A 57,671-nucleotide genomic window follows, 5' to 3' on the forward strand; every position below is an offset into this window, starting at 1 on the left:
GCAGCGAGGATGTGATCCTGGGCGTTGTTGAAGGCTTCGAACGGCGTGGTGTCCTTGGCCCGGGCGCGCAGGCGGTGACCCGCGGTGCGCACCAGGTACTCCTCGCGGTCGGCGAACAGCTGGAGCTGCACCGCGCGCCGGGCGAGATCGCCGTCATCGATGGAGTCGTTGGAACCGTCGCGCAGGCGCTGGATCAGCTGCCGCACACCGGTCACCTTGCGCACTTCGTCACCGGCCATGGTGGCGGCGAACTTCACCCAGCCCAGCGCGTCCAGGTCACGCACCTCGTCGGAGTACGCGGTGAGCAGTTCCTTGGCGACCAGCTGGGTGAGCACCACATTGTCGCCCTCGAAGGTAGTGAACACGTCGGTGTCCGCCTTCAGCCCGACGAGCCGGTTCTCGGTCAAATAGCCTGCGCCGCCGCAAGCTTCCCGGCACTCCTGGATGGCGCGGGTGGCGTGCCGGGTCTGCGCGACCTTCAAACCGGCGGCCCGCTTCTCCAGCGCCCGCTGCGAACTCGGGTTGAGATCCTGACCGGTCTGCACGAGATGCATGCGGCGCACCAGGTCGTTCTGCGCGAACGCCAAGGCGTAGGTCTTGGCGACCAGCGGCAGCAAGCGCCGCTGGTGGCTGCGGTAATCCAGCAGCACCGTCTCCTGCCCGCTGTCCGGGTCGGAGAACTGCCTGCGCTTCAACGCGTAACGCAGCGCGATGCTCAGCGCGACCCGAGTCCCTGCCGCGGCCGCACCGCCGACGCTGACCCGCCCGCGCACCAGCGTGCCCAGGGTGGTGAAGAAGCGACGGCTCGGATTCTCGATCTCGGAGGTGTAGGTGCCATCCGGTTCGACGTCGGCGTACCGGTTGAGCAGGTTCTCCCGCGGAATGCGCACGTGGTCGAACACGATGCGTCCGTTGTCGACACCCGGCAGGCCGCCCTTGAGCCCATCGTCGATGGTGGTCACGCCCGGCAGATCGGCACCGTTCTCGTCGCGGATCGGCACCAGCAGGCAGTGCACGCCGCGACCCTCGCCCTGGGTGATCAGCTGCGCGAAAACCGCTGCCATTCTTGCGTGTTCGGCGGCACCACCGATGTAATCCTTGCGCGCCGAGGGTGTCGGCGAGTGGATCACGAACTCCTCGGTGTCCGGATCGTAGGTCGCGGTGGTCTCCAGGTGGGCCACGTCGCTGCCGTGCCCGGACTCGGTCATCGCGAAACAGCCGAGCAGATCGAGCGAGATCAGCCGCTTGATGTATTCGCGGTGCCGCTCGGTGCCGAGGTTCTCCACCGCCCCGCCGAACAGCCCCCACTGCACGCCCGCTTTGACCCACAGCGACAGATCCGTGTAAGCCAGCATTTCCAGCCCCGTGACCGCGGCGCCCGGCTCGCTGGTGCCACCGTTCTCCCGGCGGAAACCGCGCTCGGCGTAGCCCATGGTGGCGATGACGCGCATCTGCTCGAGCACCCGCGCCCGAGCGGCCTTGTAGTCCAGGTAGGGGTCTCCGGCGAACTTGTCGTCCGCGAGCTGGATTCGGGCCTGCTCCCGGATCTCGCCCCACGGTCCGTCCAGTGCTGCGCGTAGGTGATCCGCCGTCGTCGCGGTGCCGGTAGTCATAACTCGACATTAGCCCGCGCCGCGCCGAGCAAACCGTGACTGTTGACACGACATTCCGGGCAGGGCCCTTGTGGCGGATTGAACGAGTGTTTAATATATTGAACATGTGTTTAACGAACAGCCCCTACCGCAAGGACCCGCCGCGGATCTGACCACGGCGGCCCGAATCCGTGACGCCGCGATCGAGGTCTTCGGCGACCAGGGCTTCCAGGTCGGCGTGCGCGTGATCGCCCAGGCGGCAGGCGTTTCGCCCGGCCTGGTGAACCATCACTTCGGCTCCAAGGACGGCCTGCGCGCCGCCTGTGACGAGCGGGTGCTCCAGCTGATTCGCGACGAGAAGGTCAAGGCGATCACCGCGCAGAGTGTGGCGAAAGGCATGCTGTCCGCGCTGGCCGAGATCGAGGTGTACGGACCACTGGTCGCCTACATGGTGCGCAGCCTGCAGGCGGGTGGGCCGATGGCTCGGTCGCTTTTCGAGCACATGGTCGCCGATGCCGAGATCTACATCCAGCAGGGCGTCGATGCGGGCGCGCTCAAACCGAGCCGCGACCCGGCGGCGCGTGCCAGATATCTGATGACACTCAACGTCGGCGCGACCCTGCTGTGGGTGCAGATGCATCAGCAGCCCGGCGAAAAGCTCGACTTCCGCAAGGCGATTCGTGAGCTGACCGAGGAGCTCACACCCCCCGCCCTGGAGTTCTACACCCAGGGCATCCTGACCGACCCCACGCTATTGGACACTTTCATCGAGGAGCATTGATGTCCGAGGTCATCCAAATCAACAATCTCCGTAAGACTTTCGGTCATGTCGCCGCACTGGACGGCCTCGACCTCACGGTCAGCGAGGGCGAGATCCACGGCTTCCTGGGCCCCAACGGCGCCGGTAAGTCCACCACCATCCGCGTCCTGCTCGGCATTCTGCGCGCCACCTCCGGCCGCGCCGAACTGCTCGGGCGCGACCCGTGGTCCGACGCGGTCGCGCTGCACCACGAACTCGCTTATGTGCCAGGCGATGTCACGCTGTGGCCGTCGCTGTCCGGCGGCGAGACGATCGACCTGCTCGCCCGCATGCGCGGCGGCATCAACGCCGAACGGCGCGAAGAACTGATCGAACGGTTCGATCTGGATCCGCGCAAGAAGGCGCGCACCTACTCCAAGGGCAACCGGCAGAAGGTCGCGCTGATCTCCGCGCTCGCGTCCGACGTTCGACTGTTGCTGCTCGACGAACCGACCTCGGGCCTGGATCCGTTGATGGAACAGGTGTTTCGCGAATGCGTCGAGGAAGCCAAGCAGCGCGGCACCACCGTACTGTTGTCCAGCCACATCCTGTCCGAGGTGGAGGCGCTCTGCGATCGGGTGACCATCATCCGGGCTGGACGCACCGTGGAGAGCGGCTCGCTGCAGGAGCTGCGGCACCTCTCCCGCACCTCGATCACCGCCGAATTAACGGGTGACCCAGGGGATCTCAGCCGCATCGACGGCGTCGAGGACATCGAGCGGGACGGCTCGACCCTGCGCTGCCAGGTGGACGGTGAGCACCTCGGTGAGCTGATCCGGGTGCTCGGCGACGCCGGCGTGCGCAGCCTGACCAGCGCACCGCCGACCCTGGAAGAGCTGTTCATGCGGCACTACCACGTCGACGGCGACGCCTCGGCGCACGCGACGAAGAACGGGGAGAAGGTGGGCGCATGACAACGGCAACCGCGGGGAGGCACTACGCCGCTCCGGCAGTGCGTGGCTCGGCCGACCTGGCGGGCACCGGCCAACTGCTGCGCCTGTTCCTGCGCCGCGACCGAATCGTCTTGCCGCTGTGGGTGATCGCGTTCGGGTTGCTGCCTGCCTTCTATGTCGCGAGCACCAAGAGCGTCTACGGCACGCAAGCCGATCTCGACAACTATGCGAAGACCATCACCGACAGTCCCGCGCTCGTCGCCATGTACGGGCCGGTGTTCAGCACCGATATCGGCTCGATGGCGTTGTGGAAGGCGGGGCCGTACTTCGCGATGATCGGAATCGCGACCATCCTCACCGTCATCCGGCACACCCGGGTCGAAGAGGAGACCGGCCGGGCCGAACTCGTCGGCGCCACCAGCATCGGCCGCTTCGCCGGGCTCACCGCGGTGCTGCTGATGGCCACGTTCGGCTGTGTGGTTGTCGGAATCCTGTCCACCGCAATGCTGTACAGCAACGACCTGCCGCTCACCGGGTCGGCGGCGTTCTCGGTGACGCTGGCCTGCTCCGGCCTGGCCTGGGCCGGAGTGGCGGCGGTGGCCGCGCAGGTGAGCACCGGCGCGCGGATCGCCCGCGGTGTGGCGCTCGGCGCGCTCGCCGCGGCCTTCGCGTTGCGGGCCATCGGCGACGCGGGTAACGGTGTGCTGTCCTGGTTTTCGCCGGTCGGCTGGTGTATCCAGATGCGGGCCTTCGCGCAGGAGCGCTGGTGGATCCTGATCCCGCTGCTGGTGCTGGCCGCGCTCACCACCACGGCGGCCTATGTGCTGCTGAGCCGGCGCGATACCGGCTCGGGCCTGCTCGCCGAGCGACCGGGCCCACCGTCGGCGGCGCCCGCGCTGTCCGGTCCGGCCGGACTGGCGTGGCGGTTGCAACGGGGCTCGCTGCTGGCCTGGACCATCGGCTTCCTGCTGTACGGGCTGCTGATGGGCGGGGCGGTGCGCAGCGTCGGCAATATGGTCGACGGCAACTCGACGGTGCAGGACCTGGTCACCCGGATGGGTGGGTCGGACATGCTGCAGAACTCGTTCATCACCCTCGCGCTCACCCTGCTCGCCGCGGGCGCCGCCGCTTATTCCGTCTCGGCCGTGCTGCGGCTGCACGACGAGGAGTCCAGTCAGCGGGCCGAATCCACCCTGGCCGGAGCGGTGAGCCGGGAGCGATACGCGCTGAGCCACATCGGTTTCGCGCTACTGGGACCCGCGCTGCTCTTGCTGGTGGCCGCGCTGGCGATCGGCGTGGTCTACGGCGCGACCGACGGCGATATGGCGGGCAAGCTGACCGACGCGGTGGGTGCCGCGGCCGTCCAGGTGCCCGCGGTGTGGGTGTTCACGGGTATCACGGTGGCGATCTACGGGATCGCTCCGCGCTTCACTCCGATTGCCTGGGGTGTGCTGAGCGTGCTGATCGTGATCTTCTTCATCGGCTCGCTGGACGGGCTGCCGCAGTGGCTGGTCGATCTCGTGCCGTTCGTGCACCCGCCGAAGTTGCCCGGCGCGGAGTTCCAGGCCGCCCCGGTGCTCTGGCTCCTCGGCATCGCCGCAGTGTTGCTCGCGGTCGGCATCGTCGCTTTCCGCAGGCGCGATCTGCGCTGACGCCGTGTCGCCCGGCCCGTGCACTCAACAGAGTGCGCGGGCCGTCGGCATCGCAACGAGAGGTTATCGACAGATGGTGCGCACCGGAACCCGCGCCGCCGGAGCGACCGTCCCGGACGAGACGACCGCGGTCGTCGCGGCACGGCGTACTGCGGTCGGGGTGTCTAGGCCCGTCAGCCGATGCCGAGTTTCCCGGCGAGCCGGCCCAGATAAGCGAGTACCTCATCCGCCGAACGATCCGGCACCCCGAAAACAACCTCGGTGACACCGAATTCGGTCCATTGCGCCAGCTGTGCCGGGTCCGGCCGACCGGCCAGCGCGATCACCTCCGGCGTGCCCGCCCGGTCGTGCTCGCGCCAGATCCGGTGCAGCAGGGCAATCTTGGTGTCCACCCCGTCTTCGGTCGGCGTGGTGATCCACCCGTCCGCGTGCTTGGCCAGCCAGGTGAACGACTTCTCCGTGCCTGCGGCGCCGAGATGCACCGGTATCCGCTTCTGCACCGGCTTCGGCCAGGACCAGCTCGCGCCGAAGTTCACGAAATCGCCGGCGAAGCTGGCCTCCTCCTCGGTCCAGATGGTGCGCATCGCGTCCAAGTGCTCGCGCAGGACCGTCCTGCGCTTGCCCGGCGGCACCCCGTGGTGGGCGAGTTCGTCGGTGTTCCAACCGAATCCGACGCCGAGGCTGACCCGGCCGCCGGACAGATGGTCCAGCGAGGCGATGGTCTTGGCCAGCGTGATCGGATGGTGCTCGGCGGGTAGCGCCACCGCCGTGGACAAGCCGATCCGGCTGGTGACGGCGGCCGCGGTAGCCAGCGCCACCCACGGATCGAGGGTGCGCAGATACCGGTCGTCCGGCAGGCTGGCGTCGCCCGTTTGCGGATGCGCCGCGGCCCGCACCACCGGGATGTGGGTGTGCTCCGGCACGTAGAACGTGTCGAAACCGGAATCTTCGGCGGCCGCCGCCGCTGCCGAGGGGGTAATGCCTCGATCGCTGGTGAACAACACAATCCCGTACCGCACCGCACACGCTCCCATCGGCTGAACTAGAACAAGTTCTACCATCTTTCTCGATCGGCACCAAGGGTTTGCGCAAGCAGGCCCAGCGCGAGCGCCATGGCGATGGCCGCCGCGGTGCCGCCGATGATGTCGGTCGGCAGGTGGTAATCGAGCCCGACCATGCCGACGGCGACCGCGAGCAGTGTCACGACTGCCACCGCGAGCGCGATGAGCCGAGCTCGGATCGAATCGATCAGCACGATGAACTTTGTCGCGATCGCGACCAGATGCACGGTGTGCCCGCTGGGATAGGCGAGGTAGTCGTGTAAGGGCCGATCCCAGAGCGGTTTCCAGAGCCAGGTATTCAAGCCGAGCGCGAGTTCGGGCACCACCACCATGGTTGCGGCCCGCCACCATCGGCCGCGATAACCGAACCAGGCGGCGGCGAGCAGCAACAGTGGCACGAGAATGTAGGCGTTGCTGGGAATGACGAACGCCTGGTAGAGGCCCGGCCGGGTGTCGAACGCCGAATGGATCGGGGCGGCGAGATCGCGATCGAGCGACGTCGGGCCGCCGTCCGGCGGGAAGGTCGCGGGCAGGACGGCGGCGACGGTGCCGCCCAGTGCGATGCCGCCGAGCCGCAGCGCGCCCCCGGTGCTGACGTCTTGCCGTAGTCCGAACACCGGTCGACCATAACTACTGACAGGTTCTTGCTACCCGACCGAGGGTTGGGGGCGAAGTCGATGGTCGTTCGACCGAACTCGGTAGGCCGTCGAAACCCCCGCAGCCCCAGGTCAACTCGGAGATCTGTTGAACACCTCGCGATGCTGCGAGGACTTGGTATCGTCGTATTCGATCAGTGAACATTCCGGTTCGCCGATCGATATCTCCGGCTCGGTCGGCCTGGATGCATTGTGGCTCGGGCGTATTTTGCGCGGTCGTCCGTTCCGTGGCAGGTGACTGAGAGGTACCCATGGTGGGCGATGAGGTCAGGCCTACGCTGGCCGGCACGTATCGGCTTCCGACCATCATCGGGCGGGCCGCTGAGCTCGCCGAGGTCGGTCGACTGCTCGTTGATCCCCGGGTCCGGCTGCTCACCCTCACCGGGACCGCGGGTGTGGGCAAATCCCGGCTGGCCCGAGAGGCGCTCTCGGACAGCGCGTTCCACAGCTGCCTCGACGCGATGGTCGATCTCGGCGAGTGTGCCGACCGGGCGAGCACGTGGAACGCGGTGCTGGCGAAGGCGAGTCGTCGCTCGCTGGCCTGCGCGCCGCAAGACCTCGACCCGGACGCGGCCCTGACCGTGCTGGCCTCCAGGATCGGCACCTGCCGGGCAATCCTGTTGCTGGACAACTGCGATCGGGTGGTCGAGCAGGTCTCCACCGATGTGGCGCGCCTGCTGGAGCACTGCCCGAACCTGGTGCTCGTGGCGACCAGCCGTGTCCCGTTCAACCTGTACCGCGAATGTGTGCTGTGCGTGCGCCCGTTGCGCACCGGCTGCGACACCGTCGACTACTACCCGGGCTCAGCGCCCGCCGCCCAGCTGTTGCTCGACAGCATCGACAGCCATTACCGGGGCACGGCCGCGGTGGCCGATCGGCTGGTGCTCGACGAGATCGTGCGCGAGCTCGACGGCGTGCCGCTGGCCATCGAACTCGCCGCGGGCTCGATCGCCCGGATCGGCCCGGTGCGCACCCTGCACCGCATCGAGGCGGGCGCGGACCTGCGGTCGCCGTCCTTCGTCGACGTGCCCGCGCGGCACCGGACCCTGCACGGCGCGGTCGAATGGGGCCTGGGCAGTGTCACCCCGGAGGTGCTCGACCTGTTGCTGCGCCTGTCGCTGTACCAGTCGGAGATCGACACCGATATCGCTTGCCTGGTGGCAGGTAAGCCGGAGGAGGAGACCACGGTCGCGATGGCGGAGTTGGTCCAGCGCAGCTTGCTGGACCATCTGTCCAGCGGGCCGCACGGGCACGGCTACCGGCTCTTCGCCACCGTGCGGGCCTACTGCCGCCAGGTGCTGGCCGCTGATCCGTTGCGCGCTACCGCGATCCGCGAGGATCACGTGGACCGGCTGTGCCGGCTCGCCGAGTACATCGGACCACGATTCGATCAGCAGGAGCACCGGGCGGACGCGTTGGCGGCCGCGGGCAAGCAGATCGTGGACTTTCTCTCGGCGGTGCACTATCTGATCGACACCCGGCGTCCGGAACGCGCCGTGCACCTGGCGGCCCAGCTGGAATCGGCGTGGATCCAGCACGGTTATCAGTCGGAGTTGGAGTCGGTCCTGGCCAAGGCGCTGGAGCTGAGCGACCGCGGCACGCTGGATCCCGGTGTGACCGCGCCGCTGTGCCTCGAGGTGCTCGGCCCCTGGGCCGGCCGATCCGGGCGGTTGGGGCGGGCGGTCGAGCTGCTGACGAATTCGGCTGCCGCGTACCGCCGTTTCGGCAAACACGTCGACGCCGCCCGGGTCACCGTTGTGTTGATCGCGGTGCTGATCGGGCTCGGGGAGCGGGCCGCCGCCACAGCGCAAGTGGCGGTGGCGTCGCAGTACGCCGACGAACTCGATGGCCCGTGGCCGTCCCGGCTCCGGGGCACCGCCATGCTGCTGCGTATTCCGGACCCGCCCACGCGCGACACCGAGGTCTTGGCCAGGCTGTGCGACCGGGCCCGGCGACTGGACAGCACGGCGCGGCTGATCGGGCTGAACACGCTGGCGCGCACGCAGATCGGCGCGCGGACCGCGGACCGTGCCCAGGCGCTCTATCGCGAGAATTTAGCCGCCGCCGATCTGGAAACGCATGCGCTGCAGGCGATCGTCGCGCTGGAGGGCTGCGCCATGGCCTACGACGCGGCCGGGGTCGAGTACGCCGAGCCGACGGTGACGCTGCTGCTCGCGGCCAGGCAGCTGCGGGCCACGCACGGTATACCGCAGCTGGGCGCGGGCGATCCGGCACCCCGCGAAGCGGACCACCGAAACGCCCTGGGCGAGGGCAGGTTCCGGGAGATCATGCGTAAGGCGGGGGAGATGAGCCTCGCGGACGCGGTGGCCTACGCCGGTGCCGGCCCGACGCTGCCCGATCCGGACGGATCGCCGCTGGCCGCGCTGACCAACCGGCAGCGCGAGATCGCCAGGTTGGTCGCTACCGGCCTGACCAACCGGCGGATCGCCACTCAGCTGGGAATTTCGGAGTGGACCGTCGTCAATCACGTGCGCCAGGTGATGATCAAGCTGGACTGTCCGTCACGGCTGCACGTCGCGCTGGTGGTGGAACGGGATTCGCAGCCCGCGACGGAGAAGGCGGGGCGCGGCGAACCGGCGCTCGACGAGCAGACGGGCGAGCTGCCGCGAATCACGGTGGCGCGCAAGACATAGCCCCGAACCGGCCTACGGCCCGTAGGTCAGCACCACACTGATCACGAACCACAGCACCCACGCGAAGGCGATCACCATGCCCACCGCCAGCGTGATCCGCATGAAAGCCCGGCCGAAATCCATGTCGCGCGTCTCGCGCGGATACAGCTTCCACGGGCTGTACCACGGCGCCGCGACCGCGTACACCGGCTTCTGGGCCTCCCGCTCGGCCTGCGCCAGCTCCTCCGCATACGCCTCGGCCTGCGCCTGATTCGGCCCGCCGTGCCACAGCGTGATGTCGATCGGGCCGAGGAAGCCCTCGTTCAACAGCTCCTGCGGGGCAGGCAGGTAGGGCAGGATGCCGAGCCCGCGGAAGGCGATGGCGACGTCGTTGGCCGTCCACAGGTGTTTCTCCTGCTCGGCGAGCGAGTCGAAGTAGTGCCGCAGCCTGCCGGGATCGTCGCCGAGGATCACGTCGAAGCTCGGGTCGCTCCAGGCCTGCTTGATCTGCAGCTCGGCCCCGCGCAGCGGCATCACCAGCGCGAGGCCGTGCACCGCGCGCTGCCCGAGGCCGCGGTCGGCCAGCCAGCTCTGCAACGCGAAGGTGTGCTCGCGTGACTTCTCCAGCGGCGTGCGCCGGTCCCGGCCCTCCATCGCGGCCGGGTCGCCGTTGATCGTCCACTGACCGTTGAGCGGGATCTCCAGCACGCCGTCCTGCCGGGCCACCAGCGCCTCGGCCTCGATCACCACGCAGCTGGTCGGCGTCCACACCACCGCGTCGAACTGGTGCAGCCGATCCCGGTGGAACAGACTGCAGTTGATGGTGGCGACACCGTGCGGACTGTCCGGGTCCTTCCAGGTGCGCAGCCAATCGATCAGCGCCCGCTCGGCATTGGTGCCTGCCGCGTTCTGCACTCGCACCAGCATTGACGACCGCCCTTCACGTCGACACTCGACAGTGCACAGGATACGAGGTGCGCGGGCGAGTTCGCCGCCCCCATGGCAACAGTCGGCGTGTTGGTGCCGCGCTCACTGCGGCAGTTCGGCCGCGAACTTGCCCGCCTTGACCGCCTCGACCAGTGCGGCATGGTCGGATTCGGTGCGGTCGGCGTAGCGGACCGCGAAATTCGCGACCGCGTTCTCGAACCGTTCGTCGTCGCCGAGGTAGCCCGCCAGCAGCCGCGGATCGAGCGAGCGCGCATGCGCGCGGGCCAGCAGCGCGCCGGCCAGCCTGCCGTAGTCGTCGAGGTCCGACGCGGACAGCCCGGCCGGGTCGATGCTGCCCTTGAGATTGCGGAATTGGCGGACGATGAACGGGATTTCGGTGCCGTCACCGGTCGGGTCGACACTGGTCCAGCCGAGCAGGATGTCGGTCTCCGACTGAACAAGCCTGGCGCCCTGCACGATTCGCTTGCCCTCGTGTTTCGGCCGGGGCGCGGGCAGGAACGGGGCGAGCGAGGACGGGTTGGCCTGCTTGAGCTGCAGCACCAGATCTTCGCCCTCGTTGCCGTGCAGCAGCGCGACATAGGTGTGCAGGCCGACGCTGCCGGTGCCGACGATGCGGAAGGCGATGTCGGACACCGCGAATCGGGCGAGCAGGTTGCGCCGGGATTCGCGCAGCGTGCCGGCGTAGCGCTCCAGGCCGTCGGTGACGGCGGCCGCCAGCCGATCGTCGACCGCGGTGAGAATCGGTGGGTCGCTGATGAATCGGTGCTTCGTGATCCCGGTGCGGTGATCATCGAGGCGTTCGGTCCACTTGGCCACCACCTTCGCGCTGGTGTTCTTACGCGCCTTCTTCGCGGCCTTCTTGAAGTCATCGATCAGATCGTGCGCGGCGGCTTGATCCAGCACCGATTCATCGGGCAGCGCGCTCCACGATTCCAGAAACGGCTGCTCGGCCAGCTGGGCCGCCACGAGCCGGTAGGCGCGGGCCGCGTCATGGGCGGCTGTGCGGCAGTCGTCCTCGCCCGCACCGCTTTCCCGGCCCGCCAGCACCAGGCTGGCCGCGAGGCGCTCCAGATCCCACTCCCACGGGCCGACGATGGTCTCGTCGAAATCATTGATGTCCATGATGATTTCGCCGCGTGGCGTGCCGTACAGGCCGAAGTTCGCCGCGTGCGCGTCGCCGCACAGCTGAGCGGTGAGCCCGGTGTCGGGTCCGTCCGCGAGATCGGCGGCCATCAGCCCGGCCGCGCCGCGGTAGAAGGTGAACGGGGACGCCATCATCCGGCCGATCCGCAGCGGCACCAGGTGGGTGATCCGGCCCGCATTGCTCGCGGCGATGAACTCCAGCACATCGGGCCGCCGAGCGCCCTCGGCGGCCCGATCCCTGGCATCGACGGGCACGCGCTCGCGCACGGCCTCGCCGCGGGCCCGCACCTCCGCCGCGGGAACGTAGGAGCGTAGATCGATACGACTGTCTGACACGCTGCTGACGCTAGCCGTTGCCGGAGCCGGTGCGGGTGTCGGTTTCACCACGTTCGCACGGCTATAACCCCAGCTGTCGGCTGCGACACCACCGGTCTCAGGTGGCGGGCACCGTGCGATCCACCGGAGTGATCGGCAGCCGCAACGCGCCGGGGGCGGACTCGGGCACCACGGGCTGCTGCGGCGGCACCGGGGCGATCCGCTGATATGCCGCCCCGAGTTCCGGACGCGGGTCGGCCTCGTTCTTGTTGGGCCAGAACGCCATCGCCCGCTCCGCCTGCGCGGTGATGGTGAGCGACGGGTTGACGCCCAGGTTGGCGGTCACCGCGGAGCCGTCCGCGACATGCAGGCCGGGGTGGCCGTACACCCGTTGATACGGGTCGACGACACCGGTTTCCGGGGTGTCCCCGATGACGCAGCCGCCGATGTAGTGCGCGGTCGCCGGGATGTTGAATACGTCCATCACCAGCCCGTGCGTATCACCGTGCACCTTCTCGCCGAACCGGCGGCCGATGTCGTGCGCCATCGGGATCCAGGTCGGGTTGGGCTCGCCGGTGCCCTGTTTCGTCTTGAGCAGCCCGCGCCTGCGGAACGAGGTCAGCGAGTTGTCCAGCGACTGCATGACCAGCAGGATCACCGACTTCTCCGAGGCGCGCCTGGCATTGAGACTGCGCAGGAACACCAGCGGATGCACCAGGATGGCGAGCAGGAAACGCAGGAACCGGAACGCGCCGCCGTCCACGATCGGCACCGACATCGGGAACAGCGCGTTCTGGCCCTTGCCGTAGTGGCACACCTCGATGTGGGTGTCCTCGGCCGGATGGATCGACGACGTGATCGCGATGCCCTCGGCGAAGTCGCGGCGCGAGCGGCTCACCACATTGAGGATCGCCTCGGAGTTGCTGCGGGTCAGCTCGCCCAGGCGCGGCGAAAGGTTCGGCAGCACCGCCTCGTCGCGCATCTTGTGCAGCAGTTTCTGGGTGCCCAGCGCGGCGCCGGCGAAGACCACCTGCTCGGCGGTGAAGGTCTTGCGCTCCTTACGCACCCAGCGGTCCGAGCGCTCGGTCCGCACGGCGTAGCCGCCCTCGGGCAGCGGCCGGACCTCGGTGGCGGTGGTCAGCGGATGCACCTCGGCGCCGGCCTGTTCGGCCAGGTAGAGGTAGTTCGTGGTGGTGGTGTTCTTGGCGTTGTGCGGGCAGCCGGTGAAACACTGCGCGCAGTGCACGCAGCCGCGCCTGCGGGGGCCGACGCCACCGAAATAGGGGTCGTCGACCTCGGTGCCCGGGTCGCTCTCGTTGAAAAACACACCCACATTGGTCGGATGGAAGGTCTCCGGGACGCCGAGGTCCTCGGCGATCTCGCGGATCACCTCGTCGGCCGGGGTCAGCCGCGGGTTCGGCGCCACGCCGAGCATTCGCTGGGCCTGGTCGTAATAGGGCGCGAGTTCGGCCCGCCAGTCGGTGATGTGGGCCCACTGCTTGTCGGTGTAGAAGTTCGACAGCGGCTCGTACAGGGTGTTGCCGTAGATCAGGGAGCCGCCGCCGACGCCCGCGCCGGAGAACACCGCGCACTTGCCGAGCACGCTGCTCCGCTGCGGTCCGGTCAGGCCCAAGCGCGGCGCCCAAATCGATTTGCGCACATTCCAATTCGACTTCGGGATGTCCTCGGCGGGCCAGCGTCGGCCCGCCTCGAGCACGCCGACCCGATACCCCTTCTCGGTCAACCGGAGCGCGCTCACGCTGCCGCCGAATCCGGAGCCGATCACCACCACGTCGTAGTCGAATGCGGGCATGACTTCCTCTCGTTCACCGGCCCATCGGGCCGGTCACTCACCGTACCGGCCGATGAGACGATTTCATACTCATTCTGTCACCGCGCGGGCTGTGGCGGAAACCATCGTTACCCGGCGATATCGCGGAAACCGGCGTGCCCGGATGGCGTCGAACGGGTCCGGTGCGGTAAGCACGGGGCGTGACAACCGAATCGGGCACCACGGAACCGGGGGAGCGCGCCGACACCGACGGTGCGGCAGGCGGTGTGTTCGACGACCGCATCCTCACCGTCCCGAATGTCCTGAGTGTCGTGCGGCTGCTGGGTGTTCCGCTGTTCCTGTGGCTGCTGCTGGTCGAACACGCCGACGGCTGGGCGTTCGTGCTGCTGATCGCCAGCGGAGTGACCGACTTCCTGGACGGCAAGCTGGCCAGGCTGCTCGATCAATCCTCGCGTCTGGGCGCGCTGCTCGACCCGTTCGTGGACCGTTTGTACCTGGTGACGACCCTGGCCGCCTTTGTGGTCCGCGGGCTGCTGCCCTGGTGGGTGGCGGTCATCCTGGTCGGCCGCGATCTGGTTCTCACCCTGACACTCTCGGTGTACAAACGCCGCGATCTGCCCCCGCCCGATGTCATCTATCTCGGCAAGGCGGCCACCTTCGCGTTGATGTCGGCGTTGCCCTGGTTGCTGGCCGGGGAGATGGATTGGGCGCTGGACGGTTTCGGACGCGCCTTCGGTGGGGCATTACTGGTCTGGGGCACGGCGGTGTATGTATGGACCGGCTTGCTCTACACCGGTAAGGCGATCGCCGTCGCCCGCGCGATACCGGCTGTGCCACACCGCTCGACCTGACCGACGGCGTCGGGTCGAACATTGTCTCGACCCTCGCATAGAGTTGCGCCCACACGATCACAACGGAAAGGACGGACGGCCTGTGACCCAGACCCCCGAAGATCTGCGCTACACCGAGGAGCACGAGTGGGTGCAGCGGATCAGCCCGACCCGGGTTCGGGTAGGCATCACCGACTATGCACAGTCTCAACTCGGTGACGTTGTGTTCGTGCAGCTGCCCGAAACCGACAAGGACGTCGTCGTCGCGGACAGCATCGCCGAGGTCGAGTCGACCAAGAGCGTGTCCGACATCTACGCCCCGATCGCCGCGAAAGTTGTTGCGGTGAACGAGGATCTGGTGCAGCAGCCGGAAACGCTGAACACCGATCCGTACGGCGACGGATGGCTGTTCGAACTCGAGGTCGCGGACGCCGCGAGCCTCGACACCACCCTCGGTGAACTGCTGGATGCGGCAGGTTATCAAGGAGTTATCGGGGGCTGAATCAGCCTTCCCGGTTCTACCTGCACGGGCACGCCCTGGCAGGGTACGGTCAATGCCAACAGATGCGCCGACAGTCATTGTCGGGAATCTAGGGACTCGACGGCAGGTCGTGGTGCCACAGGTATCACCTGCTTGCATGGATAATCAGGTTCGAGGAGGAGAGAAACGGTGAGCGAGAACAAAGACCCGGGTTACGGGGAGACCGCGGCCGAGACGACGTCGGTCTTCCGCGCGGATTTCCTGAACGAGGTCGACGCGTCGCGCTCCGGAGAGCCGACCGGTGAACAGCCGGTCCAAGGGGTCGAGGGTCTGCCCGTTGGTGCGGCCCTCCTGGTCGTCAAGCGCGGCCCGAACGCGGGTTCGCGGTTCCTGCTGGATCAGCCGACGACGTCGGCGGGCCGCCACCCCGACAGTGACATCTTTCTCGACGACGTCACCGTCAGCCGTCGGCATGCCGAGTTCCGCCAGGACGACGATTCGTTCCAGGTTGTCGATGTGGGCAGCCTGAACGGCACCTATGTGAATCGGGAGCCGGTGGACTCCTCGGAACTCCAGAACGGCGACGAGGTACAGATCGGCAAGTTCCGTCTCGTGTTCCTCACCGGACCGCGGGCCCAGGTGAACGAGCCGTCTGCGGGTGCAGGCAGCCTATGAGCACGCGACGCTGGGTTCTTTCGAGACGTGAAGGGCTCGGGGTCATGCAGGAACTCGGTGTCGTGACGGATTCGGCGCAGTGACGGGCGCGGCGCAGTGGGCCCGCGGAGGCATGTCGATCGGCTCCGTGCTCGACCTGCTGCGCCCCGATTTTCCGGACGTCACCATCTCCAAAATCCGCTTCCTCGAAGCGGAAGGCCTGATCCGGCCGGAGCGCACGCCCTCGGGCTACCGCAGATTCTCCGTCGCCGATTGTGAACGGCTTCGGTTCGTGCTGACCGCGCAACGCGATCAGTACCTGCCGCTGAAGGTGATCAAGGAACAACTCGAAGCGATCGACAGCGGTGCGGCGACGCTCGGTGTGCGGGAAGCCCGCGCCCGGGCGCACTCCGGCCGTGCGGGTGCGTCGGAGTCGGCAGTGTCCGACTCCGAGCACCCGGCCACCACCGGCGGAAATCGGAACGGTGCCGCGGCGCCGAGGAGGCTCGGCGTGGTGCCCAGCGAGATTTCCCCCGACGATCTGCGTTTCGATCACGAAATACGGCTTACCCGCGCGGATCTGCTCGCGCAGGCCGACATCGACGAGACCTTCCTCAACGATCTGGTTCGCGCGAATCTCATCACGCCCGGCCCGGCCGGATTCTTCGACGGCGACGATGTGACGCTCGCCAGGACCGCCAAGGCGATGGCCGAATTCGGTTTGGAGGCACGGCATTTGCGTGCGTTCAAGCTGGCCGCCGATCGGGAGGCCGCGCTGGTCGCACAGATCGCCGCCCCCATCGCGAAGAGCCGGGATGCCGGTGCCCGCGCCCGAGCCGAGGAAACAGTGCGCGAACTCGCGGCGCTGTCGCTGACGCTGCACACCTGTCTGGTGAAGTCGTCGGTGCGGACGTCGCTGGGCGGCTGAACATCCCGTTCGACCGCCGACGCGCGATCCGTGTCATGTTTCGGTCATCCAACACGCCGATTTCGGCTGTGCACACCGATCACTGCACCCGCGCGGGTTCGCCTAGACTCGTTGGTACGGCGAGCTGGGCGGTGGTCGTGCCGGGCGGCCGGCGAGTATTGGGAGGCAGTGCGATGAGTGAGCGTAGCGAACGAATCATGTCACAGCGTGTGTCGCGCGTGCCGGGGCGAAATCTTGTAAGCGAGGTGCAGGCATGAGTGAGCGCAGCGAACGAGTCATGTCACAGCGTGCTTCGCTCATGCCGGAGCCGAGCGTCAGCGAGGTGCAGGCATGAGTGAGATGCGTGTAATCGGCATTCGTGTCGAGCAGCCACAGAACCAACCCGTACTGCTGCTTCGTGAGGTATCGGGGGATCGGTACCTACCGATTTGGATCGGGCAGGCCGAGGCGACCGCGATCGTGCTGGAGCAGGAGGGGGTGACCCCGATCCGCCCGTTGACCCACGATCTGATCAAGATCCTGATCACCGAGCTCGGGCACACCCTCAAAGAGGTGCGCATCGTCGACCTGCAGGAAGGCACCTTCTACGCGGACCTGGTGTTCGAGAACGATCTGCACATCTCGGCCAGGCCGTCGGATTCGGTAGCGATCGCCTTGCGGGTCGGTTGCCCGATCTACGCCGAGGAGCCGGTGCTCGAGGAGGCCGGGCTGGTCATGCCGGACGAGCGCGAGGACGAGGTGGAGAAGTTCAAAGAATTTCTCGAATCTGTCTCACCGGACGACTTCAAGGCCACCGACAGCTGAGCGGCCCATCCGCCGCCCCGGTGCCGCCACGCCGACGACGCGCGGAGCTGAACCAGAGGTCGAGACTTTAACCGCGCGTCGCGTTTGGCTCGATGATGGTGCTCCCTGGACAATCAAGGGGAGTAATCTCGATAGTTGGGCCACGTCCGTTTTGGCCAGGTCGTCAGTACAAGCAGTGGTCGAAACGGAGCCGGGTCATCGATGAGGCTAGCCGTCGGCGAAGCAAGGGAGTGGTCAGTGGCAGAGCAATCGCAGGATGTGGTACAGCCAGGCCTGTTCCCGGACGACTCGGTTCCCGACGATCTGGTCGGCTACCGGGTACCCAGTGCATGCCAGGTGGCCGGGATCACCTACCGGCAGCTCGACTACTGGGCGCGCACCGGATTGGTGGTGCCCTCCATCCGCAGCGCCGCAGGCTCGGGGAGCCAGCGGCTGTACTCGTTCAAGGACATCCTCGTCCTCAAGATCGTGAAGCGGCTGCTCGACGCGGGCATCTCGCTACAGAACATTCGCATCGCGGTCGACCACCTACGCAGCAGGGGAGTGCAGGACCTCGCGGGCATCACCCTGTTCTCCGACGGTACCTCGGTGTACGAGTGCACCTCGGCCGAGGAGGTAGTTGATTTACTGCAGGGCGGGCAAGGCGTCTTCGGCATCGCCATCAGCGGAGCCATGCATGAGCTCACCGGCGCCATCGCCAACTTCCCCGCAGAACGCGCGTCCGCGGTGACGGAGCGGCCGGAGGACGAGCTGTCCTACCGGCGCAAGGCGCGGATGAGCCGCAAGACCGGTTAAGAGTAGCCAACCGAAACAACACCCCGCCTCCCCGACATGTCGAGGGTAGCGGGGTGTTGTGCTGTGTGGCACTTGATTTTTGGGGCAGAAGGCGGGGATCCGGGGCCGGGCTTATGGAGTTCCAAAATACATGTTGTTAAGTAGATATGCGCATCTAGCTATGTTCCTGTTGGAACGACCCTGACCTGCACGTGACGAGCGCGACACCGCCGGGACGGGACCAGTGACACGTTCCGGCGTGTCATCGGCTTAAACTGGTGGCGCGCCAACGCCGTGCGGGAGAGTCCCGGGTTCGTCAGAGTCCGGGCGCCGAAGGAGCAGCACCTCCCCGTCAATCTCTCAGGCAACAGGGACCGTGCGGGCTTGGGCGCCTCTGGAAAGCGGTGGCTTCGGGCTGCCCGCCGATGGGGAAAGGGGCTCGGCCTACGAGTAGGCCGCGGCATCCGAATCTCTCAGGCAACAAAACAGAGGGGGAGGGCTGGTACCCGTCGACCGCCGTCGACCCGCCCGACCCAATGGGAGCTGCCGTGACTCGCTCATTCGCCGATCGCCACATCGGACCCGACCGGGGCGAACTCGCCCGGATCCTGGACGTCGTGGGCGTCGGCTCGCTCGACGAGCTCGCCACGAAGGCCTTGCCCGCCACCATCCTCGACGGCTCCGGCCTGACCGGATTGCCCCCCGCGGCAACCGAACACGAGGTGCTCACCGAACTCGCCGGGCTCGCCCACTCGAACACCGTGGCCACCTCGATGATCGGGCTCGGCTACTACGACACGCTGACCCCGCCGGTGCTGGTTCGCAACCTGCTGGAGAACCCGGCCTGGTACACGGCCTACACGCCGTACCAGCCGGAGATCAGCCAGGGCAGGCTCGAGGCGCTGCTCAACTTCCAGACCATGGTGTCGGAGCTGACCGGCATGGACGTGGCCAACGCGTCCATGCTCGACGAGGCCACCGCGGCCGCCGAGGCGATGACCCTGCTGCACCGGGCGAGCCGGTCCAAGTCGATGCGCCTGGTCATCGACACCGATCTGTTCCCACAGACCAAAACCGTGCTGACCACCCGGGCCCAGCCGCTGGGTATCGAGCTCGTTCCGGCGGATCTGGCGGGCGGCGAGCTGCCCGAGGGTGAGTTCTTCGGCGTGCTCGTGCAGGCTCCCGGCGCGTCGGGCCGTGTAGTGGACTGGACGTCGCTGATCAGCGCGGCGCACGAGCGCGGTGCGCTGGTCGCGGTCGGCGCGGACCTGCTGGCGATGACGCTGATCGCCTCGCCCGGCGACCAGGGCGCGGACGTCTGCTTCGGCACCACCCAGCGTTTCGGTGTGCCGCTCGGCTTCGGCGGGCCGCACGCCGGGTATCTGGCAGTGCGCACGGCGTATGCCAGGCAGCTGCCGGGCCGACTGGTCGGCGTCTCGGTGGACGCCGACGGCGACGTGGCCTACCGGCTGGCGTTGCAGACCCGGGAACAGCACATCCGGCGCGAGAAGGCCACCTCCAACATCTGTACCGCACAGGTGCTGCTGGCCATCGTCGCGGCGATGTACGCGAGCTACCACGGTGCCGACGGGCTGCGCGAGATCGCCCGCCGCGTGCACCGGCACGCGGCCACCATCGCCGCCGGGCTCGACGGTGCGGTCGTGCACGACACCTTCTTCGACACCGTGCTCGCGCACGTGCCCGGCGGCGCGGAAGCCGTTGTCGCGAAGGCGAAGTCGCGCGGGATCAACCTGCGCCTGGTCGACGCCGATCATGTCGGCATCGCCTGCGACGAGGCGACCACCGAGGCGCATGTCGCGGCCGTGCTCGAATCCTTCGGCACCACACTGTCGGCCGAGCAGAACGAGCCGGCCCCGGTCGCCGCGATCGAGAACCGCACCTCCGAGTTCCTCGACCACCCGGCCTTCACCAAGTACCACACCGAAACCGCCATGCTGCGCTACCTGCGGTCGCTGTCGGACAAGGATATCGCCTTGGACCGCAGCATGATTCCGCTCGGCTCCTGCACCATGAAGCTCAACGCGACCGCCGAGATGGAGGCCATCACCTGGCCCGGCTTCGCCCGCGTGCACCCGTACGCGCCGGTCGAGGACGCCCCCGGCCTGCTGCAGGTGATCACCGATCTGGAGCAGTGGCTGTGCGCCATCACCGGCTACGACTCGGTGAGCTTGCAGCCCAACGCGGGCAGCCAGGGCGAGTACGCCGGCCTGCTGGCGATCCGGCGCTACCACCTGGATCGTGGTGACACGCACCGGGATACCTGCCTGATCCCGTCCAGCGCACACGGCACCAACGCGGCCTCGGCGGCGATGGCCGGGCTGCGCGTCGAGGTGGTCAAGTGCCGGGATAACGGCGATATCGACCTGGACGACCTGCGGGCCAAGATCGCCGACCACGCCGCCCGGCTGGCCTGCATCATGATCACCTACCCGTCCACGCACGGCGTCTACGAGCACGAGGTCGCCGAGCTGTGCGAGCTGGTGCACGACGCGGGCGGTCAGGTGTACGTCGACGGCGCGAACCTGAATGCCCTTGTCGGCCTTGCCCGGCCGGGCAAGTTCGGCGGCGACGTGAGCCACCTGAACCTGCACAAGACGTTCTGCATCCCGCACGGCGGCGGCGGTCCGGGCGTCGGCCCGGTGGCGGTCCGCTCGCACCTCGCGCAGTACCTGCCGGGCGATCCGCTGGTGACCGACTCGCACGCGGTGTCGGCCGCGAACTACGGTAGCGCTTCGATCCTGCCGATCACCTGGGCCTACATCCGGATGATGGGCGCGGACGGGCTGCGCAGCGCCACCTTGACGGCGATCGCGTCGGCCAACTACATCGCGCGCAGGCTGGACGAGTACTTCCCGGTGCTCTACACCGGCGAGCACGGCATGGTCGCGCACGAGTGCATTCTGGATCTGCGGGAGATCACCAAGCAGACCGGTGTCACCGTCGACGATGTGGCGAAGCGCCTGGCGGACTACGGGTTCCATGCGCCGACAATGAGCTTCCCGGTGGCGGGCACGTTGATGGTGGAGCCCACCGAGAGCGAGAACCTCGCCGAGCTGGACGATTTCATCGAGGCGATGATCGCGATCCGCAAGGAGATCGATCAGGTGGCGGCCGGGGTGTGGCCGGTTACCGACAACCCGCTGCGTGGTGCGCCGCATACGGCGGCCAGCTTGGTCGGGGAGTGGGAGCACCCATACAGCCGCGAAACCGCTGTTTACCCACGGGGTCTCGGGCATGCGCGGGCGAAGGTGTGGCCGCCGGTGCGCCGGATCGATGGGGCCTATGGCGACCGTAACCTGGTGTGCTCGTGCCCGCCGCTCGAGGCGTACGCCGAGTGACAGGGATCGATTAGGGCAGTCGTTTCTGCCGACTGACTAACGAAGGCGCCCTCCAGCTGAATCAGCTGGAGGGCGCCTTCGTCTGGGCGGCGAGCTACGGCGTCGTGAGGGATTGCACGACGGCGGACGCGAATTTGAGATCGTCGGAGGTCGCCACGCGGGTGTAGGTGCCGCCGGACTGCTCGGAGATGCTCTTCAGCGTCTGCGTGCCTTGCCCGCCGATCACGATGATGTCGACGCGAACCGGATGGGCCCGGTCGATCGCGGCCGCCATATCGCTGGCGAGTTTCGCGCCGGTGACCGTCGAGTCGTCCTCGGGTCCGTCGGTGATGAGCAGCACCGAGTTGGTGCGGCCCGCAGTGTATCCCTTGATCGCGTTCTTGTACGCGGCGATCAGTGTCGGGTAGGCCTGGTCGGCGCGAACATCGCTGGCGCGCACGGCATTCAACGCGGTGCTGAGCTTGGTGCGCTGCTCGTTGGTGAGCGGAGCGGTCGCCGCCTGCACCTTGTACGGCGTATTGCCGTCGAGGTTTTTGCCGAAGGTCCAGACGCCGAGGCCGAAGTCGGGCGGCATCACGGTCATCGTGGAGTTCAGGGCGGCAAGGACATTCGCGAGCCGGGTCATCGAACCGTCGGTGGTCGTCATGGACGCCGAGACGTCCACCAGGACAGTGGATTGCACGCCGAGCACCGGATTGGCCATGGTGTCGCGCACCTTGTCGAGCGCGGCGCGTGCCGGCACCGGGGTGGTCGCCGTCGCCGTGGTGAACCCTGCGGCGGTGAACGTTTGAGCTTGCTCGGGGGCGCGCAGGTAGTCGGCGAAAAGGCCGCCGATGAGATTCTGTGTCTTGTCCACCCAGGGGCCGGACATCAGCGCGGCGGGGTGGTCGGCGACCGGTGCGGCTCCGGTCGGCTGGTAGACGGTAAGTCCCGGTTGGGTTTTCGCCTGCTGTTCGGTGGTGGCGACGGCGTGCACGGTGGCTGTCTGCGGTGCGCTCGCGATGATGCCGAACGCCGCGGCGGTGTGTGGTGCCTCAGGTGCGCCGGCGGCGAGTCCGGAGATGGCGGATACGGCCTGACCGGATTGCGCGGCCTGCTCGGTGAGCGGCTCGGCGCCGGAGACCACGGACCCGACAGCGACGGCGGCGGCCAGCGAGGCATCGCCGGGCGGCAACGCCATGCGTAGGCCGCCCCAGCCGGACAGGCCGATGTCGTCGAGCGAACCCTGTTGCAGGCGTGACAGATCCGCCCAGGTGGTCTTGGCTTGGTCGAGCGCGCCACGCAATTCGTCGGGCACCGCGAGCACGATCGGGCTCACCGCGATCGGCGCGGGCGTGCCCTCGATCAGCCCGGGCACCCGCATGGCCTCGATCGAGCGCGACGAATCAGGGATCCACAACACCGGTTGCGGGCCGAGGGACTGGTCCCACGGCTTGCCGCTGGTGAAGGCGGCGACGACGGCGGCCGAGGGCTGCGCGGTCACCGCAACCTGGGCGCAGTGGTCGCGCACCCGCGGTTTGGTCGCGTTGTACCGGTCGGCGGCGGCGCGGACCAGCGTGGCGATGTCCGGATCGGCGGTCACATACAGCGTCGAGGGGCCGGACACGCACTCCGCCGCCGCGGCGCTGTCCTCGTCGGCCGCCCGGTCCCGTAATTGGAACCACGCGAAGACCCCGGCGACCAGCAGCACGATGGCGACCACTGCGATAACCGGACCTTTGCTGATGCCTCGGGATCTGGCTCCGCTGCGATGAGTGCCCACGCTGCACAGTGTATGTTCACCTGCGGTTTGCGGGCTCGCCGAGATCGGCGAGCCGCCGCGAAACGCCCGCCGCCGTGCCCACGGCGGGCACGACGGCGGTGTTCAGGGGCGAATCAGCTGCCCGCGGTCGAATTCGTGACCACCCCATACGCCGGACTGTCCGGTGCGGGCAGCGAATTCGGCACAGGCCGCGCGAATGGGACAGCCCGCGCAGACGCCGCGGGCGTAGTCGAAATCCTGCGAGGGGTACGGGAACCACGCCTCGTGATGCGGATCACCCCGGCAGGCCGCCCGATGCCACTCTCGGGAGTCCGAGAGCGGGAGCAGCTCGGCCAGGGTCAGCTGCACGACCGCGGCGGTCTGGTTGCGAACGGTCATCGCGATCTCTCCTTTCTCGGTGGTCAGGTGGCGGCGAGCTGCTTCCAGATCTGCCGCTGTTGCTTCACGTGGTGGTTGGGTGCCTTGGGTTGCCACAGCAGCCGCATGCCCGCTTCCTCCGGGGTGCGGTCGGCCTTGGTCGTATTGCACGGTCCGCAGCAGGCGACGAGGTTGCTCCAGGTGTTCGGGCCACCCCGGCTGCGCGGGCGGATGTGGTCGACGGTGCGGGCCCAGGCGGCGCAGTAGCCGCACCGGTTCCGGTCGCGGCGCAGGACGCCGGCCAAGGTGGCCCGGCTCTCGTCGTGTACCCGCGCGCTGTGCTCGATGTATACGTAGCGCAGCAGCCGGATGGTCTCCGGTAGCAGCACTTCGCAGTGCTTCGAGCGGACCGGGAAGTGCGGCGCCCGGTCGGCGATCGACTCTGCGGCGCCCGCCAGCAGCAGCACGACGGCCCGGTCGGCGCTGATCATGTCGAGCGCCTCGTAGGAGGCGTTCAGTACCAGCACGCCGGTGCGTATCCAGTTGTCGGGGGTGAGTGCCGCAGGGTCGGCGGCATGGCGAAATGGCATGGGAATCACCATGTTTCGGGAGAGGTCGAGCGGGCGGGCGCGGAGGGCGGTCAGCTATCGGCCGGGAGGTGGCCGTTTTCATGTCCGCAGCTCAGCTGTCGGTCGAATGCGGGTTTGCCGGTCGACAATCGTTGCACCGCAGCGTCGTTCGCCTTCATCGGAATCATCGCCACCTCCTCCTCTCCATACGCTCGTGGATCACCGCTACCTGGTGATCATCGTCGAATCCCATGGTGACATAACGGACCTACCGCTGTCGGGTCATTTATTTCCGGACCGGCCCAGGGGTCAGACGCTCTGGAGCTGGGCGGCGCCGAAGGAGACCCGGAATCGCTCACACCAGATCGTGACACTGGTCAGTGCCGAAAGGTCGGTGTCGGCGGCGATGGCATAGTTCTGGCTGCCCTTGTTGCCTTTGAGGCTGCCGAGATCGGTGTGGCTGCCGTCGTCGAAGACGAACCAGCCCGCCTTACCCTCGAGCACCTCGGCGTCGGTGAGCCAGACATGCAGGTCGGGGCCGTCGGAGGTGTCGAGGTCCTCGAGCCGCAGTACCCGGCTGCCGTCGGGCAGTTGCAGGATCACCACGGAGCCGGAGGTCTGATGCTCGTGCGAGATGAGGCTGCCGCGCGCGAGCGTCCGCGGCTGGGCGGGCTCGCCAGGCGCCGCCGGGGCGGTGACAGCGGGCGCGGCCTCGTTGACCGTGGTGTTGGTGAACAACCGCCACGGCTGGGTCAGTGCCAGCCCCACACCGAGTCCGATGACGAGCAGAACGGCCAGCGTCCACGTGATCGGAGAACGCGCGATCTTGCGTACGGACACCATGGTTTCCTCCTCCGGGACGACCGTTGTGTCTCATTCAACACCGCTGCGTGGGTTATTGCCCCCACTCGGTCATGGGGGCAGACAGCCGCGGTGTTAACCGATCGGCGAGTGTCCGAGCAGGACTCGCCCGGTGAACCGGGTCTGCTTGGCTCGGGGCAGCGGATGGAACAGGCAGCCGTGCACATCCCGGTACAGCATCTCGAGCTCGCAGGCGCGCGAATAACCCAGCCCGCCAACGGTTTCGATGGCAAGGCGGACAGTGGCGATCAGCGCGTCCGCAGCCGCGGTCTTGCGGCTCAGGGTGCGGCTGGCGTAACTGTCGGTGTTGTCGAAGTGCAGGTTGTTCGAGCCGGCGAACATGGCCTCGATCAGGTCGGCGGCAGTGGTGTGCGCGTTGGCCATTTCGCCGGCGAGTTGGAAGGTGGGTGCGTCGGCCCGGTCGGCCGCCAGGGCGGTGGCGAGGTCGACCGCCGCGTCGGCGATGCCGAGGTAGGCCGCCATCACCAGCGGCATCGCCGCGCCCATCACGACGTTCAACAGCGGTGGCCAGACGTCGGCGCGGCGGAGCAGGGACACAGCGGCATCGGGCACGAAGACGTCGTCGAGAATCACGGTGTGCGAGCCGCTGGCCCGTAATCCCAATGTGTCCCAGGTCTTTTCGATACGAACACCGGGTGCGCCGACCGGGATGGCGCAGTGCAGCACCTGCGGGCCGTCGGGCGCGTCCTCCCACCGAATACTGGTGACCAGCAGGGTGCCCGCCTCGACGCCGCTGGCCGGCGCCTTGCGGGCGTGCACCCGATAGCCGCCCTCGACCTGCTCGGCGCGGCCGCTGGAACCGACCCAGTCCGCCGCGCCGGTGCTGATCAGGATCGCACCGTCGACCACCTTGCCGAACAGCGGTGCGGCGTCGATGCCGTGGTGGTGCCGCCAGACCTGCGCGGCGACGAGGTGGGTGTGCATCGCGAACGCGACCGCGGTGGACGGGTCGTGGCGGCCGAGTTCACGCAGGATCTCGCCCATCTCGCGGTGCGTGGCGCCGCCGCCACCGAATGCGGCGGGCACCAGCGCGGCCGACAGGCCGGTGACGCGCAGCATCTCGAACGCGGTCGGGGAGAACTCGCCACTGTGGTCGCGGGCGGCAACTTCGGGGCGCAGGGCTTCGCCGACCTGCCGCGCGAGCGCGACCCAGTCGGTGGTGGTGAGGTGAGCGGATGTTGTCGTCATGTTTCGAAGGTAGGAACGGCCGCGATAACCGAATAGTCCAGAAAGTGGACTCTTCCGGTCCAAGAAATGGACCCCTGATCGCGAGGTGACCATGACGACACCCGGTTACGGCCAGTACTGTCCGATCTCCCGGGCGCTCGACGTCCTCGGTGAGCGCTGGTCGCTGCTGATCCTGCGTGATCTGCTGCTCGGCACGGCGCGCTACAACGATCTCGCCCGTGGCTTGCCGGGATTGTCGCGCAGTCTGCTGGCCAAACGGCTGCGGCAGTTCGAGCGGGCGGGGCTGGTCGAGAAGGTCGGCTCGGCGTATCTGCTCACCGCGGCGGGCCGGGAACTGGAGCCGATCCTGTTCGGTCTCGGGGAGTGGGGTGCACGGTGGGCCTTCAGTGCTCCGCGGCAGGCCGAGCTGGATCCGGCGGTGCTGGTGTGGTGGATGCACACACGCCTGGACACCTCGTCGTTTCCCGGCAAACGACATGTGCTCGCCGTCCGCTTCACCGATGTGCCGCACCGATTCTGGATCGTCGTCGAGTCCGGGGTGCCGTCGGTGTGCGCGGCCGATCCCGGTTATCCGGTCGACGTCGCCATCATCTCCGACGTCGGCTCGTTGTATCTGGTGTGGCTCGGCAAATTGCCGGTGCTACAGGCGATTCGGACCGGGCGGCTGTCCTTCGCCGGTCCGGCCGCGCTGACCCGCCGGATGCCGTCGGTGCTCCGGTTGAGTCCGATGGCGCCGTACACCGGTGCGGTGCCGGTCGACTTCGCTTCGCGCGCTTCGTAATCGAGTGCGGCGCCGGTCCGGACCTCGAACCCGTGGGTCGAGGTCCGGGTGCACGTCCTACAGGTTGCCGACGATGTGTTCGAGGCGCTGGGCGACGAGCTCGCGGGCCTTTTCGCGCAGGGCCGGGCGGTAGCCGCTGGGGTAGACGGGATCGCCCGGCGCGTAGTCCTTGAGGACCTCCTTGGCGAGGGTGATCTTGTGTACCTCGGTGGGGCCGTCGGCGATCGCCATCACCTCGGCGTAGTTCATCATGTCCACGAAGGGCAGGTCGGTGCTGACGCCGATCGCGCCGTGCAGATGCAGTGCGCGCTGGGCGATGTCGTGCATCACCTTGGGCATGGCCACCTTGATGGCGGCAATGTCCTTGCGCACCTTCAGGTAGTCCTGTTCCTTGTCGATGCGCCACGCGGTGCGTAGCACCAGCAGGCGGAACTGCTCCATCTCGATCCAGCTGTCCGCGATGCGTTCCTGGGTCATCTGCAGGCCGGCCAGCGGGCCCTTGCGCATGGGACGAGAGACCGCGCGTTCGGCCATCATGTCGAAGGCCTTGCGCACCAACGCGACCGTGCGCATGGCGTGGTGCACGCGGCCGCCGCCGAGGCGGGTCTGCGCGACGATGAAGCCTTGGCCTTCGGCGCCGAGCAGGTGGTCGGCGGGGACGCGGACGTCGGGGAAGCGCAGGGGGCCCTCGTGCTCGCTGAACCCGTGCACGTGGAAGTTCTTGACGATCTCCAGGCCGGGGGTGTCGGCGGGCACGATGAACATCGACATGCCCTGGTACGGGCTGACTTCGGTGTTGGTGACCACCATGACGATGTGGAAGCTGGCGAACTGGGCGTTGGAGTTGAACCACTTCTCGCCGTTGATCACCCAGTGGTCGCCGTCGCGCACGGCGCGCGTCTTGAACGTCGTCGGGTCCGAGCCGCCGGTGGGTTCGGTCATCACATAACAAGAACCGATCTCGCCGGCCAGCAGCGGCGCCAGGTATTTCGCCTTCTGCTCCGCGGTGCCGTAGTGCGCGAGGATCTCGGCGTTACCGGAATCCGGTGCCTGGCAACCGAAGACCGACGGTGCCCAGAACGAGGTGCCGAGCACCTCGTTGAGCAGGGCCAGCTTCATCTGCCCGTAGCCCTGGCCGCCGAGCTCGGGACCGAGGTGGCAGGCCCACAGTCCCTGCTCCTTGACCTGTTCCTTGAGCGGGCGCATGAGCGCCATCGCCTCTTTGTCGGTGCGGTCGTAGGGGTTCGGGTAGAGCAGATCGAGCGGCTCCACCTCGGTGCGGACAAATTCCGCCGCCCAGTCCAGCTTCTGCTGGAAGTCCGGGTCGGTCTCGAAATCCCAAGCCATGGTCAGCCTTTCGTATGGTTGTCGGACGTGCTCACCACGCCGTCGAGGAAGGTGGTCGCGAGGATGTCGGCGATCTCGGCGGGGGAGTGCTCGCCGTGCGGCCGATACCAGAAGGTCACCATGTTCAGCATGCCGAGCACGCTGTTGGTGACCACGTGGTCGTCGGTGCGCAACAGGCTGGCGGCGTGGCCCGCGTCGATCGTCCGCTGCCAGCAGTGCTGCACCCGGTCGCGGAGTTCTTGTAGCTGCGCGCCGCGTTCACCGCTGAGCGCGGTGACGTCGCGCAGCTGGATCGCGACCTCGCGGCGGTGATCGATGATCAGCCCGACGTGGCTGTGGATCAGCTTGCGCAGCTTGGTGATCGGGTCGTCGGCGCTCGCGGTGATGCGTTCGGCGTCGACCAGCATCAGCTGAATGTAGTCGTGCAGGATCTGCCAGAGCAGTTCCTCCTTGGAACCGATGTGGTAGTACAGCGCGCCGCGCTGCACGTCGGCGCGGTCGCCGATCTCCGCGACGCCGGTGCCGTGGAATCCCTTCTCCGCGAACAGCTCTACCGCGGCGCGCACGATGCGTTGCCGGGTGTCGCCCGCCGTCGATTCGGCGGCCGGCGGGCGGCCGCGGCGGCGGGTCGGTGCGATATCGGGTCCCCGGGTCATAGGCTCACCGCGCTCGGTCGCGTCCGATACCGGTGCGATATCGGCGGCGCCTCATTCCCCCGCGTGGAGTGCGATGGGGCACTCATCGGGCCGGGTCCAGCACGACCTTGCTCACCCCGTCCGCGCGCTCGGCGAACAACCGGTAGGCGTCCGGGCCCTCGGACATCGGAAGCGGATGGGTGACAACGGCTTCGGGACGTAGCCTGCCCGCCGCGGTGAGCTTCAGCAAGGTGGGTAGCTCGTACTGGATCGAGCACAGGCCGATATGGAACTCGAGCTCCTTGACCTGAGCCAGTGGCATATGGAACGGGTAGGCCCGGTTCTGGTTGACGCCGATGACGCTCACCCGGCCGCGGTGGCCGACCGCGCTGATGGCCAGCTTGATGGTGGCGTCGGCGCCGACGGCTTCGATCGCGACATCGGCGCCGCCGTCGAGCATGTCGCGGATCGCGAGCTTGGGGTCGTCGGCCTCGATCGGCTCGGCGCCGAGTTCGGCGGCCTGCTTGCGGCGCTCGGGGATCAGGTCGACGCCGAGCACCCGCGCCGCACCCATCGCGAACGCCGACTGGATCGCCATCAACCCGACCGGGCCGAGGCCGATGACCACGACGGTCTCGCCGGGCGCGATGCGCGCACGCCGGGCGCCGTACCAAGCGGTGGGCGCGTTGTCGGTGAGCACCACCGCGGCGGCGTCGCTGACTTCCTCGGGCAGCCGCACCAGGTTCCCGTCGGCGTGCGGCACGGCGAGCAGCTCGGCCTGCCCGCCGGGCAGTGCGCCACCGAGCCCGTAGCAGGCGTCGATCGCCAGCGGCGTGCGCTCGCAGGCGGCCACGATGCCGACCCGGCATTTGGCGCAGCGGTCGCATCCGGCGGATGCGGCCACCAGCACCCGGTCGCCGACCGCGAGGCGACGCACCTCCGGGCCGAGTTCGACGATCTCGCCGACGGCTTCGTGGCCGACGCTGTAACCGGTCTTGTCGGTGAAGCCGTGCCCGCCGTAGATGTGCAGGTCACTGCCGCAGATGCCGGTCGCGGTGACCCGGATGATCGCGCTGTCCGGCGCGGTGAGGGTGGGGTCGGGCACGTCGGAGTACGAGATCTGCCGCGGGCCTTGGTAAGTCAGTGCTTTCATCGCCAACCGCCGTCCAGTGCGAGGGTGGCGCCGGTGCAGAAGGCAGCGGCGTCCGTGGCGAAGAATATTGCGGCACCCACGATCTCGTGCGGTTGGCCGACTCGTTGCTGGGCGTTGAGAGTGTCGAGGTGCGTGCGCATCTCGTCGGTCCAAGCCTTGGAGATGTCGGTGGCGAAGGCGCCGCACTGAATCGTGTTGACCCGCACCGTCGGTCCGAAACTCTGCGCGAGACCCGCGGTGAGCGTGTTCAATCCGGCCTTCGCGGCGGCATAGGGCAGCGCGAACGGCGCGGGCCGGACCGCCTCGATCGAGGAGATGTTGATGATCGAACCGCCGCCGTCGGCCGCCATTCGGGTGCCGATCAGCGAGGAGATCCGGAACGGCCCTTTGAGGTTCACGCCGATCACCTTGTCGAACAGGGCCTCCGAGACCTGATCCAGGCTCGGGTAGAGGGGGGAGAGGCCCGCGTTGTTCACCAGCACGTCGACCCGGCCGAATTCGGCGTACACGGTCTCCACCAGTGCGTCGCACTGCGCCCAGTCGCTGACATTGCAGGCCACCGGCAGCGCCCGGCGGCCGTGGGTGGTGCGCACCTGCTCCGCCAGTGCCACGCAACTGTCGAGTTTGCGGCTGGCGATCACCACGTCCGCACCCGCCGCGGCGAACGCGAGCACCATCTCTTTGCCGAGGCCCCGGCTACCGCCGGTCACCACGACGACCTTGTCTTTCAGCGACACGCACACTCCCGCTCGATCAGTAAATGTTCCGATCAGTACATTAAATCGCGGCGGCGATACAATCAAGGGGCTGTCCGGCCGACCGTCGACACCCCGCGACGCGCCGACTGATCGATCCCCTCACGATCGGCGTGCCGAAATTCCCACGGCGAGAGGCCGCGTTCGACCCGGTACGGGGTGTTATCACTACCCACGGGTAACATGGATGCGTCTTTCCCACCCGGCTTTCTCAGAAGTGAGGCAGTAGATGACAGAGCGGATTCAGGTCGGCGGGCTTCAGGTGGCCAGCGTTCTCCACGAGTTCATCGAGAACCAGGCGCTCCCCGGATCCGGCGTAGATTCCGCCGCGTTCTGGGCCGGAGCCGAGCAGGTCATCAACGATCTCGCACCGCGCAATCGCGCGCTGCTCGCCGAACGCGACGAGATCCAGGGCAAGGTCGACGCCTGGCACGCCGAGCACCCCGGCGCGAACTACGACAAGGCCGCCTACAAGAGCTTCCTGAGCGAAATCGGCTACCTGCGCCCCGAACCCGCCGATTTCCAGATCGCCACCCAGAACGTGGACACCGAGATCGCCACCACCGCGGGCCCGCAGCTCGTGGTGCCGGTGATGAACGCCCGCTTCGCGATCAACGCCGCCAACGCGCGCTGGGGCTCGCTCTACGACGCGCTCTACGGCACCGACGCCATCTCCGAGGCCAACGGCGCGGAGAAGGGCAAGGGCTACAACAAGGTTCGCGGCGACAAGGTCATCGAGTGGGCGCGCAACTTCCTCGACGACTCCGCGACCCTGATCACCGGCTCGCACATCGGCTCGACCTCCTACAAGATCGTCGACGGTGAGCTCGAGGTCGGCCTGGAGGACGGCACCGAGATCGGTCTCGCCGATCCGTCGCAGCTCGTCGGCTACCTCGGCGATCCGGCCGCGCCGACCGCAGTGTTGTTGAAGCACAACGGTTTGCACATCGAGATCCAGATCGATCCCGAGTCGCCGGTCGGCAGCACCGACACCGCGGGCGTCAAGGACCTGGTGCTCGAGTCCGCGATCACCACGATCATGGACTTCGAGGATTCGGTGGCGGCGGTGGACGCCGAGGACAAGGTTCTCTGCTACCGCAACTGGCTCGGCCTGATGAAGGGCGACCTCGCCGAAAAGGTCAGCAAGGGCGACAAGACCTTCACCCGTACCATGAACCCCGACCGCGTCTACACCGCGCTCGACGGCAGTGACCTTGTGCTGCACGGTCGTTCGCTGCTGTTCGTGCGCAACGTCGGTCACCTGATGACCAGCGATGCCATCCTCGACGCCGAGGGCAACGAGGTGCCCGAAGGCATCATGGACGGCCTGGTCACCTCGCTCGTCGCCACCCACTCGCTGCGCGGCGACACCGAGCTGAAGAACAGCCGCACCGGCTCGGTCTACATCGTGAAGCCGAAGATGCACGGCCCCGACGAGGTCGCGTTCACCAACGAACTGTTCGGCCGGATCGAGGACGTGCTCGGCCTGCCGCGCAACACCCTCAAGGTCGGCATCATGGACGAGGAACGCCGCACCACGGTGAACCTCAAGGCCTGCATCCAGGCCGCCGCCGACCGCGTCGTGTTCATCAACACCGGCTTCCTCGACCGCACCGGCGACGAGATCCACACCTCCATGGAGGCCGGGCCGATGGTCCGCAAGGCCGACATGAAGGCCCAGCAGTGGATCAAGTCCTACGAGGACTGGAACGTCGACACCGGCCTGGCCACCGGGCTGCCCGGCAAGGCGCAGATCGGCAAGGGCATGTGGGCGATGCCGGATCTGATGCACGACATGCTCGAGCAGAAGATCGGGCACCCGAAGGCGGGCGCCAACACCGCGTGGGTGCCGTCGCCCACCGCCGCCACCCTGCACGTCACCCACTACCACCAGGTGAACGTGCTGGAACGGCAGCAGGAGATCATCAAGGGCGGCCCGCGCGCCACCGTCGACCAGATCCTCGAAATCCCGCTCGCCGCGGCACCGAACTGGTCCGCCGAGCAGAAGCAGCAGGAACTGGACAACAACTCCCAGTCCATCCTCGGCTACGTGGTGCGCTGGATCGACCAGGGCGTCGGCTGCTCCAAGGTCCCCGACATCGAAGACGTCGCCCTCATGGAAGACCGTGCCACCCTGCGCATTTCGAGCCAGCTGATGGCGAACTGGCTGCGCCACGGCATCGTCACCGCCGACGAGGTGGTCGCCAGCCTGGAACGGATGGCACCGGTGGTCGACCGCCAGAACGACGGCGACCCGAACTACCGGCCACTGTCGCCGGACTTCGCGGGGAGTATCGCCTTCCAGGCGGCCAAGGAGTTGATCCTGGAGGGGACAAAGCAGCCCAACGGGTACACCGAGCCGATTTTGCATCGGCGTCGGCGGGAGGCCAAGGAAGCCTGCAAGTAGGGTGACGTGCAGTGCTGAAAAGTAGCGTCTAGCAGCTCTTTTCAGATTGAGGCCCCGCATCGGAGACACTCGATGCGGGGCCTCTTCCATTGCTGGAGATCAGCTCGAATAACGGTCCGTCACGCTCAAAACGGTCACAGGCCCGGAGTGTGTAGCCGTAGTCGCAAATGCTGTCTACCGGCGGATCTGCGCCATCTCTCTTCGAGCGATACTCATACGGCGCAAGTCGCCTGACCGGTGACCGTTCGGCAGCAGTCAACCCCCCGGATCCCTCGCGGGCTGGATTCGGACTCGAGACAGTTTGCGCCCAGTTCCGTATCGTGTGTTTCGTAACCGAAGGGAACAATCGCGCTGTGAACGAGCTTCCGCATCCTCCTGGCAGACTTCCTGTGCTCGGTGACGTGCTGGCGATCAACCCTCGCAAGCCGGTGCAGTCGATGGCCAAGCTTTCGGAGCGGGTCGGCCCGGTCTACGAGTTGCGTTTCGGTCCGATGCGGATGGTGATCGTCAACAGCGCCGAGCTCGTTGCGGTGGTGCAATCGGAATCCCTGTGGGAGAAGGAGTTCGGGCCGCCGATCCGACGCCTGCGGAAGGTGGTGGTACCCACCGGGCTGATCGCCGCGTCCACCGAGGATCCGCAGTGGGGGGCCGCACACCGCGTACTCATGCCGGGGTTTACTCGCGAGGCGATGCGCGTGTACCACCCGGTGATGGTGCAGGTAGTCGGCGAGCTGATACGCATGTGGGAACACAGCGGCGATCGCGTCGACGTAGCGGGCGAAATGAACTCCATGGCACTCGAAGTCATTGCCCGCGCGGGATTCGGGCACAGCTTCACGAAACTCGACGAGCCGTCGGCTGCGCAGAGTCTGCCGGTCGTGAAAGTGATGCTCGACGTCCTCCGATATGCCAGTCGACCGGTCTCGATCAAGCTACTGGATGCGACGATCGGTCGATTCGCTCTACAACGCCATCAGCGCGACGTCGCGGAGCTGCAGCGAATCGCAGATGGCATGATCGACGGCTACCGGCCTGCCGCGACCGAGGCTCCTAATCTGCTGCAGCGCATGATGGAAACGCCGGATCCAGAGACCGGGCAACGGCTGTCGCGGACCGTCGTGCGGGACCAGATAATCACCTTTCTGATCGCCGGACACGAAACGAGTGCGAACACATTGACTTTCGCTCTGCACGCGCTGGCAGACAGACCCGACATCGTCGAACGGGTGCGTCAGGAAGTCGACACCATCGCCGATGGTGACCCGGCGGCACTCACCTACGAGCAGGTGGCGAAGCTGCAGTATGTGCGACGAGTGGTCGATGAGACCCTGCGATTATGGCCAGTTGCAGGCGGGTACTTCCGGCGTCCCAAGCAGGACACACACCTGGGTGATTACCGCATCCGGCGCGGCGAATGGGTCTATGTGAATCTCCTCGGCGTCCATCGTGACCAGCGCGCGTGGGGATCCGATGCCGACCGGTTCGATCCGGATCGGTTCGCCCCGGATGCAACCTCGCGGCGCACGGCAGGGGCGTACAAGCCGTTCGGCATCGGATTGCGTTCCTGCATCGGGCGGCAGTTCGCGATCCATGAAATCGTGCTGACCCTGGCGCACGTGCTGTACGCGTTCGACCTGCAGCCGGATCCGAAGTACCAACTCGCCGTCGACGAGCTCGTGACGCTGAAGCCGGCTGGATTCAGGATGCGGTTGCGCTCCCGGAATCAGCGCGCCGACTGAAACGGTGTGGGTCCCCTCGCCATCCGTGCACTGTCACTGTATCGGAGGTCGATTGTCGTATCTGCGAGCAATCTTCCCACTGATTAGTCGGAAACCGTTGCCGCACTGCCGATAATCTGGAACCCTGGCGGCCAAGTGCGTCGCCACCGAGCGCGCTGGCCGCGGCGGCACGGTTGCGAGAGAGTCCTTCCTCGGCTCGGCCCGCCGCAGTGCGTGTATTACGGTGCGGTAGGACATGTTTCGAGGGGGACAGTCACGGTGTCCGATGTGACAGGCCGGTTCGGGGATTTGCTGCGAGACATCGAGATACCCTATCCGTGGGAACGCGACGCGTTTGTTTCTGCGGTTGGCCGACATCGGGGGCGGCCGATCGACCTCCAGCCGGTTGACGATCCCGCGGTACTGTCCGGCGTCGGATGCGGAATAACCACCAGTGGCTTATGGATCAAGACGACGCACACCGACATCGTCTTGTACTTCGCCGACACCGAATGGCACGCCGATCACGTGATCTCCCACGAGATAGGGCACATGCTGTTAGGGCACGACCGAGTCGGCGCGTCCGACGGCGTCGCTGCGGACCGAGTGCCGTTGCACGCACTCATGCCGTCACTGTCACCGGAGGCGATCAAAAGCGTCCTCGGCCGAAACGATTACAGCAGCGAACGAGAAACGGCCGCGGAGACTTTCGCGGATTTGCTGATGGTCGAGGCCACACTGCCTCGCCGGCGGCCATCCGTCGCGCGACGGATGCTCTTCCGGACCCGACACCGATGACGTCAGCGATACCGGGCATCATCCAGTGGACGACGTTCGTCTTCGTTGCCACCGTGATCGTCGGCCGCCACATCCTGGTCGACCAAACGCCGATGGACCACCTCGGCACCCGCGCACTGGTGTTCGGGCTCGTCTGCGACATGCTCCGCAACGACGCCGTCCAACATGTCATTGTCGGCGTCTGCTGGGTGTTCGACGATGCGTACGTCATCAATGTTGTCCGGCAGGCGTCTTTCGGTCCGCTGCTGCTGTCGATCATGTGCATCTACGGGATGGCCCGGTTCGCTTTTTCTCCCGATGACGACCTACCAACTGTGCGGCGCCGCCAGCGACGGTACGACGCCGTGGCTCTCGCCGCTACCGCTGTGATTCTCGCGGCAGGAACCCCCGCCCGTGCGCACAACATGCTGATCGACGAGTATCACGGCTGGGGAGCAGCCATCGTATGGATCGCTTATTATTCAGTGCTCGCAGTGAGTTCCCTATCGATCATCAACATGATGATCGGGGAATTGCGCAGCGGCGACAACACCGGCCGCGAAATTGCTATCTACATTGTCGTCCTCGGCTACTTCGGTTACCTGACCATAGAGTCGATCTATGTGCCGGTCGATACAGTGATCTCGGTGCTCGCCGACTCCGCTGCGCGTGACCCGTCGATGCAGTTCAAAGCGCTCACCGCGTTCGTGGCACTCATTGCTGGTACCGCTATTCTCACCGTCCCCCTTATCGGAGCCGTTCTTGTCCGCATCGGATGGGATCGACCGGGACGGTACTGTCGGCGCATTCGACCCCTATGGCGCGATCTGACCGACGCCTATCCCGAAGTCGTCCTGGAACGCCCGGCAACCGGTACGTCGGTCGACTCGATCAGCCAACTCCACCGCATGACGATGGAGATCCGGGACTGTCTCGTCCGCCTGAACCGCTACGCACCGGAAGGTCGAGCTGTCGGATCCGGACGTGACCAATTGTGCGGCTACGCGCATCGAATCTCCGCGGCAGTAGTAGCGAAACAGCGCGGGCAACTGCCACCACCACCGGCACCCGGCCGCGCTGAGCAGGCCGCACACACCACACAGCGACGCGACCTCGAAGCCGAGCTGAATCAGCTCGTCGAGCTCTCTCGCATATGGCGACGAGTCCACCAGCCGTGCCGCCGACCCGGACTTTTCGCGAAGCGTCACCGGCCAGGTGTGGACGGGCTCGGTGGAGCGGAGCCGGCACTGTAGTGCCGCGCTGGCGGCCCGCTGCGCCTAGCCGAATTGTAGGCAATTCCGACCCGGTCGATACCCTCTTCCATTACTGGAGACAACCTCGAATAACGGTCCGTCACGCTCAAACGGTCACCGGCCAGGCCCAGCGCAGCAGAGATGACAGGAGAGTCGCTGGTGGCGATCTCTACGGCTCGGATGTTATGGGCGGGTAGGAGGTGGGTCCAGGACCGTCAGCGGTGGTAGGTTGGCGCCGTAGGGTTCGATTTGCACCAGTGCGTAGTGGCCGGTGCAACCTTGACTCAGGGAGGAGGAGGGGCGGTCGGCGGTGAGCACGTTCGGGTTTCCGTGTCGGCAGAAGCTCGGGTCTGCGGGATCGGGGTCGTACCAGGCGCCCGTGGACAGCTGGGCGACCCCGGCGCATACCGCGTCGTCGATGACCAGGCCCGCCAGGCAGCTGCCGCGGTCGTTGAAGATCCGGACGATCTGGCCCTCGTGCAATCCGCGGGCCGTCGCGTCGTCGGGATGTAGCCGAACCGGTTCGCGCCCAGCGATTTTCGCGGCTCGGCTGTAGGCGCCGATGTCGAGTTGGCTGTGCAGTTTGGTTTTGGGTTGATTGGCGATCAGATGCAGCGGAAAGCGTTGCACGGCAGGGTCATCCGGCCATTCCCGCGGTGGTAGCCAGACCGGATGGCCGGGACAGTCGGGATACCCGTAGGCGGCGATGGTGTCGGAGTAGATTTCGATGCGGCCGGTCGGGGTGGTCAGCGGGTGAACGTCGGGGTCGGCGCGAAAGTCGGCGAACAGCACCTGCGCTGGTTCGACCACCGGCAGTTCGAGTCCGTCTCCGGCCCAGAATTCGTCGTAGCTGGGCACGACGAAGCCGGGTGTGGAGTGCTCGGCGCGCCACTGTTCGTACAGGTGGCGCAGCCATTCGCCGGAGGTGCGGCCCTCGGTGTATGCCTGTGCCACGCCGAGGCGTTCGGCCAAGTCGGCGAAGATGGTGTAATCGTCGCGGGCCTGCCCGGCCGGTTCGGTCAGTGCGGGCATGGCGAAGAACATCCGGTCATTGGTCCCGGCGCCGTAGTCGTCGCGCTCGATGCTCATCGTGGCCGGCAGCACGATGTCGGCGTAGCGGGCGGTGGCGGTCCAGAACGGGTCATGCACCACGACCGTGTCCGGGTGGTCGAACGCGCGGCGTAGCCGGGCGAGGTCTTGGTGATGATGGAACGGGTTACCCCCGCACCAGTAGACCAGCCGAATATCGGGAAAGGTCAGCCGCTGCCCGTTGTAGTCGTATTCCGCCCCGGGCGTGAGCAGCATATCGGCGATCCGGGCGACCGGAATATAAGTGCTGACCCTGTTGGTGCCCTGGGCAACCCGTGGCACCTCGAGCTGTCGCGTCGGCTCGCCTACCGTGGCTGAGCAACCGTACCCATGACCGAAACCTCCTCCGGGCAAACCGATCTGGCCCAGCATGGCCGCCAGCACCACGCCCAGCCACACGGGTTGTTCACCGTATTCGGCGCGCTGCAACGACCAGCTGACGGTGACGAGCGTGCGGGCGCCGGCCATGTCGCGGGCGAGGCCGCGGATGCGGGCGGCGGGCACGCCGGTGATCGATTCGGCCCACGCCGGATCCTTGACCACACCGTCGCTCGCACCACGCATATACGCCGCGAACCGATCGAACCCCACTGTGTAGCGATCCAGAAACGCGTTGTCCGCCAAGCCTTCCGCGTCCAGCACCTGCGCCAGCGCCAGCATCAGCGCCGCGTCGCTGCCGGGCCGCGCGGCGAGCCATTCGGCTTGCGCCTCGGTCGGCATGTCATCGCGTAGCGGACTGATCGAGACGAACCGGCAGCCACGCGCCTGTGCCGTGGCAATCCACTCGCGGCGGTGATGCCGTGACGCCCCGCCCGGTGCTACCGCCTGGTTCTTGGGCGACAGTCCGCCGAAGGCGACGACCAACTCGGTGTGCTCGGCGATGACGGACTTGGCGGTGAAATGCGAATACAGCCAGTTCATGTCGCCGAGGACGTAGGGCATCAGTACCTTGCACGTACCCATACTGTAATCGTTGACGCTGTGCACGAATCCGCCGAGACAATTCAGGAAACGGTGCAGCTGGCTCAGCGCATGATGAAACCGCCCCGCACTGGCCCACCCGTAGGAGCCGCCGTACACCGACTCGGCACCGAAAGTTCGATACACCCGCCGCAATTCTCCGGCCATCAGATCCAGTGCCGTCTCCCATGTCACCGGCACGAACGGATCCTCACCGCGCCCAGGGGCCCCCGGGCCATGATCCAACCACCCCGCGCGCACGTGCGGCTGCGCGATCCGCGTTGGATGATGTTGTGCGGAAGCGATATTGCCGATCAGTGGCGTCGGTTCCGGATCACCGCGCCACGCCCGGACCTCGGTCAATCGCTGCCCGTCGCTGACAGCCTCGAACGCCCCCCAATGCGTCAAATGGGTTGTCATCGTTCGACACTAACAGAACAGCAAATAGTCAGCGATAAGAGTGCGTTTTTACGAAATGATCGCCTCCGCATCGATCTCGATAAGTACCCGCGGGTCGAAAAGCCGGACGACCTGAACAATCGTTGCAGCGGGCATTGTATCGCCGAACGCCTCGCGATGGACCTCGCTTACCTGCTCCCACTGAGACAGGTCGGTCATGAAGACCCGCGTGCGTACGACGTCGGACATACTGGGTCATTTGTCCGGCCTCTCTACCTCATCAGGTCGCCCGCCACGCGGGCCTGTCAGAATTCGTCCGGATTTCGAGGAAGATCGACTCATACTGCGGGCGGCCCGTTCGCGATGCGACCCAGCACGTAGGGCAGGCGGTCGATCCCGGCGTCGAGCGGTCCGGCTTCCTGCCACCACGTGGCACCGGCGTCGGCCAGTGGGCCGAGCAGATCGCTCGCCGCGGCCGGATCGGTGGGGGTCGTGGAACAACTCGGCACTCGAGTCCGCTCCACCGACCCTCGACCATTAGTGCTGGTCGTGACAAATACCCGAACTCGCCAGGGGGCCAGCCGATGATGTCGGGAGTTGGCGATGGCGCGGGAAGAGCCCAGCGCCACCAGCTTTCGCACTCAACTCGGCACTGTCGGATGTATTGAGCCGCAACGGCTCTGGCGCACCAACGGCTTCCACGTGACGGCTTCGCTCGGCGCGCACAGCGCCAATACAGCGCGTTCCGGCGGATGTCGGCCGTCGCCCTGCCGGCGACGTGGTGGCTCCGGCAACGGATGATTGCCACACATATCGGGTGGGGGTCTCGCGCTACACCTGCGGGGCTGGAATTGCCCACAGTAGGCGGCATGCGGGGGTAGGTGGTCGCTTCCATGAGCCACGCATCGCACGGGCGGCGGAGGTCTACGTCTGTGTTGTGCTACGGCTGCAGATATCGGCCAAGGCTTTGTAGGCGTGTTTGGGCACGAGAGTGTTGTCGGGCAGGACCTTGCGGACGCCGAAGGAGGCGAGGTCGGTGTCGAATTGCGGGTTGGGATGGTGTGGGAGGTGGTAGCTGGCGAAGGTGTGCCAGAACGCGGTATCCACCCGCTCGGCCTCGAAGAAGGCGAACAGTTCGCCCATATAGCGGACCGGTTCGTCTTCGTCGCGGGTGTATCCGTCTTGGATGCGGGGTGGTTCGGTGTCGTAATCGATGATGTCCCAGCCCATTCCGCCACGTTGCGCGGCACCTCGGTAGGTGCAGCAGCCGACCTCGGTTACGGCGATCGGCTTGCCCAACCGCTGTAAGGCTGCCAGACCCTCGCGGTAGGCGGGGTGGCTGGGATCGCCGTAGGCGTCGATTCCGATGATGTCGAAAGGCGTCCAGTCGATGTCTTCCCAGGTGCCGGCGGCATAGGTGAGCTTGCCGCGGAAGCGTTTTCGGACCGTGGCCGTTGCGTCGGCCAGGGCGGTGTTGATCTGGGCGTTGGCTTCGGCCATGCTCGCCAGCATCGTGAGGTCGTTGCTGTTGAAGGTCTCGATCCTGGCCAGGGTGTCGGGGCCGGGTAGGAAGCCGCTGCCGAACAGGCTCAGTTCGCATCCGGCGACGAATACCTGGGCGCCTACCGCTTCGGCGCGCTCGGCGCAGTCTGCGAAGTACAGCGAGAGCTGCTCGGGGGTCAGTTCGCAGGGGAATGGTGAGAACCAGACCTCCAGCCCGGCATCGGCGGCGTGCTGGGCTGCGGCGGTCAGGCGTTCGGGGTCGTCGCCGGTGATGCGCACCGCATCACAACGGAGTTCCTCGGCGATGACGCGCAGTTCCGCCCGCGCCGCCTCTGGGTCGAACAACGGCCGTGTGCTTCGCCCGCTGGGGGTGCAGCCGGTGTCGTAGGTGATGCCGCGGCGACCAGATAGCCCGTGGTGTGGCGCAAAGTCTGGATCATGCCGAAATCGCCCGCCGTCTCGGCCGTTCCACCTCGACGATCAGCCGCGAGATCGCGCGCAATGGCGGCCCGGGTCGCTACCGCGCGGACGTGGCGCAGCTCGCCGCGGCCCATCGTGCCCGGCGCAAACCACGCCCGGCCGGGGCGGCACCGATCAACGAGAGCGCCGGCCCTGCACCCGAAGTCGCGGCCGCGATCGCCCGCGAGCTCACCGCAGCCCTCGTCGCGACCGGTGTGCCGCGTACCGCGGCGGGCGTCATGGCCTGCTTGTACACCTCCGAGACCGGCAGCCGCACCGCCGCCGAACTCGCCGCTCAGCTCCAGGTCAGTGCGGCCACCATCTCCCACGCGGTCGGACTGCTGGAAGAACAGGGCATGCTCCTGCGTGGCAGCGATGAAAACACCAGGCGCCAAAGGGGTGTAACTTTGCTACATAGCATAGAATAGCGCTGTGACAGAAGTAGTGGTTTCCACGAAGGCCAAGCTGTTGGAGGCCGCCGCCCGGCTGCTCGCCGAGTCCAATGGAGCGCCGATCACTACGCGGGCCATCTGTGACCTGGCGGCGGTGCAGGCGCCGACGTTATATCACCATTTCGGCGACAAACAGGGGTTGCTCGATGCGGTCGTCGCTTACGGTTTCGAGCGGTATCTGCGGGTGAAGCGCGCGCACGCGCCGTCGGAGGATCCGATCGAGGACATCCGGTCGGGGTGGGATGACCATGTCGAGTTCGCGCTGGCGAACCCGTCGTTCTATGCGGTGATGTACGGGCAGGTCACGCCGGGTAAGCGCCCGGCGGCCGCGGCCGATGCGGAGGGGCTGCTCCGGTCGCTGTTGACACGGGCGGCGGGACGCGGCCGGCTGGCGGTGGCTCCGGAGGCGGCCGCGCCGTTGATCCTCGCCGCGAATGTCGGTGTGGCACTTGCCTTGATCGCCACTCCACCCGACGATCGGGACGTCACGGTGTCCGATCGTGCGCGCGATGCGATCCTGGCATATGTGGTCCGGGCCGATGCGTCGTCCGGAGCCGAGCTCGCCGACGGCGGTGGTACGGAGAATCCTGTCGCGGTGTCCGCGATCGCGTTGCATGCCGCGCTCAGTGCCGGCGAGCCTACCGTTCTCGAACCGAATGAGGTTGCGCTGCTCCGAGATTGGTTGCGTCGCCTGTCCGGGTGAGCGCGTTGCCTCGGGGGCGGGCAGGCCGATGCGCGGCCGAGGAGAAGAACTCCTCGACCGCGCATTCGTCGGACTCTAGACGGTCAGCACGTTGCGGTATCGCGCCTTGCCCATGTTCTGGAATGCCGTCTCCGCGTCCTCGAGCGGATAAGTCTCGATGATCGGCCGGATGCCCTTGAGGGCGGCGAATTCCATTGCCTCTTCACTGTCTTTCGCGTGCCCGCTGTACCAGCCCGACACCTTGCGGCGGCCGAAGACCAGCAGATCGGGGGTGACCTCGATGGGCGCGTGATCGCTGGCCACGATCAGCAGGTGGCCGTTGGGCCGCAGTCCCTGCATGAGATCCGCCTGTGCCGGACTGGATCCGACGGTGGAGAAGACGACATCGGCCCCGCCGAGCCGCTCGACGGCTGCGCCCGCGCTGCCCGCCTCGCTGTCGATGTACTCGTCGGCACCGAGCTCGCGGGCGATATCTTCTTTGGCCCGTCCGCGATTCACCGCGATCGTCCGGAAACCCATCTTCGCCGCATACTGCACCGCCAGGTGGCCGAGGCCGCCGACGCCGTGGACGACGACGGTGTCACCCGGCCGGGCGCCGGAGTTGCGCAAGGCATTGAACGAGGTGATGCCCGCGCACATCAGCGGTGCGGCCTCTTCATGGGTCAGTACGTCGGGGATGCGGGCGAGCGCATCCTGCGGCGCGACAGTGTATTCCGCGTATCCGCCGTCATAGGACAGGCCGACGATGGTGCGGTCGACACAGTTGACGAAGTCCCCGCGCCGGCACTGCGGGCAGGTGAAGCAGCTGCTGCCGTGCCAGCCGATGCCCACGCGGTCGCCGATCTGCCACGCGGTGACGCCCGCGCCGACCGCGTCGATGTCACCGGCGATCTCGTGCCCCGGCACGCGGGGCAGCGCGACGCCGAACAGGCCGAGTCGCGCGATGTTCTCCCCGCCGCACACCCCGCAGGCCCGTACCCGGACGCGAACCTGTCCGGGCCCGGGTTCGGGCACCGGGATGGTCGCGTTCTGGAACGGCGCACCTGCGGCGACTACCTGGACGGCGCGCATGGTCGCTGTTGTCATCTCGATATTCCTTTCGGTATTTCTGCGAAGAATCAATTGCTCGACCCACCGTTCATGAGTACTTCTTCGCCGGTGATGAACAGTGCGCTGTCGCCGGCGAGGAATTCGGTGAAGTCGGCTACGTTGTCCGGGGTGGCCAGGCGGCCGACCGGGACCGAGTCGAGCAGCGCCTTCTTGTACGGGTCGTCGTCGGGCACTCCGGTGAAGATGCCCGCGCCGTCGATCGGGCCGGGCACCAGTGAATTGACCGTGATACCACGGGAACCCAGCTCCAGCGCCAGCACTTGGACGAGGTACTTCGGTGCGGTCTTACTGGTGCCGTAGAGGCCGAGTCCCGGTTGCGGCCGCACCGTCGAGCTGGACGCGATGTTGATGATGCGCCCGCCGTCGGCGATGTACTTCGCCGCGGCCTGCAACACGAAATACGGTCCCTTGGTGTTGATCCGGAACAGCAGGTCGAAGTCTTCCTCGGTCACCTCGACCACCGGAATGTTCACCTTCTCGATACCGGCGTTGGCGACGACGATCTCGAGCGTGCCGAATTCATTGATCGCCGTGCGGAACAGGCGGTCGATCTCGCCGACATCCGACGCATCCGCCTGCACCACAAGGGCTTTCACGCCGAACTTCTCGACTTCGGCGACTACTTTGTCGGCGGCGTTCTTGTCGCGCGAATAGTTGATCACCACGTTCGCGCCCCGTTCGGCGAAGCGCAGGGCGATCGCTCTGCCTATGCCTTTGGTCGAGCCGGTGACCAGCGCGGTTTTTCCCTCGAGACTCATCGAACACTCCTCGTAGATCTCGTCGATTGCGATCCGCTGGCAGCGTCGATGGCGGGCATCGTCATCGCCATGTATGCCGGTAGCTCGGCGCCGTGCGGACATTCCACACTGTAGCGCTGCTATAGAGAAATGCATAGCGAACAAATAGAAGTTGTGGACGCACAAAAGTGCTTTTCAAGCGCGACCGGTTATCGACCGGAACTCAGGTGTACTGATCCAGGCGTGCTGACTGCTCGGCGGCAACGGCAACAAGTCGCCGCCCGATCCGGTCGGCGAGGCGTCGGTTCATGCGCGCGGTCGGTGCGGCCACCGACATTCCGGCGATGGGGCGCCCATTGGTAGCGCGCAGCGCGACGCCGACCGCGCTCAACCCGGTTTCGGTTTCATCGGCGTTGATCGCATAACCCAGTCGACGCACCGACTCCAGCGAACGCAGCAACGTTGCCCACTGCTGTTCCGCGAGGTGCGCTTCCGCATCATCGGCCGGGGCGGACCCACCCGACCGGGCGTAGAGCCGGGCGAGCTGAGCGGGGCTGAGGTCGGTGAGCAGGACTTTTCCTGCCGCTGCCGTTCTGGCGGGCATGATCGCGCCGCGGCGGTCGCCGACGCGCAGCGCCTGCCCGGATTCGACCGAGCCGATGAAGCGGACCCAACGTCCGCTGCGGACCCCCAGATGCACCGATTCGTCCAACTCGTCGCGCAATTTCTGCATCAGCGGGCGCAGCAGCAAGTTCAGCTCGCCGGTTGCCCGATGTTCGACCGCGACCACATGGAGTGCGGGACCGGGCAGATACCGGCGCGCGGAATCCTGCACGGCGAAGTCGCGATAGACCAGCATCGCGAGTAGGCGGTGCGCGGTGGAGGAGGATATTCCGAGCACCTGCGCAGCCGCACGAACGGTGAGTTCGCCCTGGTCACGAAGGATATGAATGAGCAGCAGAGCATTGTCGACAGAGCTCTGCGGATAAAGGGGTCGATCCCGCATAGCAGAATCCTAGTGCCTTTATGAACTGGGTCACATTAGCGTCGGATGCACCGATAGCTGGAAGGAACTACCGTGACCACAACCTCCGCAGCCACCGCTGCCGAGCAAGCGGCGTTGGCGAAGCTATACCGGGATTTCGATACCGAACATCTGGTCCCGCTGTGGACTCAGCTCGGTGATCTGATGCCCGCCCAACCAACGTCGAACGCCCGCCCGCACTGCTGGCGCTGGTCGACCTTGGCGCCGATGGCACGCCGCGCGGGCGATCTGGTGCCGGTCGGTCGAGGCGGCGAGCGGCGCGCTATCGCCTTGGCGAATCCGGGCCTTGCCGGTGCGCCTTACGTTTCGCCGACCATGTGGGCGGCGATCCAATACCTCGGCCCGCACGAGACCGCACCCGAACACCGGCACTCACAGAACGCGTTCCGATTCGTCATCGAGGGCGAGGGGGTGTGGACGGTCGTCGACGGCGACCCGGTGGCAATGCGCCGCGGTGACTTCCTGCTCACCCCGGGCTGGTGTTTTCACGGGCACTACAACACCACGGGCAAACCCATGACTTGGCTCGACGGGCTCGACATACCCTTTGTCCGCCAAACTGATTCGGCGTTCTTCGAGTTCGGCGCCGACCAGCTGGACACCGCGCCGACGCCGCACCTGTCCCGGTCCGAGCGGCTGTGGGCACACCCGGGACTGACACCGCTCGCGCAGCACGGCCCGCGCCCGAGTTCGCCGATCGCCGCCTACCGGTGGGAACACACCGATCGTGCGCTGACCGACCAGCTCGAACTGGAAGATCAGGGCTTCCCCGGCGTCGTCGAACCTGGACACGCCGCGATCCGGTTCACGAATCCGACCACCGGCGGCGACGTGCTGCCGACGCTGCGGGCGGAATTCCACCGGTTACGCCCCGGCGTGACCACGGCGGCCACCCGAGAGGTTGGCTCGTCGGTCTACCAGGTCTTCTCCGGTGCGGGCCGAATCATGCTGGGTGACGAGGAGTTCCGCGTCGAATACGGTGACCTGTTCGTCGTGCCCTCCTGGCAGCCGCTGACGGTGATCGCCGACGACAACGCGGAACTCGACCTGTTCCGATTCTCCGACACGCCGATCTTCGAAGCGCTGCACCAGTACCGGCGCGAGACCTCGAGCGTGGTGACCCGATGAGACTCGCAACGCTCCGAGACGGCGAAGGTACCTTCGCCGCCCGCATCGATGCCGCAGGAACCGTCTACGACCTCGGCCGCACCGATGTCGGCGAACTGCTGCGGACGCCGGGCTGGGCGGATCTCGCCCGACACGGAACACCAAGGGATAAGCGAACTTACGACTATGCCGCGGTAGTCCCGACACCGGGCAAGATCATCTGTGTCGGCTTGAACTATCGCACCCACATCACCGAGATGGGCCGCGCGATTCCGGACTACCCGACCCTTTTCGCGAAGTTCCCCGAAGCGCTCGTCGGCGCAGGCGACGACATCGTCCTGCCCGCGGCCAGCGCTGCGATGGACTGGGAGGCCGAACTGGCGGTCGTGATCGGCCGCCGAGTTCGCCACGCACGTGGCGCGGACGCGGCCGCCGCGATCGCGGGCTACTCGATTCTCAACGACGTCACCGCCCGCGATTTCCAGTACCGGTCCACACAGTGGTTGCAGGGCAAAACTTTTGAGCGGACCACTCCATTCGGCCCGGTGCTGGTCACTCCCGACGAATTCGACCCGGCTGAGGCCGAGTTGTCGTGCTACGTGGACGGCGACCTCGTCCAGTCGGCCGCACCCGCCGATCTGGTCTTCGATGCCACCGCCCTGGTCGAGTACATCTGCGCCATCGTCACCCTGAACCCGGGCGACGTGATCGCCACCGGCACGCCCGGTGGCGTCGGGCATGCTCGCAAGCCGCCGCGGTACCTGAAGCCCGGTTCGGTGGTGCGCACCGCCATCACCGGCCTCGGCGAACTACGCAACCATGCCGTGGCCGAGCAACTCGCCGCCGCCGGCGCCGACGAACTCGTCGCGGGTCGCCGTGACTAGCGCGGCGCCGGCCACCGACCTGGCGTGGCTGCGGGCCGGCACCTCGGTACTGCTCGACGCGGTCGATGATATGCCGGACGACCAACTGCGCCAACGCTGTTCGCTGCCGCAGTGGACCCGACGACATCTCGTCGCCCATCTGATCGGCAACGCGCAGGCGCTCTCGCGGTTGGCAAGCTGGGCGGCCACCGGAGTTGCGACGCCGATGTATCCCGACGCCCGGGCGCGTAACGACGAAATCGAGGAACGGGCAAGGTATTCCGCCGATCGCCTGCGGCACGATCTGCACGACTCCGCCGCCGCGCTCGAACAGCGGCTGGCCCGACTGGGACCGGCGCAGTGGCAGCGGCAAGTGCGTACGGCACAGGGCCGCACCGTTGCCGCCACGGAGATTCCGTGGTTGCGGATACGCGAGGTATGGATCCACGCGGCCGACCTCGACACCGGAATCACCTTCTCCGACATCCCGATTCCGCTACTCGAGCGTCTGGTCGAGGACGTGATGGCGCAGCGCAGCCGCCGCGGTATAGACCCGCCCTTCGCGGTCGAACTACCGGACGGGCAGCGCTGGAGCCTCGGTGATCACCCGGTCGCGACCGTCACCGGACCCGCGGCGGTAGTAGCCGCGTGGCTCACCGGACGCGGGGCCGCCCCACATCCGGAGGCGCCGATCCTCAGTCGCTGGTTATGAATCAGGAAAGGCACGAACATGCATAGTCATACCGATGTTCTAGTGGTGGGCGGTGGCGTGGCAGGCCTGGCGTCGGCCCTCGCGCTGGCCCGTGGCGGCCGTTCGGTCCGTCTGGTCGAAAAGGCTCCCGAATTCGGTGAGGTCGGCGCCGGGCTGCAACTCGGGCCGAACGCCACGCGCATTCTCGCGCAATGGGGTCTGCTCGACCGCGTCATCGAAACCGGTGTCCGGCCACGGCGCATCGTCTTGAAGGATGCGCGCACCGCCGAAGAGTTGGTCGCCCTCGATCTCGGCACGGATTTTCTGGCCCGCTACGGCGCGCCCTACGTCGTCGCGCATCGCAGCGATCTGCACCGCATCCTGCTGGACGCCGTACGCGATCTCGGCGTCGAGCTGCGTACGGCCAGTGAGGTTGTCGCAGTAGATGTTACGGCGGACGCGGCCATCACCACGCTGCTGTCCGGCGAACAGCTGCACAGCGATATCGTCATCGGCGCGGACGGCCTCAACTCACAGTTGCGGTCCACCATCTGTGCCGACGCGGCGGTCCCTTCCGGCTATGTCGCTTACCGCGGCACCGTCCCCGCGGCGGCGGATACCGGGGCCGGCCTCGACGATGTCATCGGCTGGATCGGGCCGAACTGTCATCTGGTCCAGTACCCACTGCGCCAAGGCGAACTGCTCAATCAGGTCGCGGTGTTCCGCAGCGCCCGGTTCGATCGCGGCGAGCTCGACTGGGGCGGGCCGGACGAACTGGACCAAGCCTTCCAGAGTTGTTGCCCGCCAGTGCATGCCGCGCTGAGCCGGCTGTGGCGGGACCGCTGGTGGCCGATGAGTGATCGGCCGCCGATCGACAGCTGGAGCCGCGATCGGCTGCTGCTCGTCGGTGACGCGGCACATCCGATGCTGCAATACCTCGCCCAGGGCGCGTGCCAGGCGATCGAGGACGGCTATGAGCTCGCCCGGGTGCTGGGCGGAAAACCGCTCGACCTGGCGGCCTGGAAACAGGCGGTCACCGATTTCGAACACCACCGCGTACCCCGCACGGCCAAAGTGCAGACCACCGCCCGCTGGTGGGGAGACCTCTGGCATTGCGACGGCATCGCCGCCGATCTACGCAATGCCTATCTGCGCGAACACGATCCGAACACCTTCCGCTACAGCGACTGGCTGTATGCCGACACCTCTAGGAGCCACCGATGACGACCGGTCTCGACGCGGAGATCCCCGCTCGTGCAGCCCGTTACCTCGATCGCGACTTCCGCCTGCTGATCGGTGGCCGGCTGCAGCCCGCGCTGTCGGGCGGCACCTACGACGTGTTCTCGCCGGCGACCGAGACGAAGATCGCCGCGGTGCCCGACGGGGCGGCGGCCGATGTCGAACTGGCGGTGCAGGCTGCCGAGGCCGCGCGGCCGGGGTGGCGGCGCACTCCCGTACTCGAACGCGCCGCGATCGTGCGTGGTCTCGCCGAGGTGATCGAGGCCAATGGCGAGGAGTTGGCCTGGCTGGACGCGATCGACGCTGGATCGCCGATCAGCAATGCGCGCAACGACATCGCCATGGCCGCCGAACACCTGCGCATGTTCGCCGCGCTCGCCTTCGAGATCAAGGGCAGCACCATCCCGGCCAGCAACAACGTGCACTACACCCTGCGTGAGCCGATCGGGGTCTGTGCGCGCATCGTCCCGTTCAATCATCCGCTGATGTTCGCCTGCAAGTTCGCCGCGCCGCTGGTCGCGGGCAACTGCGTGATCGTCAAGCCGCCGGAGATCGCCCCGCTGTCGACACTGCGATTGGGGGAGCTACTCGCCGACCAGCTGCCACCAGGGGTGCTCCAGTTCGTGGTCGGCGACGGGCCGGAGACGCCGCGCGCGATCGTGCGTCATCCGCAGGTGCGCCGCATCGGCTTCATCGGCAGCGAACCTACCGGGCGGGCCCTGCAACGGGAAGCGGCCGAGGTCACGGTCAAAGACATCACCCTCGAACTCGGCGGCAAGAACGCGATGCTGGTCTTCCCCGATGCCGATATCGAAAAGGCCGCCGCCGGAGCGGTTTTCGGCATGAACTTCACCTGGTCCGGTCAGTCGTGCGGGTCGAACTCACGGCTGCTCGTGCACGAGAGCATCGCCGAGGAAATCACCCGGCTGGTGGTCGCCGAGGTCGAAGCCCGCACCGTGGGCAGTCCGTTCGATGAAGACTGCCAGCAGGGCCCGCTCGTCTCGCAACGCCAGCTCGACCGCGCCCTGCACTATGTGCGGACCGCGCAGGACGAGGGGGCCACGGTACTGACCGGCGGCGTTCGCCCGGACGGGCTGGCGCGCGGCTACTACCTGCGTCCCACCGTGCTCGGTGGCGTCACGCCCGAGTCGACCATCGCCCGCGAGGAGGTGTTCGGGCCGGTGCTGTCGATCCTCACCTTCCGTAGCGAGGACGAGGCCGTCGAGATCGCCAACAGCGTCGAATACGGGCTCACGGCGAGCGTGTGGACCAGCGACGTGAGCCGGGCACACCGCGTGATCGGCGCGCTGGAAGCCGGATTCACCTGGATCAACGGCGCGTCCCGGCACTTCCCGAACGTCCCCTTCGGCGGCTACAAGTCCTCGGGTATCGGTCGCGAGGAGAGCCTCGAAGAACTGCTCAGCTACACCCAGACCAAGGCCGTCAACGTCATCTTCTGACCGCCGTCTCCATCTCTTTCGACCCTGGAGGTCACCATGTCCTACGTCATCGGTATCGACACGGGCGGCACATTCACCGACGCGTTCGTCGCGGACCAGCACAACCGGCTCGCGGCGGCCAAAACCCCCTCGACGCCGCCGGATTTCGCGCAGGGCTTCCTGACCGTCATCGACGATCTGGCCGCCGAACTGAATGTGACCACATCCCAACTGCTTTCGGACACCGACTACATTGTGCACGGCACCACCTCGACGTTGAACGCCATCGTCACCGGTGATGTAGCCAAGGTCGGATTTCTCACCACCCGCGGCCACGCCGACTCGATCTCGATCATGAACCTGGAGGGTCGGTACGCCGGGCTGGGCAGCGACGACATCCAGCACATGGCGCGCACCGGCAAACCGGCGCCGTTGGTGCCGCGGGAGCGGATCTACGAGGTCGACGAGCGCGTCGACTACAAGGGCAGTGTCATCGTGCCGCTCGATGAAGACTCCGTGCGGGCGTCGGTGCGATCGATGCTCGATACCGGCGTGGAATCCATCGCGGTGAGCCTGCTGTGGTCGTTCCGAAACCCCGTGCACGAACACCGGATTCGCGACATCGTGCACGAGGAGAGCCCGAAGCTGTACGTGGCGCTGTCCAGCGATGTCAGCCCCCGGATCCGCGAATACGGCCGCAGCGTGACCACGATCATGAATACGCAGGTGGGTCCGCGGCTGGCCGCGTACCTGCGTCCGTTGGAGGACGAGCTGAAGAATCGCGGGTTCACCGGGACGCTGCTCGTGATGCAGGGTTCGGGCGGTTGCGTGTCCTCGCAGGACGCACCGAGTCACGCGATCACCACCATCGGGTCCGTGCTCACCGGCGGTGTGGTCGGATGCCGCAACCTCGCGCAGGCGCTCGGGCACCGCAATGTCATCTCCACCGACATGGGCGGAACCACGTTCCTGGTCGGCCTGATTCGCGACGGTAAGCCGGTGACCTCCAGCTCGACCGTGCTGAATCAGTACACGGTCAGCACGCCGATGGTGGATGTGCACACCATCGGGGCCGGCGGCGGCGCGATCGCCTGGCTGGACGCGGGCGGCAATCTGCGGGTCGGCCCGCGCAGCGCCGGTGCGCGACCCGGCCCGGCGTGTTACGACGTGGGCGGCATCGAGCCGACCGTCACCGACGCCGACGTCGTGCTCGGTATCGTGAACCCCGGCAACTTCCTCGGTGGACGTAAGCGCCTGTCCGAAGAGCTTGCCGCCGAGGCTATTCGAACCCATATCGCGGAGCCGCTGGGTCTGTCGGTGCAGGACGCGGCGCAGGCGATCTACGCGATCCAGAACGCGCAAACCGCTGACCTGGTGCGCAAGGTCGTGGTCAACACCGGCCAGGACCCGCGCGACTTCGTGCTCTACTCGTTCGGTGGCGCCGGACCGGTGCACGCCGCGAGCTACTCCGCCGACCTCGGTGTCGAAAAGGTCGTCGTGCCACTGGGTGCCACCGCGGCGGTGTTCTCCGCCTACGGACTCGCGGCCTCCGATATCGTGCTGACCGCCGAACGCAGTAGCCCGCACAACTTTCCACCACCGGCCGATGCGGTCAACGAGATCTTCGGCGGCCTCGAAGCCGAGTTGCGGCGGCGGCTGAACGATCAGGGTCTGCAGTTCGACACCGTCACCTACGAGCGCGAAGCCGATGTGCGCTACACCATGCAGATGGCGGAGGTCTCGACACCGGTGCCGTCGGGGCGGCTCGGGGCCGAGGACGTCGAGCTGATCGGTGCCGAATTCGAACGCCGCTACGAGAGCATCTACGGCAAGGGTTCCGGCTTCGCCGAAGCCGGTTTGCAGGTCATCACCTACCGCGTGCGCGCCGTCGGACAGCTGCAGATCCGGCCGGTGCTGCCCGAATATCCTGCACGACAGGGAGATCCCGTCGTCAGCGGCACCCGCGAGGTATTCCTCGACCTCGTCAACGGCCGTGAGCCGACGGCCATCTACGACTACACCGCGCTCGGCGCGGGCCACCGCATCGAGGGCCCGGCCGTCGTCGAGGCACCGACCACCACCGTCGCGTTGCCGCGCGGCACCAGCGCCACCGTCGACCGGCTCGGCAATCTCGTCATCGTTCACCCGAAGGAGGGCTGATCATGCCCACAGTTCCCGTCGCGGGCGCCGAGCGCTTCGCGCAGCAACCCGATCAGCTGGCACCGGAAGTCGATTCGGTCGGCGATGTGCGGCTGCATCGGGTCGGCGAGCACGAGGTCACCGCACTAGACGCGCTGACCTACGAGGTCGTACGACATCGGCTCGCAGCGATCACCGAGGAGATGGGTGACGCCATCAAGCGCATGAGCGGTTCGGTCGTGGTGACCGACTGCAACGACTTCGGCGCCGCCATCATGGACGAGACCGGCGATACGGTGCAGGTGGGCCTGTACAACATGCAGCTCGCCGCGTCGGTCGATATGGCCGCGAAATGGACGCTGCGCCAACGCAGTTCGAACCCGGGCTTCGGGCCGGGGGACATGTTCCTGTGCAACGATCCCTGGGTGGGCGGTGGCCTGCACCAGAACGACGTCACGGTGCTCGCGCCGCTGTTCCACGAGGGTGAGCTGTTCGGCTGGACCGCGGCGGTGGCGCACCAGGTGGACCTCGGCGGCGTGTCGCCGGGCAGCTGGTCGGTCGAAGGGGTCGACGTCTTCTGGGAGTCCATGCCGATTCCGCCGGTAAAGATCGTGAACGATGGAGTGCTGCGCACCGACCTGGAAGATATGTATCTGCGCCGCTCGCGGGTGCCGAAACTGGTCGCCCTCGACCTGCGAGCCAAGATCGGCGCGAACAATGTGGCCCACGACCGGCTGCACGCCCTGATCGACAAGTACGGCGCGGGCACGGTCAAGGCCGTCATGAGACGCATGATGAACGACGCCGAGACACGGGTGCGGGCAAAGCTGTCCGAGCTGCCCGACTGCACCTGGGGCGCGGTGGCCCATCAGGACGGTGCCAAGGCGGGCGATCGCGAAATACACAAGATCGTGCTGGCGATGACCAAGTCCGACGATCGGCTCATCTTCGACTTCACCGGTACCGACCCGCAGGTCGACGGCATCATCAACTGCACGATGGCCGGTCTGCGCGGTGGCATCATGCCGGTCCTGCTCACCATGCTCTGCCCCGACATCCCTTGGGCGCCAGGGGGTATCTATCGCGCGGTCGAGGTCATCAGCGAGCCGGGCACGCTCAATAACTGCACCTTCCCGGCCGGCATCGGCAAGGCGTCGGTGGCCTCCGCGTGGGCGACCCAGAACGCGGTATCGGAAACCGTCGCCGCGATGCTTGCCACGCATCCGGTGCACTCGCGGCAGTTGATGAGTGTGTGTTGCGGCACTTGGGATCTCACGCTGCTGGCCGGCGTCGACCAGCGCGGTGGCGGATTCGTCACGATGCTGTGCGACGCCATGGCGGGCGGGCTCGGCGCGAAGGTCGACGGGGACGGCGTCGATACCGGTGGTGAGAACTGCATTCCGATGGGCCGCGTCGCCGATGTGGAGATCAACGAATTCAGCTTCCCGATCCTGTACCTGTGGCGGCGCGAAGAGCCGGATTCCGGTGGGCCGGGCCAGTATCGAGGTGGCGTCGGCGCGTCGAGCTGTTTCATCCCGCACGACACGCGGCCCGAAGGGCTGCACTTGGTGGTGTCCGCGCCCGGCAAAGCGGTTCCGCAAGCGCCGGGTCTGTCCGGCGGCTATCCAGCCGCGACGCAACACGATGTGCTGCTTCGAGATACGTCGGTGCGTTCCGCACTCACGTCCGGTCGGATTCCCGCCGACTTCGCCGAGATGGGCGGTACCAACGAGGTCGTTCCGCCGCATCTGGAGACCGAACTCGGTTGCGACGACGTGTATTACACGCATTGGCAGGGTGGCGGCGGGATCGGCGATCCGTTCCTGCGCGACCCGGCGCTGGTCGCGGCGGATGTGCGGGCGCGGAAGGTGTCCGGCCGAGCGGCGCTCGAGGTGTACGGGGTCATCCTCGACGACGCCGGCGCCGCAGACGATTACGCGACCCACAACCACCGGCGGCGCGCTCGACCACTGCGGGCGGGACTCGCGCCGCTCAGCACCGAAGAGGACGACCAGCGATGATCATCGACACCAATCTGGAGCGCGCCGACAGCGGCGAGATCTGCTGCCGCCACTGCGCGGCCGTGCTCGGCCCCTCGCCGCGCGAACCCATGACAAGCGCGCTCGTCAATGTTTCGGCCGCCCGCTGTGCCGGGCCCGGGATCAAGTCGGATCCAGCGCTGTTCACCGACCGCGCCATGGTGCTGCGGCAGCTGTTCTGTCCCGGCTGTCTGGCCTTGCTGGCGACCGAGGTCGTACCCGAAGACGAACCGAGCTACCGGAAGTGGGCGCTGAAGTGAGCTACACCAATATTGATCAGAAGGTCGTCGTGGTCACCGGTGCCGCACAAGGCATCGGCGCGGCTTACGCCCAGCGGCTGCACAAGGAAGGCGCGACCGTCGCCGCGGTCGATCTGTCGCAGGCGGTGCTGGAATCGGAAAACTGTGCCTCGGGGCACGTCGTCGACGTCTCCGATCCCGACAGCTGCCGGGCGCTGGCAGCGGAACTACAAGAGCGCTATGGGCGGGTGGACGGGTTGCTCAACAACGCGGCCATCTTCTCCACTATCCAGATGAAGCCGTTCTGGGAGATCGAACCTGCGGAGTGGGACCGGTTGATGGCAGTCAATCTGAAAGGGCCGTGGCTGCTGGCCTCGGCATTGCTGCCCTTGCTGCGGAAATCGAGCGCGGCGAGCATTATCAATATCGGCTCCGACGCCGCGCTGATGGGGCGGCCGGGATATCTGCACTACGTCGCGAGCAAGGGTGGGGTCGCCGCGATGACCTTCTCGATGTCGCACGAGCTCGGCGAGTTCGGGATTCGGGTGAACACGCTCTCGCCCGGCCCGGTCTATACCGAGGTAGCCCGGGAAACGGTCTCGCCGGAGCAGAAGCAGGCCATGCTGGCCACCCAGGCGCTGCACCGCACCGCGGGCCCGGACGACATGACCAGTCTGGCCGTCTTTCTGCTCAGCGACGACAGCGGTTATCTGACCGGACAGACGATCTCGGTCAATGGCGGGTTGGTGCACCGATGAGCAGGGAAACGCGCGAGTTGGTCGCCACCTCCAGCCGAATCCTGGCCCGGCACGGCCACGGCGATTTCATCTGGGGGCACAGCTCCAGTCGTGATGTCGAAGGCCGTGGCGCCTGGATCAAGGGCAGCGGCTGGGGTCTGGACGAAATCACCCCTGACCGAGTGCATCTCGTGGATCGGCACGGTGCCGTGGTCGAAGGCGAAGGGGCGGTGCAATTCGAATACCCCATCCACACCGAGATCTTGGCGGCGCGGCCCGACGTCGGCGGAGTCGTGCACACCCACGCGCCGCACGCGACGGCATTGGCCGCTGCGGGTGCGGAGTTGCTTCCGGTCAGTCACGCGGCGAATTACTTTGTGCCACCGATTGTTCCACGGTTCACACTGACCGCGGATCTGATCATGACCGCCGAGCTCGGTGCGGCGGTGGCCGAATGCCTCGGCGGCGCGTCCGCGCTGTTCCTGGTGAACCATGGGATCGTCACGGTCGGACCGGATCTCGAAACAGCCACCTTCGCCGCACTGCTACTCGAACAGGCCGCCGAACAACAACTGCGCACGCTGGCCTTCGGCGGCAAACCCACCTGGTCGGAGCCGGCCGAGTCACTGGCCAAGCGCGAACACATCTATAACCCGATCGCGGTGCGCAAGGCCTGGGACTACCTGGTGCGATCAGCGCCGACCGGCAACCTCGGCTGATCGGATCTCTCCGGTACGTGTCCTTCCTGTGCGGTCCTGCGCCAGCTGTTGGGTGTCGAACCGTAGGCTGCGCGGAAACGTCTGGTGAGGTGTGCGGGGTGGCGGAAGCCGTTGCGGTGCGCGATCGCGGCGATCGAGAGGTGTCGGGTGTCGGGGCGGGTGAGATCCGCGCGCACTCGCTCGAGGCGTTCGGTGATGATCCATTGTTCGAGGCTGAGTCCGGTGCGGGCGCATAGCTTGTAGAGGTGACGTACCGAGATGTTATGGGCGCGCGCGATTGTGGGCGCATTCAAGTCTGGGTCGCTGAGTCGGCGCCGGACGTGATTGCGGATCTGTGCCATCAGGAGGTCGGCAGGCAGCGCTGTGCCGTCCTCGTGACCGCTGGTGGCCGCTGAGATCAGGAGGGTGCGCACCATTTCCAGGCAGGCGGCGCCGAGTTCTTTCGTCGCGACGTCGCGGTGCAGCAGTTCGGCCGATTCGCCCATCAGTGTGATGTGGTTGACGACCAGAGGGTAGATCGGGCTGCATCGGAGTCGGCTCAGCGCGGTGCGGACGGTCTCGGTCGGTAGACCGAGCCGATCCAGTGAAACTTGTAAGGCGATCACTGTGCCGCCGCGCCAGTCGAATTGGTAAGGAAGGTCTACGTCGACTATGAACATGTCACCGGGGCTGGTTTCGTACTGGAAGTCGTCTTGGGACAGACGTGACGACTTCTCGCGCTGAACGGCGAGCGCCAGCAGCGAACTCGGCGAGACCCGGATTTGTTTCGGTGTGCGGACCAGACGGAAGCCTGACATTTGTAATCGCTGCAGTCCCACTTGACCGAACTCCCACGTGTCGAAATATGCGTGTATCGGTGCATCCTGGGGTCCGTACAGCACATGTGATGGTGCCGAAACTTCTTGTACGACAGCCGCCATCACATCGGCGCGGTCACGTGGATCGATGTCGTCGGTATTCAGCACGGTAGTCATGGTTTCCCTTGCGCTCCGGCTCGGACTGGGTGCAGCCGCGACCTCGCGGTATTGGTTTCGCGTTCACAGCCGCGCTCGAATCGCCGCGCCGGTTTCCGCGGTGGACAGGGTGCCGCCCAGATCCGGGGTG

The 57,671-nt window shown here is 66.9% G+C and carries 50 protein-coding genes, 2 pseudogenes and 1 riboswitch (2 of these 53 cut by a window edge); of the genes and pseudogenes, 28 read left to right on the forward strand and 24 right to left on the reverse strand.

What is annotated here, in order from left to right; all coding sequences use genetic code 11:
• A protein-coding gene (locus DBO33_RS19805) for an acyl-CoA dehydrogenase family protein (RefSeq protein ID WP_107656377.1) crosses the window boundary here: on the reverse strand, nt 1-1,613 show its 5' portion. The gene continues 319 nt to the left of window position 1, outside the view; 1,613 of the gene's 1,932 nt are visible here — the first part of the coding sequence; the start codon lies at nt 1,611-1,613; its stop codon lies off the left edge, out of view.
• A 106-nt stretch (nt 1,614-1,719) separates the two neighbouring features.
• Here DBO33_RS19805 and DBO33_RS19810 point away from each other — a divergent pair, with 106 nt between their 5' ends.
• The 3 genes from DBO33_RS19810 to DBO33_RS19820 are packed head-to-tail and all read left to right on the forward strand — an operon-like array spanning nt 1,720 to nt 4,936.
• Nucleotides 1,720-2,373, forward strand: coding sequence for a TetR/AcrR family transcriptional regulator (locus tag DBO33_RS19810; RefSeq protein ID WP_107656378.1), 654 nt, complete (start codon nt 1,720-1,722; stop codon nt 2,371-2,373).
• Nucleotides 2,373-3,305 carry an ABC transporter ATP-binding protein gene (locus DBO33_RS19815; protein ID WP_107656379.1) on the forward strand — a complete coding sequence of 311 codons (933 nt, stop codon included), beginning with the start codon at nt 2,373-2,375 and terminating at the stop codon, nt 3,303-3,305. The genes DBO33_RS19810 and DBO33_RS19815 overlap by 1 nt, the downstream gene beginning before the upstream one ends.
• Nucleotides 3,302-4,936 (forward strand): ABC transporter permease, encoded by a 1,635-nt coding sequence (locus tag DBO33_RS19820; RefSeq protein ID WP_107656380.1) that lies wholly within the window; start codon nt 3,302-3,304, stop codon nt 4,934-4,936. Before DBO33_RS19815 ends, DBO33_RS19820 begins: the two co-directional genes overlap by 4 nt.
• Before the next feature lie 173 nt (nt 4,937-5,109).
• Here DBO33_RS19820 and DBO33_RS19825 read toward each other — a convergent pair whose 3' ends face one another.
• Nucleotides 5,110-5,955, reverse strand: coding sequence for a TIGR03619 family F420-dependent LLM class oxidoreductase (locus DBO33_RS19825; protein ID WP_107660418.1), 846 nt, complete (start codon nt 5,953-5,955; stop codon nt 5,110-5,112).
• Nucleotides 5,956-5,990: 35 nt separating this feature from the next.
• Nucleotides 5,991-6,614, reverse strand: a complete 624-nt coding sequence (locus tag DBO33_RS19830) for a phosphatase PAP2 family protein (protein ID WP_234390928.1) — start codon at nt 6,612-6,614, stop codon at nt 5,991-5,993.
• 293 nt (nt 6,615-6,907) lie between these two features.
• Between DBO33_RS19830 and DBO33_RS19835 the strand changes: the two genes are divergently transcribed.
• A complete protein-coding gene (locus tag DBO33_RS19835) occupies nt 6,908-9,307 on the forward strand; it encodes an ATP-binding protein (protein ID WP_159080371.1) in 2,400 nt (799 codons plus the stop codon).
• A gap of 12 nt (nt 9,308-9,319) precedes the next feature.
• Here DBO33_RS19835 and DBO33_RS19840 read toward each other — a convergent pair whose 3' ends face one another.
• From DBO33_RS19840 to DBO33_RS19850, 3 genes are all read right to left on the reverse strand, one after another.
• The gene (locus DBO33_RS19840) at nt 9,320-10,213 is read right to left on the reverse strand and encodes a nuclease-related domain-containing protein (protein ID WP_107656382.1); all 894 of its coding nucleotides are present in this window, start codon (nt 10,211-10,213) and stop codon (nt 9,320-9,322) included.
• A 102-nt stretch (nt 10,214-10,315) separates the two neighbouring features.
• Nucleotides 10,316-11,713, reverse strand: coding sequence for a DUF2252 domain-containing protein (locus tag DBO33_RS19845; protein ID WP_107656383.1), 1,398 nt, complete (start codon nt 11,711-11,713; stop codon nt 10,316-10,318).
• Between the two features lie 97 nt (nt 11,714-11,810).
• Entirely contained in the window at nt 11,811-13,505 is a 1,695-nt protein-coding gene (locus DBO33_RS19850) for a GMC oxidoreductase (protein ID WP_107656384.1), read from the reverse strand.
• Nucleotides 13,506-13,750: 245 nt separating this feature from the next.
• Here DBO33_RS19850 and DBO33_RS19855 point away from each other — a divergent pair, with 245 nt between their 5' ends.
• The 7 genes from DBO33_RS19855 (at nt 13,751) to gcvP (ending at nt 21,314) form a co-directional block, all read left to right on the forward strand.
• Entirely contained in the window at nt 13,751-14,335 is a 585-nt protein-coding gene (locus DBO33_RS19855) for a CDP-alcohol phosphatidyltransferase family protein (RefSeq protein WP_107660420.1), read from the forward strand.
• A gap of 82 nt (nt 14,336-14,417) precedes the next feature.
• Nucleotides 14,418-14,816 (forward strand): glycine cleavage system protein GcvH, encoded by a 399-nt coding sequence (gene gcvH / locus DBO33_RS19860; RefSeq protein ID WP_107656385.1) that lies wholly within the window; start codon nt 14,418-14,420, stop codon nt 14,814-14,816.
• A 168-nt stretch (nt 14,817-14,984) separates the two neighbouring features.
• Entirely contained in the window at nt 14,985-15,470 is a 486-nt protein-coding gene (odhI, locus tag DBO33_RS19865; protein ID WP_040734653.1) for an oxoglutarate dehydrogenase inhibitor Odhl, read from the forward strand.
• 112 nt (nt 15,471-15,582) lie between these two features.
• The gene (gene ftsR, locus DBO33_RS19870) at nt 15,583-16,377 is read left to right on the forward strand and encodes a transcriptional regulator FtsR (RefSeq protein WP_107660421.1); all 795 of its coding nucleotides are present in this window, start codon (nt 15,583-15,585) and stop codon (nt 16,375-16,377) included.
• A gap of 330 nt (nt 16,378-16,707) precedes the next feature.
• A complete protein-coding gene (locus DBO33_RS19875; RefSeq protein WP_069160942.1) occupies nt 16,708-17,181 on the forward strand; it encodes a bifunctional nuclease family protein in 474 nt (157 codons plus the stop codon).
• A gap of 201 nt (nt 17,182-17,382) precedes the next feature.
• The gene (locus tag DBO33_RS19880) at nt 17,383-17,976 is read left to right on the forward strand and encodes a MerR family transcriptional regulator (RefSeq protein WP_107656386.1); all 594 of its coding nucleotides are present in this window, start codon (nt 17,383-17,385) and stop codon (nt 17,974-17,976) included.
• 266 nt (nt 17,977-18,242) lie between these two features.
• Nucleotides 18,243-18,342, forward strand: a riboswitch (glycine riboswitch).
• A 149-nt stretch (nt 18,343-18,491) separates the two neighbouring features.
• Nucleotides 18,492-21,314: an aminomethyl-transferring glycine dehydrogenase gene (gene gcvP, locus DBO33_RS19885; RefSeq protein ID WP_107656387.1), complete on the forward strand. Its 2,823-nt coding sequence runs from the start codon at nt 18,492-18,494 to the stop codon at nt 21,312-21,314.
• A 94-nt stretch (nt 21,315-21,408) separates the two neighbouring features.
• On the opposite strand, the gene DBO33_RS19890 is transcribed toward gcvP, so the two are convergent.
• The 5 genes from DBO33_RS19890 to DBO33_RS19910 all read right to left on the reverse strand — a co-directional run bounded on the left by DBO33_RS19890 (nt 21,409) and on the right by DBO33_RS19910 (nt 26,072).
• A complete protein-coding gene (locus DBO33_RS19890; RefSeq protein WP_199856697.1) occupies nt 21,409-23,076 on the reverse strand; it encodes a VWA domain-containing protein in 1,668 nt (555 codons plus the stop codon).
• Between the two features lie 102 nt (nt 23,077-23,178).
• Nucleotides 23,179-23,454: a WhiB family transcriptional regulator gene (locus DBO33_RS19895; RefSeq protein ID WP_107656389.1), complete on the reverse strand. Its 276-nt coding sequence runs from the start codon at nt 23,452-23,454 to the stop codon at nt 23,179-23,181.
• A 23-nt stretch (nt 23,455-23,477) separates the two neighbouring features.
• Entirely contained in the window at nt 23,478-24,023 is a 546-nt protein-coding gene (locus tag DBO33_RS19900; protein WP_107660422.1) for an HNH endonuclease, read from the reverse strand.
• Between the two features lie 288 nt (nt 24,024-24,311).
• Entirely contained in the window at nt 24,312-24,845 is a 534-nt protein-coding gene (locus tag DBO33_RS19905) for a DM13 domain-containing protein (RefSeq protein WP_107656390.1), read from the reverse strand.
• A gap of 93 nt (nt 24,846-24,938) precedes the next feature.
• Nucleotides 24,939-26,072 (reverse strand): acyl-CoA dehydrogenase family protein, encoded by a 1,134-nt coding sequence (locus DBO33_RS19910; protein WP_107656391.1) that lies wholly within the window; start codon nt 26,070-26,072, stop codon nt 24,939-24,941.
• 91 nt (nt 26,073-26,163) lie between these two features.
• Here DBO33_RS19910 and DBO33_RS19915 point away from each other — a divergent pair, with 91 nt between their 5' ends.
• The gene (locus DBO33_RS19915; RefSeq protein ID WP_107660423.1) at nt 26,164-26,853 is read left to right on the forward strand and encodes a winged helix-turn-helix transcriptional regulator; all 690 of its coding nucleotides are present in this window, start codon (nt 26,164-26,166) and stop codon (nt 26,851-26,853) included.
• 57 nt (nt 26,854-26,910) lie between these two features.
• On the opposite strand, the gene DBO33_RS19920 is transcribed toward DBO33_RS19915, so the two are convergent.
• The 4 genes from DBO33_RS19920 to DBO33_RS19935 all read right to left on the reverse strand — a co-directional run bounded on the left by DBO33_RS19920 (nt 26,911) and on the right by DBO33_RS19935 (nt 30,725).
• Nucleotides 26,911-28,200, reverse strand: a complete 1,290-nt coding sequence (locus tag DBO33_RS19920) for an acyl-CoA dehydrogenase family protein (protein WP_107656392.1) — start codon at nt 28,198-28,200, stop codon at nt 26,911-26,913.
• 2 nt (nt 28,201-28,202) lie between these two features.
• Nucleotides 28,203-28,856, reverse strand: a complete 654-nt coding sequence (locus DBO33_RS19925) for a TetR/AcrR family transcriptional regulator (protein WP_107656393.1) — start codon at nt 28,854-28,856, stop codon at nt 28,203-28,205.
• Nucleotides 28,857-28,938: 82 nt separating this feature from the next.
• On the reverse strand, nt 28,939-29,988 hold the full coding sequence (locus DBO33_RS19930; RefSeq protein WP_107656394.1) for an alcohol dehydrogenase catalytic domain-containing protein: 1,050 nt from the start codon (nt 29,986-29,988) through the stop codon (nt 28,939-28,941).
• Complete coding sequence (locus tag DBO33_RS19935) at nt 29,985-30,725, reverse strand: SDR family NAD(P)-dependent oxidoreductase (protein WP_107656395.1); 741 nt, start codon at nt 30,723-30,725, stop codon at nt 29,985-29,987. Before DBO33_RS19935 ends, DBO33_RS19930 begins: the two co-directional genes overlap by 4 nt.
• A 247-nt stretch (nt 30,726-30,972) precedes the next feature.
• On the opposite strand from DBO33_RS19935, the gene DBO33_RS19940 reads away from it, so the two are divergent.
• From DBO33_RS19940 to DBO33_RS19955, 3 genes are all read left to right on the forward strand, one after another.
• The gene (locus DBO33_RS19940) at nt 30,973-33,150 is read left to right on the forward strand and encodes a malate synthase G (RefSeq protein ID WP_107656396.1); all 2,178 of its coding nucleotides are present in this window, start codon (nt 30,973-30,975) and stop codon (nt 33,148-33,150) included.
• A gap of 167 nt (nt 33,151-33,317) precedes the next feature.
• Entirely contained in the window at nt 33,318-34,889 is a 1,572-nt protein-coding gene (locus DBO33_RS19945; RefSeq protein WP_107656397.1) for a cytochrome P450, read from the forward strand.
• A 773-nt stretch (nt 34,890-35,662) separates the two neighbouring features.
• The gene (locus DBO33_RS19955) at nt 35,663-36,898 is read left to right on the forward strand and encodes an MAB_1171c family putative transporter (RefSeq protein ID WP_107656399.1); all 1,236 of its coding nucleotides are present in this window, start codon (nt 35,663-35,665) and stop codon (nt 36,896-36,898) included.
• A 183-nt stretch (nt 36,899-37,081) separates the two neighbouring features.
• Here the strand turns inward: DBO33_RS19955 and DBO33_RS19960 are convergent, their stop codons facing one another.
• From DBO33_RS19960 to DBO33_RS19970, 4 genes are all read right to left on the reverse strand, one after another.
• Nucleotides 37,082-39,367 carry a molybdopterin-dependent oxidoreductase gene (locus DBO33_RS19960; RefSeq protein ID WP_107656400.1) on the reverse strand — a complete coding sequence of 762 codons (2,286 nt, stop codon included), beginning with the start codon at nt 39,365-39,367 and terminating at the stop codon, nt 37,082-37,084.
• Between the two features lie 48 nt (nt 39,368-39,415).
• Nucleotides 39,416-39,595 carry a Rid family hydrolase gene (locus DBO33_RS19965; RefSeq protein WP_107656401.1) on the reverse strand — a complete coding sequence of 60 codons (180 nt, stop codon included), beginning with the start codon at nt 39,593-39,595 and terminating at the stop codon, nt 39,416-39,418.
• A gap of 89 nt (nt 39,596-39,684) precedes the next feature.
• The gene (locus DBO33_RS42890; protein WP_159080373.1) at nt 39,685-39,855 is read right to left on the reverse strand and encodes a hypothetical protein; all 171 of its coding nucleotides are present in this window, start codon (nt 39,853-39,855) and stop codon (nt 39,685-39,687) included.
• Between the two features lie 415 nt (nt 39,856-40,270).
• Complete coding sequence (locus DBO33_RS19970) at nt 40,271-41,194, reverse strand: hypothetical protein (RefSeq protein WP_199856698.1); 924 nt, start codon at nt 41,192-41,194, stop codon at nt 40,271-40,273.
• A gap of 62 nt (nt 41,195-41,256) precedes the next feature.
• On the opposite strand from DBO33_RS19970, the pseudogene DBO33_RS44000 reads away from it, so the two are divergent.
• The 3 genes and pseudogenes from DBO33_RS44000 to DBO33_RS19980 form a co-directional block, all read left to right on the forward strand.
• Nucleotides 41,257-41,430, forward strand: a pseudogene (locus DBO33_RS44000) (helix-turn-helix domain-containing protein); the annotation flags it as partial.
• Nucleotides 41,431-41,532: 102 nt separating this feature from the next.
• A pseudogene (locus DBO33_RS44005) lies at nt 41,533-41,736 on the forward strand (MarR family transcriptional regulator); the annotation flags it as partial.
• Nucleotides 41,737-41,740: 4 nt separating this feature from the next.
• A complete protein-coding gene (locus DBO33_RS19980; RefSeq protein WP_199856699.1) occupies nt 41,741-42,463 on the forward strand; it encodes a TetR/AcrR family transcriptional regulator in 723 nt (240 codons plus the stop codon).
• Nucleotides 42,464-42,538: 75 nt separating this feature from the next.
• Here the strand turns inward: DBO33_RS19980 and DBO33_RS19985 are convergent, their stop codons facing one another.
• From DBO33_RS19985 to DBO33_RS19995, 3 genes are all read right to left on the reverse strand, one after another.
• Nucleotides 42,539-43,549: an alcohol dehydrogenase catalytic domain-containing protein gene (locus DBO33_RS19985; RefSeq protein WP_107656404.1), complete on the reverse strand. Its 1,011-nt coding sequence runs from the start codon at nt 43,547-43,549 to the stop codon at nt 42,539-42,541.
• 32 nt (nt 43,550-43,581) lie between these two features.
• Nucleotides 43,582-44,331: an SDR family NAD(P)-dependent oxidoreductase gene (locus DBO33_RS19990; RefSeq protein ID WP_107656405.1), complete on the reverse strand. Its 750-nt coding sequence runs from the start codon at nt 44,329-44,331 to the stop codon at nt 43,582-43,584.
• A 202-nt stretch (nt 44,332-44,533) separates the two neighbouring features.
• Nucleotides 44,534-45,316: an IclR family transcriptional regulator gene (locus tag DBO33_RS19995; protein ID WP_107656406.1), complete on the reverse strand. Its 783-nt coding sequence runs from the start codon at nt 45,314-45,316 to the stop codon at nt 44,534-44,536.
• A gap of 72 nt (nt 45,317-45,388) precedes the next feature.
• Between DBO33_RS19995 and DBO33_RS20000 the strand changes: the two genes are divergently transcribed.
• From DBO33_RS20000 to DBO33_RS20040, 10 genes are read left to right on the forward strand one after another with little or no spacing between them, the layout of a single operon-like run.
• Nucleotides 45,389-46,483 (forward strand): cupin domain-containing protein, encoded by a 1,095-nt coding sequence (locus DBO33_RS20000; protein ID WP_234390929.1) that lies wholly within the window; start codon nt 45,389-45,391, stop codon nt 46,481-46,483.
• Entirely contained in the window at nt 46,480-47,346 is an 867-nt protein-coding gene (locus DBO33_RS20005) for a fumarylacetoacetate hydrolase family protein (RefSeq protein ID WP_107656407.1), read from the forward strand. The genes DBO33_RS20000 and DBO33_RS20005 overlap by 4 nt, the downstream gene beginning before the upstream one ends.
• The gene (locus tag DBO33_RS20010) at nt 47,339-48,037 is read left to right on the forward strand and encodes a maleylpyruvate isomerase family mycothiol-dependent enzyme (protein ID WP_199856700.1); all 699 of its coding nucleotides are present in this window, start codon (nt 47,339-47,341) and stop codon (nt 48,035-48,037) included. Before DBO33_RS20005 ends, DBO33_RS20010 begins: the two co-directional genes overlap by 8 nt.
• 18 nt (nt 48,038-48,055) lie before the next feature.
• Nucleotides 48,056-49,240: an FAD-dependent oxidoreductase gene (locus DBO33_RS20015; RefSeq protein ID WP_107656408.1), complete on the forward strand. Its 1,185-nt coding sequence runs from the start codon at nt 48,056-48,058 to the stop codon at nt 49,238-49,240.
• Nucleotides 49,237-50,715, forward strand: coding sequence for an aldehyde dehydrogenase family protein (locus DBO33_RS20020; RefSeq protein WP_107656409.1), 1,479 nt, complete (start codon nt 49,237-49,239; stop codon nt 50,713-50,715). The genes DBO33_RS20015 and DBO33_RS20020 overlap by 4 nt, the downstream gene beginning before the upstream one ends.
• 36 nt (nt 50,716-50,751) lie before the next feature.
• Complete coding sequence (locus DBO33_RS20025; RefSeq protein WP_107656410.1) at nt 50,752-52,854, forward strand: hydantoinase/oxoprolinase family protein; 2,103 nt, start codon at nt 50,752-50,754, stop codon at nt 52,852-52,854.
• Between the two features lie 2 nt (nt 52,855-52,856).
• Nucleotides 52,857-54,854 carry a hydantoinase B/oxoprolinase family protein gene (locus tag DBO33_RS20030; protein WP_234390930.1) on the forward strand — a complete coding sequence of 666 codons (1,998 nt, stop codon included), beginning with the start codon at nt 52,857-52,859 and terminating at the stop codon, nt 54,852-54,854.
• Nucleotides 54,851-55,132, forward strand: a complete 282-nt coding sequence (locus tag DBO33_RS44010) for a hypothetical protein (RefSeq protein WP_234390931.1) — start codon at nt 54,851-54,853, stop codon at nt 55,130-55,132. Before DBO33_RS20030 ends, DBO33_RS44010 begins: the two co-directional genes overlap by 4 nt.
• Entirely contained in the window at nt 55,117-55,869 is a 753-nt protein-coding gene (locus tag DBO33_RS20035; RefSeq protein ID WP_234390932.1) for an SDR family NAD(P)-dependent oxidoreductase, read from the forward strand. The genes DBO33_RS44010 and DBO33_RS20035 overlap by 16 nt, the downstream gene beginning before the upstream one ends.
• Complete coding sequence (locus tag DBO33_RS20040) at nt 55,866-56,567, forward strand: class II aldolase/adducin family protein (protein WP_107656412.1); 702 nt, start codon at nt 55,866-55,868, stop codon at nt 56,565-56,567. Before DBO33_RS20035 ends, DBO33_RS20040 begins: the two co-directional genes overlap by 4 nt.
• On the opposite strand, the gene DBO33_RS20045 is transcribed toward DBO33_RS20040, so the two are convergent.
• Both DBO33_RS20045 and DBO33_RS20050 read right to left on the reverse strand, forming a co-directional pair.
• A complete protein-coding gene (locus tag DBO33_RS20045; protein ID WP_107656413.1) occupies nt 56,528-57,541 on the reverse strand; it encodes a helix-turn-helix domain-containing protein in 1,014 nt (337 codons plus the stop codon). The genes DBO33_RS20040 and DBO33_RS20045 overlap by 40 nt on opposite strands.
• A 63-nt stretch (nt 57,542-57,604) precedes the next feature.
• Nucleotides 57,605-57,671, reverse strand: the end of a protein-coding gene (locus DBO33_RS20050; protein WP_107656414.1) for an isocitrate/isopropylmalate dehydrogenase family protein. It continues 956 nt past the right edge of the window; only the last 67 of its 1,023 coding nucleotides appear in the window; the start codon falls outside the window, past its right edge; its stop codon occupies nt 57,605-57,607.

The organism is Nocardia suismassiliense, assembly GCF_900269665.1.
Classification (GTDB): Bacteria; Actinomycetota; Actinomycetes; order Mycobacteriales; family Mycobacteriaceae; genus Nocardia; species Nocardia suismassiliense.

Excerpts from the sequence above, each read along its gene's own strand:
- DBO33_RS19840 (WP_107656382.1), bottom strand. The coding sequence starts at position 10,213 with ATGCTGGTGCGAGTGCAGAACGCGGCAGGCACCAATGCCGAGCGGGCG.
- DBO33_RS19930 (WP_107656394.1), bottom strand. The coding sequence starts at position 29,988 with ATGAAAGCACTGACTTACCAAGGCCCGCGGCAGATCTCGTACTCCGAC.
- DBO33_RS19900 (WP_107660422.1), bottom strand. The coding sequence starts at position 24,023 with ATGCCATTTCGCCATGCCGCCGACCCTGCGGCACTCACCCCCGACAAC.
- DBO33_RS20005 (WP_107656407.1), top strand. The coding sequence starts at position 46,480 with ATGAGACTCGCAACGCTCCGAGACGGCGAAGGTACCTTCGCCGCCCGC.
- DBO33_RS44010 (WP_234390931.1), top strand. The coding sequence starts at position 54,851 with ATGATCATCGACACCAATCTGGAGCGCGCCGACAGCGGCGAGATCTGC.
- ftsR (WP_107660421.1), top strand. The coding sequence starts at position 15,583 with ATGTCGATCGGCTCCGTGCTCGACCTGCTGCGCCCCGATTTTCCGGAC.
- DBO33_RS19915 (WP_107660423.1), top strand. The coding sequence starts at position 26,164 with ATGACGACACCCGGTTACGGCCAGTACTGTCCGATCTCCCGGGCGCTC.
- DBO33_RS19920 (WP_107656392.1), bottom strand. The coding sequence starts at position 28,200 with ATGGCTTGGGATTTCGAGACCGACCCGGACTTCCAGCAGAAGCTGGAC.
- DBO33_RS19880 (WP_107656386.1), top strand. The coding sequence starts at position 17,383 with ATGAGGCTAGCCGTCGGCGAAGCAAGGGAGTGGTCAGTGGCAGAGCAA.
- DBO33_RS19850 (WP_107656384.1), bottom strand. The coding sequence starts at position 13,505 with ATGCCCGCATTCGACTACGACGTGGTGGTGATCGGCTCCGGATTCGGC.
- DBO33_RS19995 (WP_107656406.1), bottom strand. The coding sequence starts at position 45,316 with ATGCGGGATCGACCCCTTTATCCGCAGAGCTCTGTCGACAATGCTCTG.
- DBO33_RS19925 (WP_107656393.1), bottom strand. The coding sequence starts at position 28,856 with ATGACCCGGGGACCCGATATCGCACCGACCCGCCGCCGCGGCCGCCCG.
- DBO33_RS20030 (WP_234390930.1), top strand. The coding sequence starts at position 52,857 with ATGCCCACAGTTCCCGTCGCGGGCGCCGAGCGCTTCGCGCAGCAACCC.
- DBO33_RS19945 (WP_107656397.1), top strand. The coding sequence starts at position 33,318 with ATGCTGTCTACCGGCGGATCTGCGCCATCTCTCTTCGAGCGATACTCA.
- DBO33_RS20045 (WP_107656413.1), bottom strand. The coding sequence starts at position 57,541 with ATGACTACCGTGCTGAATACCGACGACATCGATCCACGTGACCGCGCC.
- DBO33_RS19960 (WP_107656400.1), bottom strand. The coding sequence starts at position 39,367 with ATGACAACCCATTTGACGCATTGGGGGGCGTTCGAGGCTGTCAGCGAC.
- DBO33_RS19875 (WP_069160942.1), top strand. The coding sequence starts at position 16,708 with ATGAGTGAGATGCGTGTAATCGGCATTCGTGTCGAGCAGCCACAGAAC.
- DBO33_RS19820 (WP_107656380.1), top strand. The coding sequence starts at position 3,302 with ATGACAACGGCAACCGCGGGGAGGCACTACGCCGCTCCGGCAGTGCGT.
- DBO33_RS19905 (WP_107656390.1), bottom strand. The coding sequence starts at position 24,845 with ATGGTGTCCGTACGCAAGATCGCGCGTTCTCCGATCACGTGGACGCTG.
- DBO33_RS20040 (WP_107656412.1), top strand. The coding sequence starts at position 55,866 with ATGAGCAGGGAAACGCGCGAGTTGGTCGCCACCTCCAGCCGAATCCTG.
- DBO33_RS20020 (WP_107656409.1), top strand. The coding sequence starts at position 49,237 with ATGACGACCGGTCTCGACGCGGAGATCCCCGCTCGTGCAGCCCGTTAC.
- DBO33_RS19965 (WP_107656401.1), bottom strand. The coding sequence starts at position 39,595 with ATGTCCGACGTCGTACGCACGCGGGTCTTCATGACCGACCTGTCTCAG.
- DBO33_RS19940 (WP_107656396.1), top strand. The coding sequence starts at position 30,973 with ATGACAGAGCGGATTCAGGTCGGCGGGCTTCAGGTGGCCAGCGTTCTC.
- DBO33_RS20025 (WP_107656410.1), top strand. The coding sequence starts at position 50,752 with ATGTCCTACGTCATCGGTATCGACACGGGCGGCACATTCACCGACGCG.
- DBO33_RS19990 (WP_107656405.1), bottom strand. The coding sequence starts at position 44,331 with ATGAGTCTCGAGGGAAAAACCGCGCTGGTCACCGGCTCGACCAAAGGC.
- DBO33_RS20015 (WP_107656408.1), top strand. The coding sequence starts at position 48,056 with ATGCATAGTCATACCGATGTTCTAGTGGTGGGCGGTGGCGTGGCAGGC.
- gcvP (WP_107656387.1), top strand. The coding sequence starts at position 18,492 with ATGGGAGCTGCCGTGACTCGCTCATTCGCCGATCGCCACATCGGACCC.
- DBO33_RS19910 (WP_107656391.1), bottom strand. The coding sequence starts at position 26,072 with ATGACGACAACATCCGCTCACCTCACCACCACCGACTGGGTCGCGCTC.
- DBO33_RS19815 (WP_107656379.1), top strand. The coding sequence starts at position 2,373 with ATGTCCGAGGTCATCCAAATCAACAATCTCCGTAAGACTTTCGGTCAT.
- DBO33_RS19985 (WP_107656404.1), bottom strand. The coding sequence starts at position 43,549 with ATGACAACAGCGACCATGCGCGCCGTCCAGGTAGTCGCCGCAGGTGCG.
- DBO33_RS19895 (WP_107656389.1), bottom strand. The coding sequence starts at position 23,454 with ATGACCGTTCGCAACCAGACCGCCGCGGTCGTGCAGCTGACCCTGGCC.
- DBO33_RS19955 (WP_107656399.1), top strand. The coding sequence starts at position 35,663 with ATGACGTCAGCGATACCGGGCATCATCCAGTGGACGACGTTCGTCTTC.